A 56906-nucleotide genomic window follows, 5' to 3' on the forward strand; every position below is an offset into this window, starting at 1 on the left:
AAGGTTTTGGATACCGTCTTGCCTTCGGGCCACGGCGCGACCAGATCACCGCGCGCCAGATCAGCCTCTACATACAAGCGCGGCACCAGCGCCACGCCGAGCCCAGCCTGAGCGGCCGCAATCAACATGGCGTGCAGATCGTAGCGCGCGCCCACGGCGGGATGGCGCAGCACAATGCCGGCTTCGTCTGCGTATTGTTGCCAGGCATCCGGGTTCTGCCGGCGATGCAGGCGTGGCAAAGCATCCAGTTCGCGCGAGGTCTGCAGCAACTCGGGATGGCAGACCGGCACCAGCACTTCCTGCACCAGCGGATACGTATGCATGCCCGCCCATGCGGGGTGTTCAAAGTGGATGGCGGCGTCAAAGCCGCTGTCTGCCAGCACGAACGGCGCCATGCGTTCGGTCAGGTTGATCTCGATGCCGGGGTGTTGCTGCTGAAAGCGGGCCAGTCGCGGGATCAGCCAGCGCATGGCAAAGGTGGGAATGGTGGCGATGTCCAGACTGGTGCTGTCGCTGCTTTGCCCCATGACGTAACGACTGTCGCGCTCCAGCCGGTCCAGCGACGCGCGCACTTGCACGGCGTAGCGTTCGCCATTGGGCAGCAGCCGCACGCGATTGCCGATGCGTTCGAACAGCGTGATACCAAGAAAGGCTTCCAGCCGCGCGATCTGGCGGCTGATTGCGCCTTCGGTGAGAGCCAGTTCGTCAGCCGCACGGGCAAAGCTGCGATGGCGGGCGGCTGCCTCAAAGGCCATCAGGGCGGTGTTGCTGGGAATTTTGCGGCGCATGGTTTTCCTGAAACGGCAGCCACGACGGGGCATGGGCTTGATGTTTTGTCATGGCAGGATACCGAATTATCGTTTTATCTGGCGTCCCGCCGTGGCTAGCATGAGCCAACCTCAACCCAAGGCCTTACGCAGCCTGCTTGCCTGAGCCGGAGCCCGCCATGATCTACACCGTTGAATGCAGCTATACCGACCCCGCCAGCGAAGCGGAATGGAATGATTTTTACGATCTGAGCAAACTGCCCGCACTGATTTCGGTGCGCGGCTTTCGCACTTCGCAACGCTTGCGTGCGTTAAGTCCAGCCGGCCCGCGTTATCTGGCGTTGCATAGCGTGGCCGACCTTGCCGTGTTGCAGAGCGCCGAATATCAAGCCAAAGGCGGCGGCAATTTCGCGCGTTGGCAGCCGCATATTACGGACTGGCGCCGCAATCTGTACGCGGGCCTGGAGCGTGCGCCAGAGGTTGCGGCCGACGAGCTGCTGGCGCTGAGCGCCGTTGGCCCAGCTAGCCTGCTGGGATGCGGACTAAGGCCATGGTCGCTGGCAGCGGTTGCGCTGGATCAAGCGCCACAGCAACGCTGGCTGGCCACGCTAAAGCGCGCCGCCTGCGCACAGATCGAAGCTATCCCACCAGACGTCTGTTTGTATATGCCGATTACGCAGCAACTCGTCAGCGCCGATGCTTGAAGCCGGCCCCGCCCCCATCTGCTAACCAGGCTAAACCCATGAACCTTGAGCCATTTCCCAGCCAGCATATCGGCGATTACACCCTGACCGCGCTCAGCGACGGCTACCTGCCGGCGCCGTTGACGCTGCTTTCCAATATTGACCCCGATACCGCCACGCAATTACACCTGGCCGCGGGCATGACCGATCCTGCCGCCATCCATATCAATAGCTATCTGCTGCGTGGCCGCGGCCGTACCGTGCTGATTGATGCAGGGGCGGGCGGCTACAAGCAATGGGGCGGCGACCTGCAGGCCAATCTGGCCCGGGCCGGTGTGCTTGCCAGCGAGGTGGATACAGTGTTGCTGACGCATGCGCATCCTGACCATATCGGCGGCCTGCTGGATGCCAGCGGGGCACTGGCGTTTCCGCACGCCGCATTGCGGGTGCATCAGGATGAACTGGCGTTCTGGCTGGATGATGCCCATCTGGCCCGCGCCAATGAGCGCGCGCAGGGCAATTTTTTGCTGGCACGCAAGGTGTTCGCGCAATACCACGCGCAGACGCAGCCATTTGCCGCTGGCGAAGTCCTGCCCGGCATCAGCGCCGTGGCCTTGCCGGGGCACACCGCAGGGCACAGCGGGTTTCGGGTGGACGGCGCAGCGCGCAGCGTGCTGGTGTGGGGCGATATCGTCCATTTTCCGCAGATCCAGATCGCCCGGCCCGAGGTTTCAATTGCGTTTGATCTGGACCCGCTGCAAGCCGCCGGGACGCGGGCACGCTTGCTGGATCGCGTCAGCGCCGATCGTTTGCTGATCGCCGGGATGCATCTGGGCGAGCTGGGCTTTGGTTATATCGAGCGAGTGGGCAAAACTTATCAACTGGCTTATGCCAACTGAGCGCTTCAGGCGCGACGTTTGGGCCGGAAGTACTGGGTGTCGCCATAAAAAGCGTCGTCTTGCTGCGGCCACCAGCCGGGAATGCCCAGATAAGGCAGCGGTGGCAGCTGGCGCGGGCGTTGCAGTTCGCCGTTGGCCAGCGCCGCCGCGATGCGCGCGTCCAGTTCGGCGACTTGCACGGCCGCGGGCAAATCAAACCAGGCGGGCGCAACCGGCAGCGTCCAGCATTTGGCGGTCAGGCCAGCAAAGGGCTGCAGCAGCGCTTCGAGTGTGGCATGGCCAAAGCACAATGCACTGATCTGGCGGCCCCATGCGGCGGCTTGAGTGCGGAACAGGTAGTGCCAGTCATGCTCGAGCAGCGCGTGCAGCAATTGCGCATCGCTATATGCAATCACCAGACCGCATTCATCAAACAAGGTGGCGGCGTCGCGCACCGGGCCGCGTGGGCCTGCGGGATTGGCCTGCAGTTCTTGATAATGCAGTGCGTTGAGTGCCGCCTTGCTCATCGGCCAGCCGCGCCAGATCAGCGCGTTGAATAGATCGTGCCAATGCGCATCACGCGTGGCAACGCGGCCGAGTTCATACACTTCCGCTTCGTAATAGCGAGTCAGACTGTCTTGCGGCACAAACTGGATGGGCAAGCCACGCGCGGTGCGCGCGCCAACATCGGCGCTGAGCTGGGCCAGATCAGGAAATTCATCCCAACCGGCCAACACGTCACGCACCAGGGCAAATGCGGGATGCGCGAATTGCGGATGTGGCCATGTCGGCATCAAGGCAGTTTGCCCATATCCAGACGGCCCTCGGCCTGTACCGCTGCATGGGCATCGGCCGTGGCCAACGCCTTGATTCGGATAAGAAAATGTCCGCCCGGGGTACATGGCGCGCTGTATTGCACACCCGCATCGCCGCCCAGCGATTTGATGCCCGCGGGCAAGGCGCCCGCGCTGGCGATACCGGGGATTTGCGCGCTATTGGCGCCTTTGGGCAGGGTATACAGATAACGGCCTAGGCTGGCACCGCCACGTTCGCTGAATTCCAGCAACAAGGCGCCGCTGTTGGCGGGAATATCGAACACGTTCAGCCCCGGGGTGGAACCGGCGCCGCCCAGTCTGGCGCATTGCTGGCCGGCCGGAATGGTGCTGCCATTCCACAGCGGGCTGGTGAAATGGGCGGTCAGCGTACCGGCGGCGTGGGCACTTAGCGGGATAAGGGCGCTAAGGGCGAAGGCGCGAGCCACACAATAAGACGCGAGTCGTAGGTTCATGAGCCGATGTCGGTAAGGGCAGGCCGCCAGTTTAACGGATTCGTCTGATGCAGCAGCACGCTGGCTCACGTCGGCGTCAGGTAAAAATTCCGTATAATGCCGGCTTTGGTTCCCGCCTTAGCTCGTCACCATGCCCGAACATATGATCGCGCCACCCGCAATGGGCGTCAGCCCGCGGCAGTGGTACGACAGCATCAGCCACGCACCCGGTTTTGTGGCGGACGCCGCCCAGTCCGCGGCCATCGATAAACTGGAAGCGCTGTATCAAGCGCTGGTCGAATTCAAACGCAAGCGGCATCGCTTGTTTGGCAAAAGCCTGCTGCCGCAGCCGGATGTGCCGCGTGGCGTCTGGTTCTGGGGCGGCGTCGGGCGCGGCAAAAGCTTTTTGATGGACGCGTTTTTTGCCGGATTGCCGTATTCGCGCAAAAAGCGGATTCACTTTCATCAATTTATGCAGAACGTGCAGCGTGAACTGGCCGAGCTCAAAAGCGAGCCGGATCCGCTGGTCAAAGTGGCCGAGAAAATCGCCCGTGGCACGCGCGTGCTGTGTTTTGATGAATTCCACGTGTCTGATATTGCCGACGCCATGATTTTGGGACGGCTGATGCAAAACCTGTTCGAGCGCGGCGTGGTGCTGGTCACCACCTCGAATTACGCGCCGGATGGGCTGTACCCCAACGGCCTGCAGCGTATCAACTTTCTGCCCACCATCGCACTGCTCAAACAGCATCTGGATGTTTTCAACCTGGATGGCGGCCATGATCATCGGCTGCGTGCGCTGTCTTCGGCGCATACCTGGATGGTGCCGGCTGATGCCGCAGCCGATAGCGCGCTGGATGCTTTGTTCAGCAAAGTGGCCACCGGCCCCGATCAAGCCAAAGTTATTACCATTGCCGGTCGTAATATCGTCTGCCGCCGCCGCGCGCCGGGCGCAATCTGGTTTGATTTCATGAAGATCTGCGGCGACCAGCGCGGCCAGGCCGATTATCTGCAACTGGCGCGGCAATATCACACGGTGTTGGTCTCTGGCATTCCCCAACTGACAGCCCGCCAGGCCTCCGAAGCGCGGCGGCTTACCTGGCTGGTCGATGTGTTTTATGACCATCGCGTCAAACTGGTGGTGTCGGCTGAGGCACAGCCGGAACAGATTTATACCGAGGGCCAACAGGCCAGCGAATTTTTCCGCACCGTTAGCCGCTTGACCGAAATGCAGAGCAACGAATATCTGGCGCTGCCCCACCAGGGTGTGCTGGAAAGCTTGTCCGGCATTATCGAAACCTGAACTCAATCGCGCCCAAACAAAAAGCCCGTCGCAACGCTGCGTGACGGGCTTTTGTTATTGCAAGCGGCAGGGCAATCAGGCGGCTTTGCCCGCGCTTTCTTGCAGCAGGCTCAGCAGGCGCGCCTGGGCCTGGCTGGTGATATCAAACCATTGCCGGGAAAAGCCGCTGAGATGCTCGACGCTGTCTTCTACCAGTTTCTGCCGCAGCACATTGGCATCATTCAGATTCTTGACGCTGGCAGCGGCCTTCAGATTAGCCGTTGAGGCGTCGAGCGCGTTGCGGCTGCTGTCGAGCTGCAATTGCAGCAGTCTGGCGGTGGTGTCCTGGCCCACATGGGCCAACGCCAGCAGCGTTTCGGCATGATGGCCAAAAAAGCGCGCGTAGGGATTATTAACACCGGAACTGGCGGCTTGGCCATTCGGGGCTTGCGACATGATGGGCTCCTGAAACTGCGGTTGGGTGCAGAGGGCAGGGCGCGGAGTGGGCTATGCGGACAAGGCGCGGTGCGATCAAGAAATTGCGGTTTTTCCCGGTCTACAATGGGAAATATGTTGCTCTGCACAATCGGTAGTAATTTTCGGCTGGCTACGACAAGTTTGTCAAACCGTTTTTGCTGCGATGCAACATAAGGCCGATGACAGGCATGCAGATAGGGTGGATCACGCAGTTGGCGTGCGCGCCGCTTCGCTGCATACTGTAACTAATACCACGCAACTACAAACCGCAGCTGTACCAGGAGCACGCATGACTGCCGAAAAAAGGGTGATCAAGAAGTACCCGAACCGTCGTTTGTATGACACGGCCACAAGCTGTTACATCACACTGGCGGACGTGAAACAACTGGTTCTGGAACAGGTTGATGTGCAGGTGCTGGACGCCAAAAGCGGCGAAGACATCACCCGCAGTGTGTTGCTGCAGATCATTCTGGAAGAAGAAGCCGGTGGTATGCCGATGTTCTCGTACGAAGTGCTGACGCAGATCATCCGCTTCTACGGTCATGCCATGCAGGGCCTGATGGGTAACTACCTGGAAAAAAACCTGCAGCTGTTTACCGAGATGCAAGGCCGTCTGCAAGACCAGGCCAAGTCGGCGCTCAATGGCGAACAGCCGCTGATGAACCCCAATATCTGGGGCGATTTCATGAAGTTCCAGGGTCCGGCACTACAAAACATGATGAGCAACTACCTGGAAAGCAGCACTACCCTGTTTGTTGATATGCAACAGCAACTACAAGAACGGGCACGTCATCTGTTTACCGGTTTTGGCATGCCAGGCTACGGCAAAAAAGAAGCCGCTGCGCCCGCGGCCGGCGAGCCGGAGCCGTCGTCACCCCCGGCCGAAGAAGCCGAAGAAACCAGCCCCTCCGCCGCCAGCGCCAAAGGCAAACGCGCTACGCATTAAGCGCAGCGCGTGCTGCCAGCGCGCAGGTTTACTCAGCTTTAGCGGTTTTAGCGTCTTTGTCCGCAGCCCGTTCCGTCGCATGGATTTGTGCGACCGCCGGGCTGTTTTGCCATCCGCCCCCCAGCGCCATAAACAGATTGATCTGGTCTTGCGCCAACTGGCTGTCCGAAGCCGCCAGCGCCGAATCGGCATTGGCCAGCGTGCGTGTGGCGTCCAGGCTGGTCAAATAGGGCGACCGACCCGCTTTGTATAGCTGCGCATTTTGTTGCGCCACAATATGAGCCTTGTCGCGCGCGCTGCGCAGATCGGCGTTGCGTTGCAGATCGTGGGTATAAGTGGTGAGCGCCGATTCGGTTTCTCTGAGCGCATTCAGCACCACACTATCGAAATGCGCCAACGCACCATCGGCCCCGGCTTCTGCCGCGCGGATGCGGGCATGGGCGCCGGCACCGGGAATATCCCAGCTCAGCAGCGGACCAAACCCCCAGCGTGCCGTGGGCGAAGAGGGCATGTCTTCAATCACCCCGGTTAGACCCGCGCTGGCTCCGATGGTGATGCTTGGGTACAACTCGGCCGTTGCAACGCCGATTTTCGCGGTCGCGCCCGCTAGTTCGCGCTCGGCCTGGCGTATGTCAGGACGGCGTTTAAGCAAGGCGGTGCCGTCGCCCACGGGCAAGGGCTGCGCCAGTGACGGTTCGATCTGACAATTGAGCGGCGCCAGTTCCTGCGGCGCTTTGCCCAGCATCACGGCCAGCCGAAACCGCGCAACATCTTGCTCGGCCTGATATCGGGGCATATTGGCGCGCAGCAAATCGGTTTGCGCCTGGGCACGAATGACATCGGTATCGCGGCCGCGGCCCGCTTTGAGCAGACGTTGCGCAATGGCCACGGTCTGGTTTTGCAGATCGAGTTCGTGTTGCGCCACGGCATATTCATGCGCGGCGGAACAGCCTTGCACATAGGCCCGCACGGTTTGCACCGCCACGTTAACGCGTGCCAGGTCCAGCGCGGCCAGGCTGGCTTGCGTGTTGGCGTCAGCGGCTTCTTCGCCGCGTTTGAGCTTGCCGAACAGATCAATCTGATACGCCAGACTGATGCCGAAATCGCCTTCGTTAATGACCGGCAGTTTCTCGCTCAGCAAAAACTGTTCGCCCGACTCCTCGGCCCGCTTGGCCGCCAGGCCGACTTTGGCATCGATGTCGCGTTCGGCGTCAACCTGGTTCTGCAAGGCAATGGCCTTGCGCAAATTGGCATCGGCCACCCGCAGATCGGCGTTATGCACCAGGGCTTCTTGCACCAGTTGATTGAGCGTCGGGTCGTTATACAACTGCCACCATTGCTCCGGCACCGGCGCAATGGCCACTGCCGGATCATGCGCGCCGGCAAAAGCAGCCTGGGCGGCCGGATTGTTCAGCGCGGCGCTGGCGGGCACATGGTAGTCGGGGCCCACGGTGCTGCAAGCAATCAGCCCCTGCAGCAACGCCAACGCCAACACACTGCGTACGGCTTTCATGAGCGGACTCCTGCAGTGGCGGGCTGGCTGGCGGTGCGGGTACGCACGGCCACGGTGGCGGTGCGGCCGGCCACCAGACGCACATCGCTCGGCACTTCATCCAGCGCTACCCGCACCGGAATCCGCTGCGCCAGCCGCACCCAGTTAAAGGTGGGATTAACGTTGGGCAACAGATTGCTGCTGGCATTGCGATCGCGGTCTTCGATGCCGGCGGCAATGCTTTGCACGTGGCCATGCAGCGGCTTGCGTTCGCCCATGATGGTGACGTCGACCGGGTCGCCGATCTGCACATTGCGCAGTTTGGTTTCCTCAAAATAGCCTTCGACATGGAACGAGGTCGCATCGACGATAGACAGCACCGGCCGGCCCGCCGCCACGTAGTCGCCCATGCGCGGCGTGCGGTCGTTCAGATAACCGCTGACCGGGCTGATAACGGTGGCGCGTTCCAGGTTGAGTCGGGCGGTATCGACCGCCGTCTGCGCCTGGGCCAGCGCGGCTTCACCTTGTTCTACTTTGGACAGACTTTCTTCGGTGACTTCTTTCGAGACCAGATCGGTGAGCGCGCGGTTACGAGCCGCTTCGCGTCTGGCCTGGGCCAGCGTGGCACGCTGCGCATTGACTACCGCCTGCGCCTGGCGCAATGCCAGTTCAAAGCGCGCCTTGTCGATGACAAACAGCACCTGGCCGCGTTGCACCAACTGGTTGTCCACCACTTTGACGTCGGTGATCGGGCCGGTGACATCGGGCGCAATCTGCACCACGTCGGCACGCACATGGCCATCTCGCGTCCACGGTGCGTCAGTGTAGTAATCCCACAAATGGCGCCCGACGATGATCGCCACAATCACGGCGATCAGGGTGATGGCCACCGGGCCAAGCAAGCGAATGATTTTTTTCATGACTGCAACCCATGCAACAAAGAAAACGTGCCGCCCAACGCGATCACGTACAAAGCCAGATTAAAGAGCGAGCGATGCCAAACCAGCTTGTAGAAACCGGTTTTTTCCAGCACCCATTTGACGACCACCATCACCAGCCAGGCGATGATCATCATCCCCAGCAAACCGGGCATAAACACCCCGTAAATATCGAGTTCAGCGTTCACCGCTCAGCCCTCCTGCGGGGCAACGACGGCGGCGACAGGGCCGGCCGTGCCCGGAAATAAAGATGTTCTGATTTCAACCAGCGCGTTCTGCGCTTCCAGCGCTGCGGCGCTATCAATATGGCGCGCGCTTTCGATGGCGACATCGATCTGCCCGCGCAACTGATCCGACGCCACCGCGGTTTGTTCCAGCTTGAGCGCGCGCTCGTAATGTGCGGCCACGCCACACAACACATCATGGATGGCGTCTTGCGCCGGGCCTTGCAGGCGGTGCTCGTCGCGCTGCAAATCCAGCGTGCTGAAGCCGACGCGCAATTCACGAAAGCCATCGCTAAAGCTGTCGTCGCCGCTGGCGGCCAGCCGCGGCATTAACTGACCGAGGCGGTCGAGCATGCGCGCGGTCAGATGGCGATAGTCGTCTTCGTGATCACCCGCCGCGTTGCGCGCCAGATCGCGCCAGCTCGACTTGATCAGCCGGCGCTTGGCCAGTTCGACGCCAAACGGCCGCGTCACCAGCGTCCAGATCAGGGCAAACAAGATGCCCGCCAGGCCAGCCAGGTTGCCGTTAAAGAACGAAGTGAAATTGGCGTCGTACACGCCTTGCACGCCGAGGAAGGTGGCGGTGTTTACGCCCAGCAACATGCCGATCAGGTTGTAACGCGGTTGCGTGACCAGCAGGCCGATCAGCAAGAAGGGCGGGGCCAGCAGCACCGCCAGCGTTTCGAATTCATGCGACAGCGGCAGCACGGCAAACAGCCACATGGCCGAGATCACGATACTGACCACGGTCCAGCGGAAGAACATCTGCAGCAAGGGTGCCGGCTCGTCCAGCGCGGCAAAGAAACAGCAGGCCACCGCGCCCAGCGTGACGGCCGAAGCGCCGTCGGCCCAACCCAGTTCGCGCCACAGCACGCAGGCAATAAAGGTAAACAAAGAGGCCGAGCCGGACGAGAACCACAGCATGCCGTAATCGTAATGCCGCGCCTTGCTGGTCAAATCCCAGCGCGCATAAATCGGCTGCCACTGGCTGTCACGCTCACCCAGGCGGATTTGCGCCTGCAATTGCATACAGTCTTGCCACAGGGCAATCAACGACAACATGCGGGCGCGAGAATTGGTGGCCAGCAAGGCAATCCAGTGCGGCACTTCGGGGCCGGGCTGAAAGGCCTGCACCTGCTGCCGCAACAGTTGCGCCTGCACGGCCATATCGGCGGCATACGGTTGTTTGATCCAGCTGGCAATCTGCTGCAGCAAGCTCTGCAAAGTAGCGGGGATGGCGTGATGCTGGCGGCGGATTTCGCCGAGCGAACCCATCAGCGAGGACAATACCGGCAGCAACATCCCCATGCGTGCGCGCAGCTCACGCGTCAGGCCCACTTGTTCGCGGTTTTCGGCGTCATAGGCCATCTGCGTAATAAACAGATCGAGCGCCAGAATGTCGCTGGCCAGCTTGTGCCGATGATGCGCCGGCTTGTTGGCATCGGTGGGCACCAGCACTTCAGAAGCCCAATCAGCCGCATCGCTCATCCACGCCTGCAAGCGGCCGTTCAGGGCCTGCGATACCCGCGTGGGCAGCACGATTGCCGCCACCAGGCTGGCGCAAATGATGCCGAGGATGATCTCTTCGCTACGCGCCACCGCGATATCAAACACGCCTTGCGGATTGTTGACGGCGGGCAGGGCAATCAGTGGCAGGGAGTACGCCGCCAGCATGAATACATAAGAACGCGGCGTGCGGTCGAGCATGGACAGATACAGCAAGGTGCCGGTCCATAACGCGACCACCGCTGACAGGATCAAAGGCGCGTCGATCAGCGTCGGCACAAACCAGACGGCGGCGCTGGCGCCCAGCAAGGTACCCAGGGTGCGGTACAAGGCTTTGGAACGCGTGGCCCCGCTCAGCGGGTGCGACACCACGTACACGGCGGACATCGCCCAGTACGGTCGCGGCAGGCCCAACGCCAGGGCGATATATAAAGCGAGCATGGCTGCGGCAAAGGTCTTGCCGGAAAACAGCCAGTCTCGCCAACTGAATGCACTCATGGTGGAATTTCGCTTGGCTGCTGTTTAGTGTTGTTATTGCGGAGCGGCTTGCGCTGCGGCCTCTACGGCGCGAAACAAACGCAATGTGCCTTCCAGTTCTTCGGCGCTGAGATCCTTCAGCACGCTGGCTCGCAGCGAAACCAGGTCGGCTTCGATCTGCTGGCTGACGGCTTTGCCTTCCGCCGTATACCACAGCGTTTTGGCGCGACGATCTGCGGCATCTTCTTCGCGCCGGACCAGGCCCGCGCTGCATAACTGGTCGAGCAAGCGCACCAGCGATGGCCCCTCGATACCAATGTAGTCTGCCAACGCCACTTGCCGTACGCCCTCGCCCAGACGACCTATAAACAGCAAGGGCGTGGCACAAGCGGCCGAGACGTTGTACTTGTCGACAGCATGCTGCGACGCCGTCCGCCAGTGTCGGCCTGCCTGCAGCAAAGAGCTGGTGACGGCCAGACGCAAGAGATCGAGATTTTTTTCCATGGGCCCGAAATTACCATCGTAATTATTCGTTAGCAAGCTAATTATATTTTGACGGTGGCAATAATCGGTTGGACGCAATGGAAACGAGGATGAACGGATGCGGAGGGCGGCACAGCCAGCGCGGCAGCAGGGCGCTGCGATAAGGCCGTGACAAGGGCCACCTGAAAGGTGGCCCCGATGCGCTCAGGCACGATGCATGCGCGCGAGTGCCGGTGCGTGGGTGCGCTGTTTAGCCGACCAGGCGCCCGGACCAGTCGCGCACATAATCCGGCGCCTCGATGCCGCTGTGCGGGGCCGCTTGTGCGGGCTGCCCGATCAGCTGCATCGGCAACACGCCCGCCCAGACGGGTAGATCCATGTCTTCGGCATCATCTTCCGGGCCGCCGCTGCGGATCTTGACCGCGGCCTCGTCCAGCCGCAGCGCCAGCACGCTGGTGGCGGCGAGTTCTTTCTCATTGCCGGGACGGGCCTGATTTTCGCGACCCGGCAGCAAATGGCGCATAAAGCCGTCCATCAAACGGCGCTTTTCTGCGGCGTCCGCGACGCCCTCAAAGCGGCCATAGATGACCGCCGAGCGATAGTTCATCGAATGGTTAAACGCCGATTTCGCCAGTACCAGCCCATCCATCAAGGTAATCGCCACCGACACCTCCTTGCCCGCCGTCAGTTGTCGCACCAGGCGGCCGCCATTGGAGCCATGCACATACAAATGATCGCCGTCGCGCCAACAGGCGGTGGGGATGCAATGACAACTTTCGCCATCGTAGAAGGCGATATGGCAAACATAGGTGGCGTCGAGCACGGCGTAGAGGGCGTTTTGTTCATACACCGCGCGTTCGGCAATGCGGCGGATGCGGGTGCGAGGGCTAGGGGCGGTGGCAGCGGGCATTTAGAATATCCTTAAAAGCAGCGGAGAAGGGCGCAGTCTAGGATATGCTTGGCCCTCTACCTAGAGCCAAGACGCGCGCTTTTTTTGGGGCCATATGGATTTCCAGTTATTGCTGGCGCAATACCGCCAGTGCCAGCCCGAGCAATCCCGCCAGCAGCAATTACACCAATGCCTGCGCGCTGCGATTCTTGATGGCCGTTTGTTGCCGCACGGCGCCTTGCCCGCCAGTCGCTTTCTGGCGGCCGATCTGCAGATTGCGCGCAACACGGTGCTTTACGCCTATGAACAACTGGCAGCTGAAGGCCTGGTGTTTACCCAGCGCCAACGCACCCTGGTGGCGCCGGTGGCGCGGCGCGGCACGGCGCGTGTGCCCGAGGTGGCGCTGCCGCAGTTGTCCGCGCGCAGCCGCCGACTGAGCGCCCCTGCGGACGAAGTCAGCGCCGCGCACGCCTTTGCGCCGGGTGTGCCCGATATGCAGGCGTTTCCATTACGCGACTGGCGCCGCTTGCTTGATCGGGCCTGGGCCGAAGCGACGCCTGCGCAACTGGGCTATAGCCATCCGCAAGGCGATCCCGAATTACGCGAAGCGCTGGCCGAGCATTTGCGCGTCACGCGCGGCGTGCAATGTGGCGGTGAGCAGATTTTTATCACTGACGGCACCCAGCAAAGTCTGGATTTGTGCGCATTTGCCCTGGCCGATGCGGGCGAGGTGGCGTGGCTGGAAGATCCCGGCTATGCCGGGGCGCTTACCGCGTTTGAGGCGGCACAGCTCAAGGTGATCGGCCAGGCCGTGGATGCCGATGGTATCCATCCCTCGGCGCAAGACTGGCAGCAAGCGCCACGTTTGATTTACGTGACGCCGTCGCACCAGTATCCAACAGGCCATGTGCTGACGCTGCCGCGGCGGCTGGAGCTGCTGCAACAGGCGCGTGCGCACGGCGCCTGGATCCTCGAAGACGATTACGATAGCGAATTCCGCCACGACGGCCCGCCTTTGCCCGCCATGCAAGGCCTGCTGCCCGATGCCCCGGTGGTGTATCTGGGCACCTTCAGCAAAACACTGATGCCGGCATTACGTATGGGTTATGTCGTGGTGCCGCCGCCTTTGGTTGATGCCTTGCTGGCGGTGGTCAGCCGCAGCGTGCCGCGCGGTCGCCAGGTGGAGCAGCGCGCACTGGCGGCATTTATGCGCAGCGGTCTGTTTGTGCGCCATTTGCGCCGCATGCGCCGGCTGTATACCGCGCGCCGCGATGCGTTGATCAGTGCCTTGCAGCGCCATCTGCCTGATGTAGCTATCCATGGCGCCAGCACCGGCATGCATCTGACCATCACGCTGCCTGAGCCACTGAAAGACACCGCCATCCACGCACTGGCATTGCGCCACGGCCTGCTGGTCAAACCGCTTTCGCGACTGCAGCTCAGCAGCGCTGCGCCACGGCTGAATGGTTTGATCCTCGGCTACGCGCAACTGGAGGCGGGCACCATCGAAAGCGCCGTTGCGCTGCTGGCAAAGCTGATCGCAACCGTGCCCGGCGAGGGGTAAAGGCCGCCTGGCACGCCGCAGCCGCTTGCTCATGCAAACCACCTCGGGCGAGAATGGGGCGCGCTAAAACGCGTTAGCGCCTTCCAATTTCCTGAGCGTGGTTCCTGCATGAATGCGAATTCTTCTTCCGTCGCTGGCCAACTGGTCTTTGGCGAACGCAGCTTTGCTGCTTTTTTGTTCGATATGGACGGCACCATCCTCAGTTCGATTGCGGCTGCCGAGCGGGTCTGGGGGCGCTGGGCAGAAAAGCACGGGCTGGACGTGGCAGCGTTTGTGCCGACCATCCACGGCCAACGCGGTGTGGACACCATCAGCAAGCAAAATCTGCCGGGCATTGATATCAAAGAAGAAGCTGACTGGATTACGCGAGAAGAATTGATTGATCTGGACGGCATCGATGCCATCGCCGGTGTGGCTGCTTTTCTTGCGTCTTTGCCGACGCAACAATGGGCCGTGGTCACTTCCGCCCCGCGCGAGCTGGCGCTCAAACGCATCGCAGCGGCGGGTTTACCGGTGCCGCCGATGATCGTCGCGTCGGAAGATGTAGAACGCGGCAAGCCTGCACCGGATTGCTTTTTGCTGGGGGCGCGCAAGCTGGGCGTTGATCCCACGCAATGCCTGGTGTTCGAAGATGCGCCAGCGGGCATCGCCGCCGCCGAAGCCGCTGGCGCCGCGGTGATGGTGGTAACCGCGACGCATGATCACCAGATCAACACGGCGCACCCGACGCTGGCCGGCTACACGCATCTGAGTGTGCAGCAAACCGCTGACGGCCGTTTGCAAGTCTCCGCGCGTTAAGCGCCGGTTAATTACGCGCGGCGTTGCTGGTTTTGCTCCAGCGCCCGCGCGACAAAGTTGCGATTGACCCGCGCCTTGGGCACGCGCACATCAAACCAGTTGCGCACGTCCTGATCCAGCCCGATGCCATGCATATAGTTGTACAGCGCCTTGTTGAGCGCTGCGCCCATGGCATCGTGGTCTACACCGGTCGGGTCGATAAAGCCAACGTCGTTTTTGGCAAAGGACACCGGCGGTAAGGGCTCCAGCGTAATGCCGTATTCCGCCGGGTTCTGCCCCACCGGCGAATGCACCGTACAGGCAAAGCGGTGGAAAAAGCCGGATTGAATACAGCCCGCTTCAAACAGCTGGCGTACGTATTCCAGCGCGTCCACGGTGTCTTGCTCGGTTTGCGTGGGAAACCCGTACATCAGATAGGCATGCACCAGCACGCCTGCCTCGGCAAAGCCGTAAGTGACACGCGCCACCTGGTCGACCGAGACGCCTTTTTTCATCAGTTGCAGCAGGCGGTCGGAGGCGACTTCCAGCCCGCCGGAAATGGCAATACAGCCGCTGTCCGCCAGCAACTGGCACAAGTCCGGCGTAAATGATTTCTCAAACCGCACATTGCCCCACCACGAAATCGCCACGTTGCGGCGTAGCAGTTCTTGCGCCAACGCTTTCAGCACTTTGGGGGGAGCGGCTTCGTCGACAAAGTGGAAGCCGGTCTGGCCGGTCTCGGCGATGATGGCCTCGATGCGATCAACCAGCGCGCTGGCGGAAGCGGCCTCATAGCGCGAAATGTAATCCAGGCTCACATCGCAGAACGAGCACTTTTTCCAGTAACAGCCATGTGCAATGGTCAGCTTGTTCCAGCGCCCATCCGACCACATCCGATGCATCGGATTAAGCATGTCCAGCAAAGACAGATAGCGGTCTAGCGGCAGGCCATCCCAGGTGGGCGTGCCGACGTCTTCAAACGGCACATCGGGTTCGACCATATTGATATAACGCACGCCGCCACTTTCGCCGTCGCGCACAAAGGTACGCACCAGGCGCTGTTGCGAACGCTTGCCGGACAGATGTTCCAGCAGGGCCAGCAATGGCCGCTCGCCCGCATCCAGCGTCACGTAATCGAAGTAATCAAATACGCGCGGTTCGGCCAGCTCGCGTAATTCGGTGTTGACGAAGCCGCCGCCCAAACCCAGTTTGATGGCCGGGTATTGGGCCCTGATGCTCTGTGCCATACGGAAGGCCGCATACACCGCGCCGGGGAAGGGCACCGAGATCAGCACCAGATCAGGCTGATGTTTTGCAATCGACGCCAAGGTCAGTGCGTGTAGCGTGTGATCGACCAGCGTATAGGGCGCGGCCAGGGCCTGGGCCAGGGGTTCGAACGTCGGTTGGCTTTGCGCCAGCGATTCGGCGTAGCGCACAAACTCAAAGCGCGGATCAACCGCATCGCGGATCACATCGCTGATGTCATTCAGATACAGCGTAGCCAGATGCCGCGCGCGATCCTGCAAGCCCAATGCGCCAAACGCCCACGCCAGCGGATCGCCACCCTCATCATCCACATAGACATCCAGCGATTCAAAACGCGCACCCTCAGGCAAGAAGTTGCGGCTACAGATGCGATGACCCACGGTGGAATCGCGGCCCTGCAAAAACGCGATGGTGGGCGCGATGGTGCGCAGATATTGATCGAACTGGTCGTAGAACGCGTTGACCGGATAAGTGCGATTTTGCTCGGGGATGGTTTCGATCGCGGCGCGGAGCTCGCGCAGGCCTTGCACCGAAAACAGCCGCAAGACCAAGGCCAGCGCCAGATCTTCTTGCGTGGCCTGCACGCCACGCGAACGCAGAAAGCCGGTCAGATACGCCGTCGACGGGTAGGGGGTGTTGAGCTGCGTCATTGGCGGAATCAAAGCCAATACACGCGGGCTGGAAACGGCCGCCGTGGGCATGCTGCTGGATGTTGCGGAAGTACTCACGAGGGACCGGTCCTTTACTGGCGGGTGTTGTAAACAACAAGCGCCGCTTTAGCGCGGCGCGGGGCGTATTTTGCCAGAAGGCGGCTGCGGGCTGGCGACGGGCAGACAAACTACCGGCGCGGCGTGATCACTCTCAACAAAACGGCAGGGACCAGGGTTGATTCGTTTGTGATTATCAACTTTTGAGAAACACAGTCTGCATGATCGTGTAGTTTTTCTACGTAATTTTCCGGCCTACGATGAGCACCAATGTCACACGACAGCCAAATCAATGACCTGGAGAACGATCATGAACAAGTTTGCTACCACCTTTGCTTTCGCCCTTGTTGCCGCTACCGCATCGCTTTCGGCACAAGCCGCTGACCAATCTCAAAGCGTGTTTGAGCGTGCTCAGCGCGTGGAACAGCCGGCATGGCAACGTGCTGCTGCGGCCGATCAGAATTTTGCTGCACAACCTGAAGCTCAACCCGGCCGCCGCGCTTTCGCATTCCGCGCCGTGCAACCGGTAGCCGATACGCAAGCCGTGGCACCGAGCCGTATCCAACGCGCGGTGTATGCACCGCAGAACTACGCTGCCCAGATCAATACGCAACCGGGCCGCGTGCTGAGTAACTAAACGCAAGTTCGGGCCGGTTAAACACTGTATGGCAATAAACATGGTCCGGCGCCTCTTCAGGGGGCGCCGGATTTTTTTATGGGGCAATGCTGCGCCAAGGCTTTAGTGCGCATTTTCAGTGACTTGCAGGCCATGCAGCCGATTAGGCTGCCGTGCATGAAGCGCGCTGGGGCGATTTCAAGCGCTTTAATTATCAATTTTCAGGAAACAGTGTTCTAACCGATCTGTAGTTTTTCTACGTAATTTTTGCGCCTAAGATTGCCTCCAATGTCACACGACAGCCAAATTAAATAACTGGAGAACCACCATGAACAAGTTTGCTACCACTATCGCTTTTGCCCTTGTTGCTGCTACCGCCGCTGTGTCGGCCCAAGCCGCTGAACAAACCGTGTTTGACCGCGCTCAACGCGTAGAACAACCGGGCTGGCAACGTGCCGTTGCGGCCGATCAAAACTTCGCCGCTCAGCCGGAAGCCCAACCGGGTCGCCGCGCTCTGGCTTTCCGCGCTACCCAACCCGTGGCTGACACCCAGGCCGTGAGCAGCAACCGCATCGAACGTGCAGTTAACGCGCCGCAAAACTACGCTGCGCAAATCAACGCACAACCGGGTCGCGGCAACTAAGTCTGGCGCACGCCGCAATGCAGAATCCGGCTCCTTGTTTGAGGGGCCGGATTTTTTTGTGTCCTGGCTAACGCATCAGCGGCTGGGCGGCCGAGCAAAGCCTGTCTATGCTGGTCGCATAAGTCCAAACAACAGGCGGAGCACGCCCATGCAGCGACTCAGTATTCTTTGCGCCGCCCTGATCGGCTCCGCGCTGGCCTGGCCCGTACCCGGCCGGGCGGCCGATCCACTGCCGCTGGCTGTGTTCAACTTTCCGCCCATGTACTTGCTCGACGGCGCGGATGCGGCGGCAGGCAAAGGCAATGGCGATATCCTGATCAAGGCGCTGGCCGCCCAGATTCCCGAACGTCAGGTACAGGCAGTGCCGATGGCGCTGCGTCGCGTGTTTTCAGAATTGAAGGCGGGCCAGCCGGTTTGTTTTACTACTGCCGTCGAGGCGCCGGAACGGTTTAGCTATACCTATGCCACGCCAAGCTTCGTCACGCCCTCGGTGGAGGTGGTCACATTGCGCAGCAAAGCGGCCGCGCTGACCGGGCCAGATGGCAAGGTTGACCTGGCCACACTCGCAGCCAATCCCGCCCACCTGGGTTCATATACGGCTGACCGCGCCTTTGGCCTGCCTATTGATAACATCATCCGCGCACCCGCCAATGTGGCGCTCAAACTCAATGCCAGCGCCGATCCGGTGGCGCAATTGCGCATGCTGAGTGCCGGTCGCGTCGACTACGTTCTGGAATATCCGACCATGCTGGGCTACCTGGTGCAACGGCGCCAGTTGCCCGATACCATGGTGGCCCTGCCGATCCGACAGCAATCGACCTGGGTCACCGTATGGGCGCTGTGCCCGCGCACGCCGTGGGGCAAACGCGCGATTAGCGATATCGACACCGGCCTGCAACGGGTGGCGCGCAGCGGCGCTTATCAAGACATCCTGCAACGCTGGCTGCCCGCCAGCGCAAGCGGCCAGCATCCGGTCGAAATCGATCAATTTATTCAGCGCCGCGCCCGCGGCAGCATGGTTAGGCCCTGACGCCCCTTGGCATGGCGCCCGTGCATGGGTCATCACGGATCTGTAACGGCGCGGGCGGACTTGTCCGAGTGCGCGCGGGCCACATCACCGCCTTGGCGCGCGACCGCGCTGGCGCTGGCTGGTGAAGGCCCAGGCGCACGCCGCAGCACGGCGTATTTTTTCGCGCTATTTTCGCAATTGGCAGTAAAAGCTTTATCAAATCGAAATCAGCAAGAATCGCCGCACTGCTAATACCAAAAATAAAAGGTAAATATGATTATTTACCTCGTTACGCCGGTGTTCATTGGCTAGCCTGCAAGCTGTACCTGTGGCCATCGCCGCAGGATCAGCCGCAGGGCATGGTGATGAGAATCCTGGCGATTTTTTCAATGGCGTTGATTGCTTTTGTTATCGGCGGAATTCTTCTTATCCATTATTTTGCTGAAGCAGACGACCAGCCGGCGAGAGTGGCGACCCCGTCGGTAACAATGAATGGGCATTTCACCGATGCTGAGCTCCGGGCGGCACTTCCCGATTACTATGAGATATCGATTTCGGGTGCGGCGACAAAGACCAAGGCCAATTCGTCGATACTGGATCGAATCCTTGCCGCACTTGCGCTCCCGGATATGGAGCGTGATATTGCGATGCAAATATTCATGTTTGACACATCAATTCCACGTTTGCAAAAGGCATCTGCTTTGCTGCAAGCATCCAGATATGGGCAGATGGATCAGCAAGGATATGTACTCGATTTACTTTCGGCGTTGGCACCCATTGAATTGCGGCTTGAATTAATGGAGGCCTATAAAGCGGCTCAACCGGAGATTAGAGAAAGGCTCATCACTGTTCTTGAGCGGGCTTGGCTGGTCGATGCCTTCCCGGCCGCGCCGGATCTGGATACCGTTGGATCGTCCAGGATAGCGTTGTTTGGCGACAGGCTGCCGGAAATTGATCGCGCCAAACTGGAAATTGAAAATTTTCTTTCCGCAACAGTATTAACCGAACCCGATGCCGCAGTACTGCAGATGGCATTGGCGTCCGTGTTAAGGATGCTGCCGCAGGATTCGGCCTATGCAGTGCTGGATTCGGTCGAAGCCAGAAAATTGTTAAGCCCCGATATGATTGCTCAGTCCGGTTTCCGGATTGCGCTATCCAGTCTTTCCGCAGATCAGGCGCCTCACCTGCAGGCTATCCTGAATCGATCTGATTCGATTGAACTGAAACAGCAGTTGATACTTGATACGACCACGCTATTTGGTCAGGTCGACAAAGATATAGAGCAGAATGTTGCGTCGAATTTAGTTTTCCAGTTTCTTATGGAAAATGAACCGATTCCAGATCGCGTAGATCCATATTCGTCGTCTGATTTTGCAAGTTGGCTTATCGCGGTTGGCAATTTACACGCCGGAACTCAAAAAGATCGCGATGCATTTCGCGCCAATCTATCGCGGGCCCATAGGTATCAAAAAATTCGAGCAATTTTTTCCGGGCACTTTGCGTTGCGACACCTTGGTGAATTGGGCGTTTCAGCAGGGAACGGGCCAGCCATTAGTGACGGGCGTGGTCTTGCCCACATACGTTTTTGAGGCGCAACCTTTTGCTCGCTAAAATTATCCGCCACAAGTGGCTTGATCCACGCGCTGCCGGTCACGCAGACTCATAGTCCCGTCACGCAATTTCCTGATCCTATGCCCTATACCATCCTGCTCGAAACACCGTCGCCCGAAACCTATCGCGCATTGCGCCAGCAATGCGGCTTGAGTGCCAAATCGACCGTAGCCGCCGCGCGCGGTTTGCCCAACAGTTTATTTGCCGTGCAGATTCTGCATCAGGGTGCGCCGGTGGGCATGGGCCGGGTAATCGGCGATGGCGGCTGCTTTTATCAGGTGGTCGATATCTGCGTATTGCCGCAGCATCAGGGCCAGGGTCTGGGCAAGTTGATCATGGCGCAGATCATGCAATATCTGAACGACCATGCGCCCGCCAGCGCCTACGTCAGTTTGATTGCCGATGGCGAGGCGCATCGTTTATATGCGCAGTCAGGTTTTGCGCTGACCGCACCGCATTCGGTCGGCATGTGGTGGAAGCCTGCCGCTCACTGATTTACGTCACTCCTTTTACTTTTCTGGATATCTTATGCCGACCGCGCAATTGCTCACCCATATCGCTTTTGAAGACGCTGGCACGCTAGGGCCGGTGTTGGCGCAAGCAGGGTATACGCTGCAGACGCTGGATGCCTGCAGCACCGATTTCAGTGCGCTGGATCCCATGGCCGCGGATTTATTGATTGTGGCGGGCGGGCCGATCGGGGTTTATGAAGCGGCGACGTTTCCATTTCTGCAGGCGGAAATCGACTTTATCCACGCGCGTTTGCAACAGCAAAAGCCGGTGCTGGGTTTCTGCCTGGGCGCGCAGCTAATGGCGGCCGCGCTGGGGGCCAGGGTTTATCCGGGTGCTAATGGCAAAGAGATAGGCTGGGCGCCCTTATTGCCGGGCGCGGACAGCGCGCAATGCCCGGCGCTTGCCGCTTTGATCCAACCCGATTTGCCGGTGTTTCATTGGCATGGTGATACTTTTGATTTGCCGGCAGGCGCGGCGCATCTGGCGGCAAGCCATGCTTATCCGCAGCAGGCATTCAGTCTGGGGCATTACGCATTAGGCTTGCAGTTTCATCCGGAAGTAATCTCGGCATATCTGGAACGCTGGTACGTGGCTAATGCGGGTGAATTGGCCCACGCAGGGATCGATATCGCAACTTTACGTGCGGCAGGGCGGCAATATGGACCCGCCCTTGAACAAGCCGCGACAGCGTTCTGGCATGGCGTGTTGCAATGGATGCAATTGCCCTGCCGCGTCTGATGCGCCTAGGCACCCGCCACGCATTAGTGCTGTTGCAGCAAGCTGGCAAACTTCTGTAATTCCGCGCCATTCAAATCGGAAACAGCCCAGCAATTCATGCCTTCCTGCTGCCAGGCCACCATTTGATAGCCCTGTTGCAGTAACAAATGCGGCGCAGTATTGCTTGCTGTCGCGGCTGGCCAGACAAACACATTGATCACGTGCAATTGGTGGCGATAAACCAACGCAGCCACTGGTCGTTGCTGCAGATAATCCAGCCGCCCGCCCGCCAGGGGAAAACCTTGCGCTGCCAGGTCATGTACTGGCGGCGAGAAATCCAGTTTGCCGGCAAACCACGGCTTGACCGTGTGCTGATCCGTGCTAACCACATCGGACAAATGATCGGCCTGCAAGGCGCGGATGTGGCTGGCGAACACTTCTTGCGCTACCTGGGTTTGGCTATCCGGGGCATGCGGCAGCAATAGCAAAACCAGCACGCCGCCGGCTACTGCGCCGCCCAGGCTGGCCAGGCCGGGCCACATCCACCAGCGACGGCCGGACTGGCGCGGGCGGGGCGCGGCGGCCTTGGCGCTGTCGAGGTCGATCAAGGGCGGGCTGGCCAGTTGTTCGGATAACTGTCGCGCCAGGCCGGGTGGCAGGGATTGTGGGGCATCGCGTTGCACCCACGTCTGCAACGCGCGCTGGGCTGCCAGTGCCTGGCGGCATTCGGCACAACTGGCCAGATGCTCTTCGAGTACAGCGACCTCGGCGGCAGGGAGCGCCTGGTCGAGCAGAGCAGACAAACGCGCTTGCACCTGAGCGTGATTCATCGCGTTGTTCCTTGCAGAATTTGCGCCAGCCTGGCGCGGGCGCGGGCCAGCCGCGACATCACCGTGCCGGGCGCCAGGCCGGTCATGCTGGCGATTTCCTCGTAGCTACAGCCCGCCAGTTCGCGCAGCACCAGCATTTCTCGATATGCCAGCGGCAACTGGCGCATTGCGCTTTCCAGCGTGCGCCGGGCGTCGGCGCGTTCGGCCAGCAGCTCGGGGTTAAACGTCCAGTCGATGGCTTCGCTGCCTTCTTCATCCAGTAAATCCGTCGGCGGCCGGGCCGCCACGCTGTCGTAAAACGCATGGCGCACGATGGTCAGTAACCAGGCGCGCGCCTCATCCACCGTGCCATCAAAGCCGGCAAAGTAGCGCCATGCGCGCAGCCATGCCTCTTGCACCACCTCTTGCGCCTGCGCGTCATTGCGCGCCAGCCAACGCGCCAGTTGCCACGCACTGTGTAAATGCGGCAGCGCCAGCTGTTCAAAGCGGGCTTTTTGTTGGGCGGCATTAAACGGCGCGGACGGGGGCATAAAGGGCTTCATGCTGTGTAAACCGCGGCGACTGCGTTTTTATTTCAGCAGTCGAGGAATATTTTTTGCGCGGCACGGTTATCACATCAGGGCAACCGGCTCTGCTACTGCAAAGGTGATGATCATGCAAAACGCAATCAATCGGCGCTTGTTTCTACAATTGGCAGGGGCAGGCGGCGTGGTCTGGGTGACCGGCTGTGCCAGCACACCGGATAATGCGGCCAGCGCGGACTTTTATTTTGTGCAGTTATCCGATACGCATTGGGGCTTTAAAGGCGCGGCCATTAATCCCGATTCGGCCGGCACTTTTCCTAAAACCATTACCGCGGTTAACGGGCTTAATCCACCGCCTGATTTTGTGGTGTTTACCGGCGATTTAACCCATATCAGCGATGACCCCGCCGAGCGGCGCCAACGACTAAAACAATTTAAAGCCCTGGCCGCCACCCTGACTGTACCCGTGGTGCATTACATGCCGGGCGAACACGATGCCTCGCTCGACAACGGCGCGGCTTATCAGGAGTTTTTTGGCGCCACGCATTACAGCTTTGATCACAAAGGCGTGCATTTTATTGCGCTGGATAATGTCAGCGATCCGCATGCCAGCATCGGCGCCGCGCAATTGCAATGGCTGCAAGCCGATCTGGCCACGCAAGCCAAAGACGCTCGCATCATCGTATTTACCCATCGCCCGCTGTTTGATCTTTATCCCAGTTGGGATTGGGCTACCGCCGATGGCGCGCAGGCGCTGGCATTGCTGGAACCGTATGCCGACGTCACCGTGTTTTATGGCCACATCCATCAGGAACATCACCAGATGACCGGCCACATCGCGCATCACGCCGCACACGGGCTGATGTTTGCGCTGCCCGCGCCAGGCTCGCAGCCCAAACGTACGCCGGTGGCGTGGGATGCTAGCGCGCCCTACAAAGGCCTGGGATATCGCCGCGTGGCCGAAGCCAAAGGCCGCGCCGCGGCGCTGACTGAATTCCCGCTGCAAGGAGCCTGATCATGCTGTCCCGACGCCAATTGCTGACGCGTGCCGCGGGCCTGGTGCTGATCGGTTACGGCTTTAACGGCGCGTGGGCCGAAGCGCCCGCGCCCAAGGTCTACCGCATCGCCGCCCGCCGCTTTACCTATACGCCCGAGACCCTGGAAATCGCCGCCAACCAGCCCGCCATCATCGAACTGACAGTCACCGATGTTTTGATGGGCTTCGCCTTACCCAGCCTGCACCTGCGCACCGACATCATCCCCGGCCAGACCGCACGCATAAACCTGCCCGCGCTGCCAGCGGGGGAGGTGCCGTTTTTATGCGATGTGTTTTGTGGCAGTGGGCATGAGCAGATGGGGGGAAGTCTGCATGTGGTGTGATTGGGGGAGGGCGGGTGTGGTTACACCCGAGTCTCGCGTCCCGTTGGTATGAGATGTCACCGCATTGGGCCGGTGCGTTACTCGGCGCTGGGTTTTCGGCGCACCGGTCGCGCCGGTCGTGTCAATCAGCCGACGCGCCGGTACCGACTTGCTCTCTCTCAAGCGCTATTTTTCCGCCCTCGGCGCGCGCGGGCGATGATCCCCGCAAGGCCCAGCCCCATCAACGCCCACGTTTCTGGCTCCGGTATTGGCGCTGCCCAAAGCTGAGTGTTGGCGTTAGCGTGTAAAACAAACTTGTCTGTCCCGTCGGTATTGAAAGCGGGCAGGTTGAACGTGAACGTACCCGCAGACTCCAGGAACTCACCGTAAAACGGGGCAGACAGCCTGATATCGACGTAGCCGGGTTGCGAATAGCCATATAGCGGGGTGTCCAGCGTAGTAGTGCTATTGAGCACAGCAAGTGATAACTCGGGTTGGCTAACCACTCTGCCCGGAATGTTAAGCGACGCGTCTGCATAAGCCACAACGTCATAGTGAAAAGTAATCTGCCCGGCAATGCCGTTGGTATGTAGTTCTTGTAAAAATTGAACGTAGCTCACGGAAGCCGGGCCGGGGACGCCGGTCTGCAGTATCGAGAGGGAGCCTTGGTCGGGGTCTGCGGCAAAGCTCATTTCGAATGTCGACCTGTCGTCCGTATCGGTAATCACGGGTGCCAGTGCCAGCGTGGCGTCGTCATGCAAGATGTAGGGTACCGTCGTCGATGTGAGCGTCAGATCGGGCGTAAAGGTCCAGTTGAGCGACACCGAGCTGTAAAGCGAACTGGCCTGAGCGGGAAGAGCGGCAATTGCAAAAGAAAGCACCAATGCGGATCGGACAATAAGGCTCATGATCGAACTCCAGCAAAGAAAAGACGAAGATCTGAGCAAGAATGTCTGACTTGAAGCAGACTTGTGGCTTTCTGATGTTAGTGCATTTGTCTTGCCGTGGGCGAGTAGGGATCGGGCCGTCGGGCAGGGCGATGGCCCGATCCGACAACTGGCCCCCACTCCCGTTGCATCAGTTAGGCGCCATCTGCAAGCCCCTCATCGCGCAATGTCAGACTGTTGTCCAGAATCCGCTGCGGCTCGGCTGCCCCGCACCCGGCCCCGTCAATCAGACGCGCGGCGCAGCCACCCGTAGCCCGCCGAGGGTCGAAGAAACGTAAATACCTGTATACTCGCGCGTTTTGTTTTGCGAATTCGGGTCGTGGCCTCCAGCTACAGCCCTGCTGGAGAGCATTCATGAACGCCCCAAAAGTTGGTTTTGTCTCGCTAGGCTGCCCCAAGGCATTGGTTGATTCCGAACAGATTCTGACCCAGCTGCGCGCCGAGGGTTATCTGATTTCGGCCTCGTATGACGATGCCGACATGGTCGTGGTCAACACCTGTGGTTTTATCGATTCGGCGGTGCAGGAATCGCTGGATGCGATTGGCGAGGCGCTGGCGGAAAACGGCAAGGTCATCGTTACGGGCTGTCTGGGCGCGAAGGGTGATGGCGATCTGATTCGTGGCGTGCATCCCAAAGTGCTGGCCGTGACTGGTCCGCATGCCAAAGACGAAGTGATGACGCAAATCCACACGCATCTGCCCAAGCCGCATGATCCGTTTGTGGATCTGGTGCCCGCAGCCGGTATCAAACTGACCCCCAAGCATTACGCCTACGTCAAGATTTCGGAAGGCTGTAATCATCGCTGCACGTTCTGCATCATCCCGTCGATGCGTGGTGATCTGGTCAGCCGTCCGGTGCACGAAGTGCTGCGCGAGGCGGAAAACCTGGTTAAATCGGGCGTTAAAGAATTGCTGGTGATTTCGCAAGACACCAGCGCCTATGGCGTCGACGTTAAATACAAGACCGGTTTCCACGAAGGCCGTCCGGTTAAAACCCGCATGACCGAACTGGCGGTGGAGCTGGGCAAGCTGGGTGTGTGGACGCGTCTGCATTACGTTTATCCGTATCCGCACGTGGACGAAATCATCCCGCTGATGGCCGAAGGCAAGGTGTTGCCGTATCTGGATATTCCGTTCCAGCACGCCAGCCAACGCATTCTTAAATTGATGAAGCGCCCGGCCAGCTCGGCCAATGTGCTGTCGCGCATCAAGGCCTGGCGCGAGATTTGCCCCGATCTGGTCATTCGCTCGACGTTTATTGTTGGTTTCCCCGGCGAAACCGAAGCCGAATTCCAGGAATTGCTCGATTTCCTCGACGAAGCGCAACTCGACCGCGTGGGCTGTTTCACCTATTCGCCGGTGGAAGGCGCCACCGCCAACGATCTACCGGACCATGTGCCGGCGGACGTGGCGGAAGAGCGCAAGCAGCGCTTTATGGAAAAGCAGGCGGCAATTTCTGCAGCGCGCTTGCAAGCGCGCGTGGGTCGCGAAATGACGGTGCTGGTTGATGAGATTGACGAAGAAGGCGCCGTGGCGCGTTCGTACGCCGATGCGCCCGAGATTGACGGCCTTGTTTATTTCGACCCCAGCGCTGATGTGAAGGTGGGTGATTTCGTGAAAGTCCGCATCACCGATGCCGACGAACACGATCTGTGGGCTGAACAGATCTAAGTTGCGCCCGTCACCGCGCGGTGTGCTGCGGCACACCGCCATTCTTTCCAACCCCCGGAATCGACCGCTATGGATACCAGTTACGATCGCCGCTTTGGCGGCATTGCGCGTTTGTATGGCACGGCGGCATTGGCGCGGTTTGGCCAGGCGCATGTGTGCGTGATCGGGATTGGTGGCGTCGGTTCGTGGGTGGCGGAGGCGTTGGCGCGTTCGGGTATCGGCCAGATTACTTTGATTGATCTGGACGATATCTGCGTGTCCAACACCAACCGCCAGTTACCGGCTTTGGCGGGCCAGTTTGGCCGCATGAAGGTCGAGGCCACCGCCGAGCGCATTCTGGCCATCAACCCTGAATGTGTGGTCCATCAGATTGAAGACTTTGTCACCAGCGACAATCTGGAAGAGATGCTGGGCCGCGGTTATGACTATGTGGTCGATGCGATTGATAGCGTGAAGACCAAGGCGGCCATTATCAACTGGTGCCGTCGTCGCAAGATTCCGCTGATCACCACCGGCGGCGCGGGCGGCCAGACCGATCCGACGCAGATCAAGGTGGATGATTTGTCGCGCACCACGCAAGACCCGCTGGCGGCCAAGGTGCGCAATATCCTGCGCAAGGATTACGGCTTTGCCAAACCGGGCAAGAAGTTTGGCGTGGAATGCGTGTATTCGACCGAGCCGCTGGTGTATCCGCAAACCGATGGCAGCGTGTGCGCCACCAAACCGGCGGTGGGCGATAGCCCGGTGCGGCTGGATTGCGAAGGCGGCTTTGGCGCGGTCACCGTGGTGACCGGCACCTTTGGTTTTGTGGCGGCATCGCGCGTGCTGCGCAAACTGGCGGACAGCGCCGCTCAATAGGGTGGGACGCTGAGCCCCACCCGCTGACTGTCAGTGGCGCCGTGGTTGTGGCGCCAGCGCCAGCACCAGTCCCAGCAAGCACAGAGCGCCGACATAATGCGCGGGCGCTTGCGCATCTTGCTTCATCCACCACGTCAGGGCCACCGGCGTCAGGCCACCAAAAATCGCATAAGCGACGTTATAGCTGAACGACACGCCGCTAAAGCGGATCGCGGCCGGGTAGGCACGCACGATCAGGTACGGCACCACGCCGACTACGCCCACAAAAAAGCCCGCCAGCGCGTAATTAACCATCAGCGTGGCCGGGGCGGCGGGCAGGCTGAAATAGAACATATAGCTGGTAATCAGCAGCCCGAGGCTACCCACCGCCAGGGTAATGCGGCCACCGAATTTATCCGCTGCCATGCCAAATACCACGCAGCCCAAGGTCAGACACAAGGTCGCCAGGCTATTGGCTTGCAGCGACAGTGCGGGCGCAATGCCATGCACTTTTTGCAGCCAGGTCGGAGTAAACAGAATCACCACCACAATCGCCGCCGACAGCACCCAGGTCAGCAACATGGCCTGGATGGTGCCGCCGATATGGTTTTTAACGATCTGGCCCAGCGGCAGATCACGCGCCAGTTCTTTGCGCTGATGTAGCTCTTTAAAGATCGGCGTTTCTTCCAGAAAGCGGCGCAGGTACACCGCCACCAGACCAAACACGCCACCGAGAATAAACGGGATACGCCAGGCGTAATCGGCGATTTCGGCTTTGGAGAAATGCGTGTTGATGACCGTGGCAATCAGCGCGCCCAGCAAAATGCCAAAGGTCAGCCCCGCAGTGAGCGAGCCGACGGCCAGGCCGGTGCGGGTTGGCGGCACGTGTTCAGAAACAAACACCCATGCACCCGGCACTTCGCCACCGATGGCCGCACCTTGTAGCACGCGCAAAATCAGCAGCAGGATCGGTGCCATTACGCCCAGCGTGGCGTAGGTGGGCAGCAGGCCCATAAACAAGGTGGGCAGCGCCATCATGAAAATCGACAGCGTAAACATGCGCTTGCGGCCGAGCTTGTCGCCAAAGTGGGCAATGATGATGCCGCCCAGGGGCCGGGCCAGGTAACCGGCGGCAAAGATGCCGAAGGTCTGCAGCAGCTTTAGCCAGTCCGGCATGGCCGCCGGAAAAAACAGGCCGCCAATCACGGCCGCAAAAAAGACAAACACGACAAAGTCGTAGAATTCGAGCGCACCGCCAAGGGCGGACAGCGTCAGGGTCTGGATATCGCGGCGGTTAAGCGGGCGATGCGCGGCCGACCAGGGCAGCGCGGTAGAGGCAGTAGTGGTCGTAGTCATGGGGGCAGCTTGCTTGCAGTCTGGTCCGGTTGCGCTGGGGCAGGGCGGAACGCAGACGTGGATATCAAAAAGGTTGCGCGCAAACGCAACGCGGCGCTGCCAGCCGGGTGAGGACAGCCTGGCCGCCAAAACAGGATTGCGTCTTGATGGCCGTCGCCCCGGTATGCGATGGGTGGTTCGCGGGGAGGGCCATGCAGGCGGATCACGCCAGCAGGGCCGGGCAGGGCGAACACGTGTTGTATCAGCTTCTACGGCCGTCCGGCAAGTGCCGCCTTACGGTTAAGCCCCAAGGGTCAAACCACGCGCATGTGTTGTAAGCTCGAACTATGATTATCAAAAATAAAACCGGCTGTTTAACCAGCGATCGATCCTGCCTGCGTTCGCACCCGCTGGAGCGCTGAATCATGCATCAAACCCGTGTATGGCTGGGGCTGTTGTTAATGCTGTCCATGTTGAGCGTGCAGGCCAGGGATCGCATCACCTGGGCTATTTTTGACTGGCCGCCGTTATATATCCTGCAGGATCACAGCAACGTCGAGGTCACTCAGCTGGGCTCGGGCATGGGCGACAATATGGTCCGCCTGCTGCAGCAAGGGCTGCCGCAATACGAGCACCACGTGGTGAATATGGTGCCGGGCCGTATCTTTGCCGAAATGCGCGGCGGCACGCACTTGTGCTACGCCTCGGCACTGGCCAATGCGGACCGCCTGGCCACCACCACCATGACCGCGGCCGGGGTCTCGCCGCCGGTACAGGTGGTGATGCGCAAAGACACGCTGCAGGCGCATCCACAATGGCGCGATGGCGTGGATTTGCCGCAACTGCTGCACGACCGGCGCTTGCTGGGCAATTATCAGATGTCGCGTTCGTTTGGCGACGACATCGATAAACTGCTGGCTAGCCCGGACAACCTCGGCATGAAACCGATGGCCGTGGTCAATCAGTCCGAAAGCCTGTTTCGCATGCTGCTGCTGAAGCGGCTTGATTACACGCTGGAATACCCGCAAGTACTGGTCTACCAACAGCGCACCGGCCAGGTCGCGCCCGATCTGGTGGCGGTGCCGATCAAAGGTGCACCGGCATTTTTGACCGCCTATGTGGCTTGCGGCAAAAACGAATGGGGACGCAAGGCCATCGCTGATATCGACAAGGCATTGCAGAAGATTGCGGCGCAGCCGAGCTATCTGCAGGCCATAGAAGTCTGGGTGCCGCCCGAAGAAATGGCGCGGCGACGTAAAGACTATGAACATTTTGTCCGGCAACGCGCGACCCGTTCCATGATCGTGCCGGAGCAATAACCGTATGGAAGGCAGGCAATGAAGCAGGGCGAGTTTAATCAGGATGACCATAAGGTCCGCATCGACAAATGGCTGTGGGCGGCGCGCTTTTTCAAGACGCGCTCGCTGGCCAGCGATGCGGTGGTGGCAGGCCATGTGGAATTGAACGGGGCACGGCCCAAGCCGGCACGCGATGTCAAAGCGGGCGATATGCTCAAGATACGCACCGACCACGGTCTGTTTGAGGTGGAAGTGCTGGGCGTTTCGGACAAGCGCGGCCCGGCCGAAATCGCACGCGCCTTGTATGCCGAAACCGCCGACAGCGTGATCAAGCGCGAAGAAGCGGCTTTGCAGAAATCAATGGAACCGACCTTTGACCATCCGCAGATCAAAGGCCGTCCCACCAAAAAATGGCGGCGGCAGTTGCATCTGCAAGAACGTTGAACCTGTCCCCGCCACGGCTGACTTAATCAGCTGACAACCCCAACCGGAGAGTGGCATGAGCGGCACGCGGCAAGAAACGGATTCCATGGGCGCGATTGCGGTCGCATCGGATCGTTACTGGGGCGCGCAAACGCAGCGCTCGGTGGGCAATTTCCCCATCGGTGTATCGCGTTTTCAGTGGCAGCGGCCGGTAATCCGTGCCTTGGGTGTGCTGAAAAAAGCGGCGGCGCAGGCCAATGCCGAACTCGGCGAGTTGCCAGCCGAAGTGGCGCAGTTGATTGTGCGTGCGGCCGATGAAGTGATCGACGGCCAGCTTGATGCGCATTTTCCACTGGTGGTGTTTCAGACCGGCTCGGGCACGCAGTCCAACATGAATGCCAACGAGGTGATCTCCAATCGAGCCATCGAACTGGCTGGCGGCACCCTGGGCAGCAAAACGCCGGTGCACCCTAACGATCACGTCAATCGCGGGCAGTCTTCCAACGATACCTTTCCCACCGCCATGCATATTGCCGTGGTGGCGGAAATCCAGCGGCGCTTGTTACCGGCGATTGCAACCTTGCACGGCACGCTGGCGAGCAAAGCGGCGGCTTATGCGCATATCGTCAAAACCGGGCGCACTCATTTGCAGGATGCAACGCCGGTTACGCTGGGCCAGGAAATCGGCGCGTGGGTGGCGCAACTGGCATTCAATCGTCACGGTGTCGAGGTGGCTTTGCCCGGTTTATATGATCTAGCCATTGGCGGCACGGCGGTGGGCACCGGGCTCAATGCGCATCCACAGTTTGGTGATACCGCCGCACGCCGTATTGCTGAGCTGACCGGCCATCCTTTCCGCGCCGCCCCGGACAAGTTTTTTGCGCTGTCTGCGCACGATGCGCTGGTACAAACCTCGGCCGCGTTGCGCACGCTGGCGGGCGGCTTGATGAAGCTGGCCAATGACGTGCGCTGGCTGGCCAGCGGTCCGCGCTGTGGTATCGGCGAATTGCGGATTCCGGAAAACGAACCCGGTTCGTCCATCATGCCGGGCAAGGTTAACCCCACCCAGTGCGAAGCGCTGACCATGGTGTGCGTGCAGGTCTTTGGTAACGATGCAGCGGTGGCGTTTGCCGGGAGTCAGGGTAATTTCCAGCTCAACGTATACAAGCCGGTGATGGTGCATAACGTGCTGGAAAGCATCGAGTTGCTGAGCGACGCCATGCTGGCTTTCAACGACCACTGCGCGGTGGGCATAGAGCCGGATCTGGACGTGATCGCCGCCAATCTGGACAAGAATCTGATGTTGGTGACTGCGCTCAACCGCCATATCGGCTATGACAAAGCGGCGCAGATAGCCAAGAAAGCGCATCACGAAGGCCTGACGCTCAAGCAATCGGCGCTGGCGCTGGGGCACCTCACCGAAGCCCAGTTTGACGAATGGGTCGTCCCCATCGACATGACCCACCCGTAACCCCAAACGCATAGGGTGGGTCGAGACCCACCACTCAAAGCCAGTGAATAAAACGCAAAGTGTGCGTTTTTCTCCAGAGGCTTTGAATGGTGGGTCCAGACCCACCCTATGCCGCGCGGGCTGTGCTACCCGTAAAAGAAAGTGCATCAAACGCATAGGGTGGGTCTAGACCCACCACTCAAAGCCAGCGAATAAAACGCGAAGATGTGCATTCTTCTCCGGAGCCTTTGAATGGTGGGTCCAGACCCACCCTATACGGCGCGGGCTGCGCTACCCGTAAAAGAAAGTGCATCAAACGCATAGGGTGGGTCTAGACCCACCACTCAAAGCCAGCGAATAAAACGCAAAGATGTGCGTTCTTCTCCAGAGCCTTTGAATGGTGGGTCCAGACCCACCCCATACCACGCGGGCTGTGCTACCCGTAAAAGAAAGTGCATCAAACGCATAGGGTGGGTCGAGACCCACCACTCAAAGCCAGTGAATAAAACGCAAAGTGTGCGTTCTTCTCCAGTGGCTTTGAATGGTGGGTCTTGACCCACCCTATGCGGCGCGGGCTGAGGCCGTCCCACGTTATTCGTGCAGCGGTACGCCTTAATGCACCCCGATCTGGCTGCGCAGATAGCCGATGGTGGAATAGATATCCGCCACCGCCACCGCATCGCCCGGGTCTTTCAAGTTCGGCGGCGACAGCTGGTCTTCCGGCGCCGGTTGCGGTTGGCCGCCACGCACTTGCAGCGTGTCGCGCTTTTGTTCCAGTTCATCAATCCAGATGGCAATCTGCGGGCCATGGCGGCGCCGCATTTCTTGCTGGAACTCGTCCGGGGACGGGTCGTGCAACTGGCGATTGATTTCGATTTCCCACGCGTCGAGTTGATTGCGGATGCGGTCAAAATCGATGTTCGGTGTCGTCATATCCAGCTCCTTGGTGGTTGGCAGTCCATTCAGCCGATATTGACATCGGAACTACCCGGGGGCGCTCCGGCCAATGCGGCTGCGATTTCGTTGCGTGTTTCCAGACTAGCCGTCTGTGCATAAGCTGCCAGTTCTTCGCGTTGGGCGGCGCTCAATTGCCCGCGCTCCGCCTGGTAGCGCAATGATTCAAACCGGCGCAAAGCCGTGTCATGCGCCGACAGCATCTGGACTTCGTCTTTGAGCGTGCCCGGCATGAACACATCACGCAGCCGGCGCACGATTTCGTCCAGGCGCAGACCGTCGGCCAGTAACTCGACCGCCAGATCAGTCTGGGCCCAACGGCGCGGTAGCGCCTGTTCCTGTAAGGCCACGTCCAGCGGCGTCAATTGACCAAACTGGCTGCGATCAGCTCGTACATCCTTGTCCATGAGGGCGCTCCCGGCGCTGACAATGGCTACCAGCTTAACCCCGCTGGCGGCCGGTCTGAGGCGGTTGCCACCCGATATGCACGTAGGAATTTAGCCCCAGCCGCCGTAAGGCCTTGCAATAGTCGCGAGCTAAAACTTTTGCTTCTTACAAACACGTAGGGATGAGCCTGCACAAGGCGGCGCTAATTTGATACCGCGTCCTGGCGGCTGGCTGATAGCGCGGGCCCGAGCTGCCCGGCACGCTAAGCGTTCAATGGCAGGAGAACGACTATGGCACGCGCACTGTGGTCAGGCGCGATCAGCTTCGGGCTGATCTTTATACCGGTTTCGCTTAATTCGGCTGAATCGCCGGATGAGCTCGATCTTACTTTGCTGGATAAACGCGACTTCTCCAAAGTGGGCTACAAGCGCGTCAATAAAACGACCGGCAAAGAAGTGACCTGGGCCGACATCATCAAGGGCTACGAATATCAGCCCGGTGAATATGTGGCGCTGGGCGATGAGGACTTTAAACACGCCAACGTTAAAGCCACGCAGACCATCGACCTGCTGGCTTTTGTGGATCAGGACGAAATTGATCCGGTTTATTTTGAAAAGCCGTATTACCTGTCGCCAGGTAAACGCGGTGAAAAAGTCTACGGTTTGCTGCGCGAGGCGCTGAAGAAATCCGGCAAGGTGGGCGTGGCGCAAATCGTGATCCGGGTAAAGCAACATCTGGCCGTGGTGGCTGCCGTGGGCGATGCCCTGGTGCTCAACACCTTGCGTTACCCCGAAGAGATCAAGGAAGTGGACGAGCTGGGCTTGCCGCAAGCCGCCATCAAGCCTGGCCTGAGCGCCAAAGAAGTGGATATGGCGGTGCAACTGGTGGAGGGGATGTCGGATGACTGGCACCCGGACCAGTATCACGATCAGTACCGGGCTGACTTGCTCAAGCTGATTGACCGCAAAATCAAGGCGCGCCAGACGCATACCGTCAACGCGCCGATGGATGATGAAGAACAACCGGTGCCGGGTTCAGCCAATGTGCTCGATCTGATGGCCTTGCTGAAAAAGAGTCTGCCCACGGCCAAGGGCAAGGCCGGCAAGTTGCAACGCGCTGAGGCCGATGTGGCCGATAACGATGATGCGGACGAGTTGGCCGTCGCCACGGCCGCGCCGCGCAAAACAGCCCGTGCCAGCAAAGCGGCCCCCGCCAGTGCCAGCAAACCCCGCGCGGCGGCATCAAGCAAAACCGCCGCAGCCAGTAAAGCCAGTGCCAGGCCTGCCGCCAAACCAGCGGCGAAACCGGCCGCCAAACCGGCCGCCAAACCGCAGGCAAAACCGGTGGCGCAGCCCGCACCGCGCGGCGCCAGCAAAACGCCTGCGGCCGCCAGCAAAAGCAAATCCACCGCCCAACCAGCCACCCAGCGCAAAACCGCCACAGCCAGCACCCGGCGCAAGGCGGCTTAAGCGCGCAGGAGACTGCCATGAGCCTCACTCGCTATCGCGCCAAACGCGATTTCAATATCACCTCGGAGCCCGGCGGCAAAGCCGGGCGTTCGGGCGCAGTACTGCATTATGTAATTCAGAAACACGACGCCACCCGCCTGCATTACGACTTCCGGTTGGAACTGGATGGCGTGTTCAAAAGCTGGGCCGTGCCCAAAGGCCCCAGCCTTGATCCGAGCGTAAAACGTCTGGCCGTGCATGTAGAAGACCATCCGCTGGCCTACGGCGATTTTGAAGGCGTGATTCCGCCGCATCAGTACGGTGCCGGCAAGGTGATGGTGTGGGATCGCGGCGTATGGCAGCCGCTGGAAGACCCGCAACGCGGTTATCAGAAAGGCCATCTGCGCTTCAAGCTCGAAGGCGAAAAGCTGCAGGGCGAATGGGCGTTGGTGCGCATGCATCATCGGCCGGACGAGCGTGATGACGCCGACAACTGGCTGCTGGTCAAAGGCCATGACGCCACGGCTGCCGCGGGCAAAAACGCAGACGTCACTGATCAGCTGACGCAATCGGTGATCAGTGGCCGCTTGATTGATGAAATTGACGGACCGCCGCCCAAGCGCTCGCAATTGACCAAAACCAATCAGTCCAAAGCACGCGTGGTAACGCCGGAAGACGCCGCGCCCGCCGCTGGCGCAGACACCGCTGTCGCTAAAAAATCCAGACGCAAATCCACGCTGCCCGAGATCCTCGAACCGCAACTGGCCACGCTGGTCAACAGCGTGCCGGGCGATACCGAGGCATGGCTGGCCGAGATCAAGTTTGATGGCTACCGCATGCTGACGCATATCGAAGACGGACAGGTGCGTATGTTCAGCCGCAACGGCAAAGACTGGACCAGCCGCATGGGCCGCCTGCCGGAGCAACTGGCACAGTTGCCGCTGCAGAATGGCTGGCTGGATGGCGAGGTGGTGGCCATCCAGGCCGATGGCAGCATGAGTTTTCAGGCGCTGCAGAATGCCTTTGCCGACCCCCCGTCCAAACCCACGGCGCGACTGCTGTATTACCTGTTTGATATTCCGTTTTTGAACAATGCCGATCTGCGCTTGCAACCGCTGGTCCAGCGCAAAAAGAAACTGGCCCGCTTGCTGAAGGACCTACCGGAAAACGCCGAGGTGCGCTTTAGCGACCATCTGCAGGCCGATCTGCACGACGCCTTCACCCACGCCTGCCTCCACGGCCTGGAAGGGCTGATGTTCAAGCGCGTCGACTCGGTGTACCAGGAAAAGCGCAATCGGGACTGGCTCAAGCTGAAATGCCAGCAGCGCCAGGAGTTTGTTATTGGCGGCTACACCAATCCGGCGGGCAGTCGGCTGGGCTTTGGTGCTTTGTTGCTGGGTACCTACGGTGACGATGGCTTGTTGCATTACGCCGGGCGGGTGGGGACGGGGTTTGATGACGCCACCTTGCAAAGCCTGGGCAAAACGCTGGCCGCTGCCGAGCAAAAGAGCTCGCCCTTTGTCGAAGACGTGCCGCCACGCGAACGCGCCCATGTGCACTGGGTAAAACCGGAGCAAGTTGCGGAAATCCGCTTTGCCGAATGGACCGATGAAAAGCGCCTGCGCCAGGCCGCGTTTTTAGGCCTGCGCCAGGACAAACCGGCCCAGCAAGTGGTGCCGGAACGTGCAGTGGCAGCGGCGAGCGCAGAGGAGGCTGCCAGCAAAGCCAGCCCCAAACCCAAACGTAGCACCGAGGACGCAGAGGTGGGCGGCGTACGCATCAGCCATCCCACCCGCATTGTTTTTCCCGGCACCGGCGATACCAAAGTCGATGTCGCCCGCTATTACGCGCAAGTGGCCGACTGGGTGGTGCCGCAACTCAAAGGCCGCCCTTTGACGCTGGTGCGTTGCCCGCAGGGCGCGGCGCATGCGTGTTTTTTCCAGAAGCATTTGACCGACACCATGCCCGAAGGCCTGCAGCCGGTGCAGATCAAGGATGAGAGCGGTACGTCGACCTATATGCTGGCCAACGACATCACCGCAGTGATCCAGTTAGTGCAATCGGGCGTGCTGGAACTGCATACCTGGGGCGCCACGCAAAAGGCGCTGGAACAACCGGACCGGATTATCTTTGACCTGGACCCGGCGCCCGATGTGAGCTGGCAGCAGGTGGTGGAGGCGGCGCAATTGCTGCGCGGGCTGCTGCAGGATGTGGGGCTGGGTGTCTTTCTCAAGACCACCGGCGGCAAGGGTTTGCATGTGGAAGTGCCGCTCAAGCCGGGCCCGGAATGGGATACCGTCAAGGATTTCAGCAAAGCGGTAGCGACGCATCTGGCGCAGCAGATTCCCGAGCGCTTTATTGCCACCATGAGCAAGGCCAAACGCAACGGCAAAATCTTTATCGATTATTTGCGCAACGCGCGTGGCGCGACTGCAGTGGCGGCCTATTCCACGCGGGCGCGCGAACAAGCTGGCGTGGCCACCCCCATCAGTTGGGATGAATTGCCCACGCTGACCAGCGCCAGCTTCTGGACCATCCATAACGTGCCGCAGCGCTTGGCCACCTTGCAACACGACCCATGGGCCGATTACGACAAAGCGCGGGTCAAACTGGGCCCCAAGATATTGAAAGCGTTTGGCGTGTAAGGGCGGTGGAGCAGGGGCCGGGGCTGGGCATGAATCGTTGCCGGATCGCATCGCGCAGCGAGCGACCGGGTATATCGCTGGGTGGTGGGTCTTGACCCACCCTATGCCAGGAGGTCGTGTTCGGCTTTAAGGTCGGTGAGCAGGGCTTGCACGCTGTTGATGGCCGCTGGCCACGCGGCGCTGGCGGCGCTGCCGTCGCCGCTGCGCGCTGCCAGTTCCAGCGTACGCAGATGGCCCACCGTGACTGTTGCGGCCAGCGTGCCACATTCGCCTTTCAGCGCGTGGGCTTGCTGCGCCACCGTCGCCAGATCGCCAGCGGCGTGGGCGTCTTGCAAACGGCTGAGGCGTAGCGGCACATCGGCCAGAAATACCCCGATCAGCTCAACCAACAAACTTTGGTCATCGGCCAGTGCGGCCAGTGCGACGGCGCGTTGATAGTCGCTGCTCATGCCTGATTCTCCCGTATCGCCTTGCGGGTTTTACCGCCGTGCAAGGCACGCAGTACCCGTGTGGCGGCAATCTCGGCGGCGGCCAGCGCGGCGGCGCGCTGACCTTGCCAATGCTGGTTCAGCGCTGCAGAAAACGAAGCGCCGTAATGCTGTTGCAATACATCCAGATCATGCAGATGACCGAGCGCATCTTGCGCCGGCTTGGCTTGCTTGCTCAAGCGCTGCCAGCGCCGGGGCAACCAGTCGCCCAGTTCTTCGTGTAGATAACGCACTTTCTTTAGCGTAATGCGCGTGCGATGCCAGCAGGCGGCCGGGCAGCCTGGCACCAGCGCGCGTAGTTCACCGCGTGCCTTGCGCCGGAATTGGCGCGCGGTCTGGCGGATTTTGCGTTGCAGCGCGGCGCCAGACGGCACGTCGTGGCGCAAAGTGTGCGGCAGCGCGCTGATTTGCGTGGTCCAGTCGCGCGGCAGTAAGGCTGTGCGCGCGGCGCGCAGATCCGGCGCGCGGCCCTCGATCAATTGCCGCGCTTCTTGCGCATAGGGCGCGGGCCAGCCGGCGACCAGTTCCAGCATCACATCGCGATCGCGCAGCAGATTGCTGGCCGCGCTGATTTGCGACAGGGCCGCCCGCGTCGTATGCAAGGCGCCATACCGCGCCACCGGCAACAACTGGATGCGCACGCTGCGCAGCTGTATGCGTAACTGATGCAGATCTTCCACGCCGCCGTGTTGCCGCACCTGCTGCTGGGCCACATCAATCTGTTCGATTTGCTGTTGCAGATGTTTGATCCAGCGCTTGCGTGTGCTCATTACGGCTCCGTGGGTTTTAGCGGGCGGCGCTGCCCAGCCATTGCTGCACGTGGTCGCGTGCTTGCGTCAGCGTATCCAGAATTGGAATATCCAGCGCTTTGATTGCGGCATCGGGCGTGCTCATATCCGGAACCATAATGACGCGGCAGCCCGCGCTGTGCGCGGCGCGCACGCCCACAATCGAATCTTCAAATACCACGCATTCGGCGGGCTGCAAGCCAAAGCGCTGTACCGCTTTCAGATAGATGTCGGGTGCGGGTTTGGGATGCTCGATGTCATCACCGCAAACGGCAAATTCAAAAAAGTCCCACAAACCCGCCAGTTGCAGATGATGCTCGGCCAGTTCGCGTTTGGTGGACGTCGCCACCGCGCAGGGCAAGCCTTGTTCGCGCAGCCAGTGCAGCAAATCCAGCACACCGGGACGGTGCGGAATGGCTGATTGGGTGCGCTGCAGGTAATGTTGGTGCGTGGCGGCGATCAGGGCGTCGACCGGGGCGCCGTCTTCGAGCTGGGTTTCCAGATACGCTTTGACTTTGCTCATATGCATGCCGACCATGCCATAGGGCACGTGCTCGGCCAGCGGTAGATGCAGCGCGGCGGCGGCTTTGGTCCAGCATTCGATGGCAATGCGCTCGGTATCGAGCATCAGGCCATCCATATCAAACAGGGCAGCGCGGGGTAGGGGATAGGACATGAGTTCGGCGGCAAATTTGACCAGGCTCCGAGTCTACCCCAAGCGAAAGCAGCATGACAGGCGGCCGTTGGCTGGCCGCTGTAATCAGAAAACAGTAGCAGTGATTTCAGGAATAGATGTCGATGTCGAAAGTGCCTATGGCCCCGCTTAAATGCCCTTGTGGCAGCAATTTGCCCTATACCGGTTGCTGTGCGATTTATCACGGCGGCGTAGCCGCGCCCAGCGCCGAGGCGTTGATGCGCTCGCGTTACACCGCCTATGTGCTCAAGCTGGAAGACTATCTGCTGGCAACATGGCACCCGCAAACGCGGCCCACCGCGCTGGATCTGGCAGCCGACGGCAATGTGAACTGGCAATCGCTGGAAATCCGTCGTGCCAGCGAAGAGGGTGATCTGGCTGCGGTCGAATTTGTTGCGCGCTACAAAGTAAACGGCCGCGCCTGGAAGCTGCATGAGACCAGTTCTTTCAGCCGTGGCGCCGACGGACGCTGGCTGTATGTCGATGGCGATCTGCAGGAAAGCTAAGCCGCGACGGCGCGCGTGATTACGTTGCAGCGGTGATGCGACTACGCAATTATTTCAAACCCATTTGATGGGCTGCAGGCCGGAGGCGGCGACCGGCGCTGGCTTTTGTTGTGCGCAGCGCGTCGTTTCCTGCCGCCATCAAGCAACTGCAAACGCCGCGCCGCGCCGCTTGCTCCGGCTGCACCGTCCCGGTGCCAGCCCGCATTCCCGTTGAGGTCTGTCTCTTTCGTGCGACGCCGGTAGTCACCGCTATTGGCGGCATGGCGTTGGCGGCGCGCTCAATACAGGGCGCGGCGGCCGTACGGGAAAGCCCTCACCCCCTTTTTCTGCTTGTAAATATTGACAAGCGTCAAAGGACTCGCTAATTTTCAAACACTCGTTTGAAATATCGAACACGACGCTACACCACTGGAGCACGTATGGGAGAGTCCGCCAAGGCGGTCGAAACCTCGACCCGCATTCTGGATGCCGCCGAACTGTTGTTCGTTGAGCACGGCTTTGATGCCACCTCGATGCGCCTGATTACCCAAGCCGCCGGCGTTAACATCGCCGCCGTCAATTATTACTTCGGCTCGAAAGATGGCCTGTTCAAAGCCGTATTTGAACGCCGGGCCGAGCCGTTTGCGCGTTTGTTTCTGGGCCATCTGGACCAGCTGGAACGCCAGTATGTCAATCCCAGCGCCAAACAGGTGGTGGAGGCCTTTGTGGCCGCCGCCATCGAACTGGGCCAGGAAGCCAGTCTGGGCGGCCTGATCTTTGTACGCTTGCTGGCGCGTACTTTTGTTGAGCCGCACCCGGTGCTCAAGGAAAGCATGCCGCGCCGATACAGTGAGCTGACTCGCCGCTATATCAGCGCGCTGGTCAAATCGCTGCCGCATTTGTCCGAAGCTGAAGTGCACTGGCGCTTTCACTTTCTGGCCAACGCCATGTTCAACGCGTTTGCCGGCACCAATGTACTGCGGCTGTTTATGGCGCACCCCATCGTAAATGCCCGCGATCCGCAAATGGTGGCGCGCATGCTGGTGCCGTTTGTTGTGGCTGGTCTGGACGCGCAAGCCGCGATGCCAGAGCTGGTCGATCAGAATTCGTAAAGGAGTCTACAAAAATGACAGCGCTCATCAGTGTGGCCATTGTGCTGGTCGCCTTCCTGGCGGTGGCGTATGTACGCGCCCCGTTGTGGTTCAGCTCGTTGCTGGTGTTGTTGGGTACGGCGTTTGCCGTGTTTGCGCGCGGCGCCAGCCCGGTATGGCTGGGCGTGGTGGTGGTGGTGTTGGCCGTGCTTAACCTCAAGCCGCTGCGTCGCGCCCTGATTACCAATCCGCTGTTCGGCGTCTTCAAGAAAATCACGCCGCCGATGTCGCAGACCGAGCAAGAAGCGGTGGATGCCGGCACGGTGTGGTGGGATCGCGATCTGTTCTCGGGCAAGCCTGATTACGAGCGCCTGCATAACTTTCCGGCCCCGCAACTGACGGCCGAAGAACAAGCGTTTATTGATGGCCCCACCGAACAGCTGTGCAAGATGCTGGACGACTGGAAAATCACCCACGAAACCAAAGACCTGGAACAGCACGTGTGGCAGTTCATCAAGGATCAGGGTTTCCTTGGGATGATTATCAAGAAAGAGTATGGCGGTAAGGAGTTCTCCAACTACGCCCATGCTCGCGTTGTGACCAAGATCGCCACCCGCAGCGGCTCGGCCGCGGTGACGGTGATGGTGCCCAACTCGCTCGGACCGGGCGAATTGCTGCAGCACTACGGCACTGAACAACAAAAGAACTACTACCTGCCGCGTCTGGCCAAGGGCGTGGAGATTCCCTGCTTTGCGCTGACCAGCCCGGAAGCCGGCTCGGATGCCGGTGGTATCCCCGATTACGGCGTGGTGACGCGTGGTTCGTATACCGACCCGCGCACCGGCGAGCGGCACGAAAACGTGCTGGGTATCCGCGTCAGCTGGGAAAAGCGTTACATCACGCTGGGCCCGATCGCCACCATCCTCGGTCTGGCGTTCAAGCTGTATGACCCGGACGGTTTGCTCGGCGGTAAAAAAGATATCGGCATTACCTGCGCGCTGATCCCGACCGAACACGAAGGCGTGGAAATCGGCCGTCGCCACTATCCGGCCACGTCGGTGTTCCAGAATGGTCCGAACTGGGGTAACGACGTGTTTATCCCGATGGAATGGGTGATTGGCGGTAAAGACTACGTGGGCCAGGGCTGGCGCATGCTGGTGGAATGTCTGTCGGTGGGCCGTTGCATCTCGCTGCCGGCCATGTCGGTGGCGTCGGGCAAACTGGCCGCCTTCACCACCGGCGCATATGCCCGCATCCGCAACCAGTTTGGTCTGGCCATCGGCAAGTTCGAAGGCGTGGATGAAGCGATTGCGCGCATCGGTGGCTATGCCTATCAGATGGACGCGGCACAACGCCTGGCGCTGACTGGCCTTGATATGGGCGAGAAGCCGTCGGTGCTGTCGGGCATTCTCAAATATCACAACACCGAACGCATGCGTAAGGTGCTGAACGACGCCATGGACGTGCACGCTGGCAAAGCCGTGTGTATTGGCCCCAACAACTATCTGGCACACGGTTATCAAGCGATTCCGGTGGCGATTACGGTGGAAGGCGCCAACATCCTTACGCGTTCGATGATCATCTTTGGTCAGGGCGCCATCCGTTGCCATCCCTATGTGCTGACCGAAATGCGTTCGGCCATGAACAACGACGGCGCGGCGTTTGATAGCGCAGTCATCGGTCATATCGGCTTTACCGTCTCCAATGCCGTGCGTGCACTGGTGATGGGCCTGACCGGCGCGGCCTTTGTCGGCAGCCCCAAATCGGGCAAGACCGCGGTGTATTACAAGCAAGTCACGCGCATGTCTTCGGCCTTTGCCTTTGCTGCGGATATGGGCATGGCCAGCTTGGGCGGCAGCCTCAAGTTCAAGGAAAAGCTGTCGGCGCGCCTGGGTGATGCGCTGTCCAATCTGTATATCGCCACCGCTGTGCTGAAGAAATATCACGACGATGGCATGCCGGAAGAAGATCTGCCGCTGCTGCAATGGTCGGTGCAAACCGCGCTCTACGATTGCCAGATGGCGCTGGATGGCTTCCTGAGCAATCACCCGAGCCCGCTGCTGGGTTGGCTGATGCGTCGTCTGGTGTTCCCGCTGGGCATGTCGCTGCGCGCCCCGGCAGATTATGTGGGCACCAAGGTAGCCAAGCTGCTGATGGAGCCGACGACAACCCGCGATCGCCTGGTTGAATACATGTATCGCTCCACCGACGAAAGCGATCCGATTGGCGTGCTGGACCATGCGCTGAAGGCCGTCATCGCCACCGAAGGGCTGGAACACAAGCTGCGTAAAGCCCAGCGCGATGGCAAGAATGTGGGTCTGACCGCGATGGATCGTCTCGACGACGCGGTAGCCAAGGGCTTGATCAGCAAAGAAGAACACGCCGCCGTTACCCGCGCTCGCCAACTGAAACGCCAGGTGATCATGGTCGACGATTTCGACGGCAATCTGGAAAACCCCGATCTGGGCGTCACCACCCGCGTCATCCTCGGCCACAGCGCCAAGGCCAGCGCCCCGGTGGCACCGCAGCCGACCACGCCCGAGGCCGTACTGGCTGAAGTGCCGGGCGCACCGGTCTGATCGGGCGCACTTGATCGCGCAAGCATACGTATTACCGGAATCAGCAGTCGCAGTAGCAAGTCGGGCCGCTTCTTATCTTCATCTACTCTGCATGAAGCGGTGCCAACAAGCCTGACCGCGCCACAAAGCGCGGCAGGTTTGTAAAAGTGGAAGACCGGGCCAACGCGCTTTTGCAGGCGTTGGCGCTGTCAAGCAAGCGTTGTATTTGTGCCGGGTGGCTTGCCGCCCGGTCGATCGGCATAAAAAATCCAGCTGACGTGTGTACCTGGATGTAAGTCCACTACGCGTTCTACGGAAAAACTGAGGGCCACAAAGGCCCCCGATGAAAGCCCGCTTCCCACGGCGGGCATCCAAAAAAGCTGCGGCAAAAGCCGCGTTTGAAGGAGAGTACGATGAAGAAAATCGCCAGCGCACTGCGCTTGGTCGGTGCGAGCACTCTGGTGCTTGTGTCCGGCCATGCTCTGGCTTCCGGTTATTCGTTTGGCGTGCAAAGCGTCAGCTCGCAATCTGTTGCCAACTCGAACGGTGCAGAGGCCAAAGACGCCTCGGTGCTGTTCTATAACCCGGCCGGCATGACCCATCTGAAGGGGGATAACTTCTCCGGCGCATTGGTGATTCTGGATCCGAGCGTCAGCCCGTCCAATATCAGCGCCACCACGGCCGGCGGCGCCTCCGTCAGCGGTAACGATGGCGGTCGCGCAACTTCGATTGTGGAAGTACCGCAGCTGTACTACACCCACCAGTTCAACGACAAGGTGTACGGCGGGATTGGTTTCTTTATCCCGTTTGGTGATGCGGTCAGCTACGACGAAGGCTGGACCGGCCGTTACAACTCGACCAAGCTCGACATGCGTACCTACGCGTTCAACCCCGCGTTTGCCTACAAGATCAACGATCACTGGTCGGTCGGCTTCGGGATTACCGCGCAGTACATGGATGCCAAGTTCAACAAAAAGGCGGACTTTGGTTCTCTGGCCGCGCAAGAGCTGCAATCCGAACTGTCGACCACCGCCGGCCAGGCCGCGCTGACCAATCTGGTTACGCAACTGGTGGTGAATGGCCAACTGACCTCGGCGCAGGCGGCGCAACTGAAGGCTTCCTTGCCGTCCGCCATTGCGGCCATGCAAGGCAACGCTGCCAACGACAGCGAAATGAAATACCAGGGCACGGACTGGGGCTTTGGCTGGAATATGGGCGTGATGTGGGATGTGGACGAAACCCTGCGCTTCGGCGCGGCGTATCGCAGCCATATCAAGCACAACCTGTCGGGCGATGCCAACTGGTACAACCCCAACAGCATCACCATCCCGGGCCTGAGCAATCTGGGCACGGCCGGCACCATCCTTAACCAGGCGCTGCAGAATCAGTTGTCCGGCGCGTTCTCGGCGTTTACCAACAGCACCGGTACCGTTGCTGTCGACACACCCGATACCGCATCGATCAACTTCTTCAAGCAGCTGACGCCCAAGTGGGCGGTGATGGCGGATTACACCCACACCTGGCACAGCAAGTTTGACGAGCTGCAACTGGATTTCTCTAACAGCCTGCCCAATGCCGTCATCGTGCAAAGCTGGAAGAACACCAATCGCTACTCGATCGGTACCACGTATCAGTACAGCCAGCCGCTGCAACTACGCGCCGGTATTGCCTATGACCAAAGCCCGGTACCCAGTTCGGAATATCGTCTGGCGGCCTTGCCGGATAACAACCGCACCTGGTTCTCGCTGGGCCTGAACTACATGTTTACGCCGCAGCTGTCGCTCGATCTGGCCTACACCTACGTGAAAATCCAGGACGCGCACATGAACAACAACGAAGGCTGCTTGCTGCCGACGTGTACCGGTAGTGGCACCACCACCGTGGCTGATTTCGATAGCAATGCCAACATTCTGGGCATGCAGATCAACTACAAGTTCTAAGCATCAGGCCTGACACGGTGCGCTCCCACGGGGGCGCACCTTTTAAACCACGCAGAACAACACGGGTCACATTAGCCCGGCGCAGTTGTAGTGAGTTTCCGGATTGCTGTCCGCAAGGCATGCCGCCGCAGTCCTGAAACCAACGTCAACAGCCTTACCACTGGGGATATTTAAATGTTCCAGAAAGCCAATATACGTCGCGTTGCCGTGCTCGGCGCCGGGGTGATGGGCGCGCAGATTGCCGCTCACCTGGTCAATGCCGGTATCGACACCGTCCTGTTTGATCTGCCTGCCAAAGAAGGCGACGCCAACGGCATCGTCAAAAAGGCCGTCGACAATCTGAAGAAGCTGAAACCTGCTCCGTTTTCCAGCGCCGCCCGCGCGGACTATATCGCCATGGCCAACTACGGCAGCGATCTGGAAAAACTGGCCGACTGCGATCTGATCATCGAAGCCATCGCCGAACGCCTGGACTGGAAGCTGGACCTGTACGCAAAGATTGCGCCGCACGTGGCCGATCACGCCATCCTGGCCACCAATACTTCGGGCCTGTCGATCGGCAAGCTGGCCGACGGCGTGCCGGAAGCGCTGCGGGGCCGCTTTTGCGGTATCCACTTCTTTAATCCGCCGCGCTACATGTACCTGGTCGAACTGATTCCGACCCGGTACACCGAAGGCGCCGAGCTGGATGCGCTGGAAACTTTCTTGACCACGCGCCTGGGTAAAGGCGTGGTACGCGCCAAAGACACGCCCAACTTTATCGCCAACCGCATTGGCGTGTTCAGCATGCTGGCCACCATCCACCATGCCGAACGCCTCGGTATCCGCTTTGATGTCGTGGATGACCTGACTGGCCCGCGCCTGGGTCGCCCCAAGTCGGCCACGTTCCGCACCGCCGATGTGGTGGGTCTGGACACGTTTGCGCACGTCGTCAAAACCATGACCGACAACCTGCCGGATGATCCATGGCACGCGTTCTACACCGTGCCGGCATGGATGCAGGCGCTGATCGAGAAGGGCGCGCTGGGCCAGAAAACCAAGGGCGGCATTTATCGCAAAGAAGGCCGCGATATCTTCGTGCTGGACCCCAAGACTGGCGAATACGTGCAATCGGGCCAGAAGGGCGATGACGAAGTCAAAGCCATCCTGAAAATTGAAAACCCGGCCGAGAAGTTCAAAGCGCTGCGCGAATCGCAAAACCCGCAAGCGCAGTTCCTGTGGGCCTGCATGCGCGATGTGTGGCAATACATTGCCTACTGGCTGGGCGATATCGCCGGCAATGCGCGCGATGTGGATTTTGCCATTCGCTGGGGCTTTGGCTGGAAGCAAGGTCCGTTCGAGATGTGGCAAGCCGCAGGCTGGAAAGCCATTGCTGAAGCCATCTCGGGCGAAATCGCTGCGGGCCAGACCATGTCGAGCGCGGCACTGCCCGCCTGGGTCAACAGCGTGGACGGCGTGCATACGCCGCAAGGCAGCTATAGCGCCGCCGACAACAGCTACAAAGCACGTTCGACGCTGCCGGTGTACGAGCGCCAGATTTACCCGCCGACCGTGTTTGGCGAAGCCGCGCCGCAATATGGCGAAACCATTTACGAAAACGACGGCGTGCGCATGTGGTTGCGCGCTGGCGACGACGTGCCGGTGGTCAGCTTCAAGAGCAAGGCGCACAGCGTGGGCGCGGCCGTACTGGAAGGCCTGCAGGCTTCGGTGCGTATCGCCGAAGCGCGCTACCCCGGCCTGGTGATCTGGCATCCGGAAGCGCCGTTCTCGGTGGGCGCCGATCTGGCCAGCATGGGCCCGGCCTTTATGACCGGTGATTTCGACGCCATCGAAAAAATGGTGGCCGAATTCCAGAAAACCTCGATGACCATCAAGTACGCGCAAGTACCGGTGGTGGCGGCGGCGCAAGGTTATGCCTTTGGCGGCGGTTGCGAGTTCCTGATGCATTCCGCCCGGGTGGTGGCTGCGCTGGAAAGCTATATCGGCCTGGTGGAAGTGGGCGTGGGCCTGTTGCCCGCGGGCGGCGGTTGCAAGGAATTTGCCCTGCGCGCGGCGCGTGAAGCCAAGGGTGGCGACATCCTGGCCGTGCTGAAGGACTACTACATGGCGATGGCCATGGCCAAAGTCGCGACTTCGGCCGAAGAAGGCAAAGAGATAGGCTATCTGCGTGAATCGGACATCGTGGTGTTTAACACCAACGAAATCCTGCACGTGGCGCAATCGCAAGTACGTGCCCTGGCCGACGCGGGCTACAAGGCACCGATCAAGCCCAAGGGCTTTCCGGTGGCGGGCCGTACCGGCGCGGCGACCATCCGTGGCCAACTGATCAACATGCTGGAAGGCGGTTTTATCAGCAAATACGACTACCACATTGGCGTGCAGATTGCCGAAGTGGTGTGCGGCGGTGATGTGGACGCGGGCACGCTGGTGAATGAGGAATGGATCCTCACGCTGGAACGCCAACGCTTTATGGGCTTGCTGAAGAAAGGCAAAACCCAGGAACGCATCATGTACATGCTGGAAAACAACAAACCGCTACGGAACTGATCGTCGCCCTGGCGCAGATGACTTTTCCGTTGCTGGCCGGTGGCAGCAAAACCCCGGCCAGCCTGATTGTTTGAATGAATACTCAGGAGCTCACCATGAGCAAACAGATCCAAGAAGCTTATATCGTCGCCGCCACGCGCACGCCGGTGGGCAAGGCCCCGCGCGGCATGATGAAGAATGTGCGTCCGGACGACATGCTGGCGCACGTGCTGAAAGGCGCGCTGGCGCAAGTGCCGGGCCTCGACCCCGCGCGCATTGAAGACGTGATCGTGGGCTGCGCCATGCCCGAAGCCGAACAAGGCATGAACGTAGCGCGCATTGGCCTGCTGCTGGCTGGCCTGCCCGATACCGTGGGTGGCGTCACCATCAATCGCTTCTGCTCGTCCGGCATCAACGCCGTGGCCATGGCTGCAGACCGCATCCGTGTGGGCGAAGCCGACGTGATGATTGCCGCCGGTACCGAAAGCATGTCGATGGTGCCGATGATGGGTAACAAGGTAGCGCTGAACCCGGAAATCTTTGCCAAGGACGAAAACCTGGGCATTGCCTTCGGCATGGGTCTGACCGCCGAGAAAGTCGCCGAGCAATGGAAAGTCAGCCGCGAAGATCAGGATGCCTTTGCAGTTGAATCGCATCGGCGCGCGCTGGCCGCGATTGAAGGCGGCAAGTTTGCCGACGAAATCACCCCGCTCGAAGCCACTTACCGCGTGCCTAACCTGGCCACTGGCGAAGTCGAATATGTGAAGAAATCGTTGACGACCGACGAAGGTCCGCGTCGCGACACCAGCATGGAAGGCCTGGCCAAACTGAAGACCGTATTCGCCGCCAAAGGCTCGGTCACGGCGGGTAACAGCTCGCAGATGTCGGATGGCGCAGGCGCGGTCATCCTGGTGTCGGAACGCATCCTCAAGGAATACAACCTGACCCCGTTGGCGAAGTTTGTCAGCTTTGCGGTGAAGGGCGTGCCCGCCGCCATCATGGGGATAGGCCCGAAAGAAGCCATCCCGGCCGCGCTGCGCGTGGCTGGCCTGAATCAGGACGATCTGGCCTGGATCGAGCTGAACGAAGCATTTGCCGCGCAGTCGCTGGCGGTGATTCGCGATCTGAATCTGGACACCAGCAAGGTTAATCCGCAGGGCGGCGCCATTGCCCTTGGTCACCCGCTGGGCGCCACCGGCGCAATCCGTGCCGCTACGCTGGTGCACGGCATGCGCCGTGAAGGCATGGCCGGCAAGTACGGCATGATCACCATGTGTATCGGCACCGGTATGGGTGCCGCCGGGATCATCCAGTCGCTGTAACCTGCGCCGCCTGTTCTGGCCATGCTGGCTGGAGCAGGCGGGCACTGCCGATGACTGATCCGCGATTACAGATATTGCCACCTGTGGGCGCTGGCCATGGCCAGTGCGGGTTGCTTGCGTCTGTATTCATCCCTGCGGCTGCAGTCATGGGTTGCTGCGGCGCTTGCGCTGCGGCCGTCGTACCTTCTTCTAGCTCTGCCTTTGCGCCCGCGGCTTGCCCCGCGGGCTTTTTTTGTTAAGGAATACACCATGCAAAAACGCTCGCTGCTCAAACAATCACTGGCCATCGCCGCCCTCGGTCTAAGCCTGACCACCGCCGCGCACGCGCTTGAAGTCGAAGGCCAGCAAGTGCCGGAACATGCTGAAGTCAACGGCCAGAGCCTGTTGCTGGATGGCGCTGGCTTGCGCAAGAAAGTGATTTTTGATGTCTATGTGGCCGCGCTGTATACCAGTGCCAAAACCGCCGACGGCGCCGCCGTCATCAACGGCACCAGCGCCCGCCGCATGGAACTGAAAATGTTGCGCGGCGTGGGCGCCAGCACCATGCACGAATCGTTTGTGGAAGGGCTGGAAGCCAACACTACCGACGCGCAACTGGCGGCGATCAAACCGCGTGTGTCGCAACTGGAAAAAATCTTTGCCGACGTGAAAAAGGTAGAGAAGGGCGATCTGATCACGCTGGACTTTATTCCCGGCACCGGCACCAAGGTGAGCGTGCGTGGCAAAGCCTACCCGGTCATCCCGGGCGACGACTTCGCCTCGGCCATGCTGTCGATCTGGCTGGGCCAGAAGCCGGTGCAGAATGATCTGAAAGCGGCGCTGCTGGGCAAAGCTTCCTGATCTGGCACCAAGCCGCATAGGGTGGGTCAAGACCCACCATTCAAAGGCACATAATCGAGCGCCATCGCCGGGTTATACGTCTTTGAATGGTGGGTCACGACCCACCCTATTGCGGCGCTGCTGGGCAAAGCTTCCTGATCTGGCACCACGCCGCATAGGGTGGGTCAAGACCCACCATCCAAAGCCGCATAATCAAGCGCCATCGCCGGGTTATACGTCTTTGAAATGGTGGGTCACGACCCACCCTATTGCGGCGCTGCTGGGCAAAGCTTCCTGATCTGGCACCAAGTCGCATAGGGTGGGTCAAGACCCACCATCCAAAGCCGCATATTCGAGCGCCATCGCCGGGCTATACGTCTTTGAATGGTGGGTCACGACCCACCCTATTGCATTGCGGCCACTCGAATTCTGGGCCGGTCTGGCGTCTTTTACGCGCAGGCGACCAGCGGCAAGCTGGCCGGATGGTCGGAATTTTCGTAAAACTGTGTATCGCGCAGCTGCATGTAGTTTGCGCAAAAAAATGCCGCACCGGCCGGGTGCGCCACGGCTGAAAACGTGCGCCGTCGCGGGGCGCGCGGGCAGGGAGGGGGTAGTATTGCTACACCTACCGTTTTGTATGTTGCAGTGCGAGCTACGTGAAGAAACGTAACGAATATCAGGGTTTGCCCGTACATTGTTGTAGTTATATGACGGTTGGTAATGAAAATATAACGTAGTTAACCTACATAAACGCTTGCACCATTTTTGTAGTTGTCGTACATTACGGCCCATGGATCGGCGTTTGAAACGCAAGTGGAAAACACCGGTAGCGCTGAGCGCGCAACCTCTTTTTAAGCTCTCCTAGGCTTAGAAATACGGCGCAAGCCGTAAGCTTTATCGACTCCTCCATCCTCTATGCCCGTGGCTAGTTAACGCGTAAGCGCTACTGACCAACGGGCTATTTTTTTGCCCGTCGCTTTGCAAGCATCCTGCGTGCCGCTTTCGCCATGCTGAATTCGCTATTGCATCACTGCCTTGCACAAATATCCCACCAGCATTGTTCACCACACGCATGCACTTCGGTACAGTAGCGGCTTGACTGATGCCGTCCCGGATTCCTGCCTTTGCCTGCGCTCTTCTGCCGCTGTCTGTTGGTTCTTGCTGTGTCTGCGCCGATGCTGGGGTGGGCCGACGACGTAGCGCGCGTCAACAGCTACGACGTCAAGATCAATGCGCCCAAACAAGTGGACGATTTGCTTGAGTCTTATCTCGACGTGTATCGCTGGCGCAAACAAAAAGATCTGGCGGTGGACGATCTGCAAGCCGCAGTCGACCGCACCCCGCAAGACGCCGCCAATCTGCTGAATACCGAGGGCTATTTTTCGCCTGTGGTCAAAGCCACGCTTAACCATGACGGCGAGCACTACCGCGTTGATGTCACGGTGGATCCCGGCCCGGTGGCCACCGTGCGCAAGATTGATTTCCGCCTGACTGGCACCGTGAACGACGATCCGCCGTATCGCGACAATCTGTTGCAGCGGCTCAAATCCGACCCCGCGCTCACAGAAGGCAGCGTGTTTACCCAGGCGCAATGGGACGCCTACAAGCGCCGCGCGCTTACCGCGCTGCAGAACCGGCGTTACGCCGCAGCCTATATCAGCGAGAGCCAGGCGCTGGTCGATCCCAAAGCCAATGTGGTTGATCTGACCATGGTGCTGGATAGCGGCCCGTTCTATCACTATGGTCAGGCCGAGATCAGCGGCATGCAGCGCTATCCGGAGCAGATCGTGCGTGATCAGATTCATTTGAATCCGGGCGACGAATACCGGCGGTATCAATTGCTGCAATTGCAGAGCGATCTGCAAGACATTCCGCAGGTGGCCACCGCCATCGTTGATACCCAACTGAGCGACGAGCCGCCCTATACCGCGCCGATCGATATTACGATCCAGGAAGCGCCATTGCAGAAGCTGGGCCTGGCCGCCGGTTACAGCACCAACACGCGTTATCGCGGCCAGATTGATTATCGCTATAACAATGTGGCGAATCGCGGCTGGGTGTGGACCACTAAGGCCACCTACGAAGGGCTGGAGCAATCGCTCAATACCGAGCTGGCTTTCCCCAAACAGGACGACGGCTATAACAACAAGCTTTACGTCAACGCCGACCACAGCGATGTGCAAGGCCTGGTCACCACCACCTATAAAGGCGGCTTCAGCAAATCGCGCACTGATCGCGATATTGATCGCACCATCACCATTGAATACCAGGCCGAACGCCGGGACGTGGGCGACGGCCAGATTGATACGCCACATGCGCTGACCGCCAATTACAAATGGGTGCGGCGTGATCTGGACAGCCAGCGCGATCCGCATCGCGGCAATGTGCTGCAGCTGGAAGGCGGTGGCGCCTCGGGCCAGTTGTTGTCGACGCAGACCTTTGTGCGTCTGTACGGCAAAGGTTCGGTGTATTACCCGGTGGGCGAGACCGGCATATTTCTGGGCCGGCTGGAACTGGGGCAGAACTTTGCGCGTAATCCCGACGGGGTGCCCACCGACTGGCTGTTCCGCGCCGGCGGTAGCGGCAGTGTGCGTGGTTATGACTATCAAGCTCTGGGCGTCAAAGCCGATGACGGCACCATCGTGCCCGGCCGCGTGCTGGCCACCAGCAGTGCGGAATACCAACATCCCGTGTACAAGGATTGGCGCGGCGCCGTGTTCGTTGACTATGGCGACGCCGCTGACAGCTGGCAGACCTGGGAAGGCCGCACCGGCGTGGGTGTGGGCGCACGCTGGATCAGTCCGGTGGGCTCGATCGGCGCCGATCTGGCTTATGGCGTGCAAGACCGCAAAATCCGCTTCCACTTTGCCTTGGGCATGGCGTTCTGATGCTGGACGACGACCTCATCCCCGCCCCAGCCACCCCGCAGCCCAGGCGACGGCATCCGCTGCGCAATACGCTGGTACTGTTGCTCGGCCTGGTGCTGCTGTTGGCGCTGGCGCTGGGTGGCGCCGCGTGGTGGATAGACACCGCGTCCGGCCATGCCTGGCTGTTGCGCCAGGCTGCGGCCAGCAAAGTGGTCAGCATCGGCAAGCTCGACGGCTCTTTATATAGTCAGTTGCAAGTGAGCGACGTGGTGGTCGACACGCCCGAAGCGCACGTCAGCATCGACACCGCCTCGCTCCGCTGGAAACCGCTGGAATTGCTGGAGCGGCGCGTTGGCATCGATGCGCTTGATGTCGGCTCGGTGCATGTCACAACCAAACCGCAACCGCCCAACAAACCGACCTCGCCGCCACCGACATCCTTGCGCTTGCCGATTGCCATCCGCGCCAATGATGTGCAACTGGCCCGGCTGGAAATCGTCGGCACCCCGCTGGTCTTTACCGCGCTCAAAGCCTCGCTGCAAAGCGACGGCGAAACCCACAAGCTCAGCATCGACCAGCTATTAACTCCACGCGGCCGCTTTGAGGCCGATCTGCAACTGGATGGCGATGCTCCCTTCAAGACGCTGGGCCAGTTGCAGTTTCGCGGCGTGCTGGATGGCAAGGCGATGCAGGCGGGCGTGCAGCTTGATGGCGCGCTACGCGATCTGAATGTGCAAGCCCGTCTGCAGAGCGAAGTGGCCCAGGCCAGCGCGTCGCTGCGCGCCGATGTCTTTGCCGAATACAGCTACGCCATGCTCAAACAGGCGCGCATCAGCGCCGAGCGCGTTAACCCGCAGCAATTGCTGGCCACGCTGCCCCAGGCTTCGCTGTCGGCCAATATCACGCTGGTGCCGCGCGGCAAGGATCATGCCGATGGCGATGTGCAGATCAGCAACGCCGCTGCCGCCACCTGGGACCAGGAAGCGGTACCGGTCACGCAAATCAGCTCGCATTTTGCGGTGTCGAACAACCGGCTGGATCTGACCAATCTGCAAGCCAGCTTGCTGGGGGGCGGCACGCTCAGTGGCGATGGCCAGTTTGCCCAGGACAAGCTGGATGCGCACTTCAAGCTCAAAGACCTGAACGTGGCTGCGCTGATCAAGAATCAGCCGCCCACCCGACTCAGTGGCGATATTGCGCTCAAGGGCCCGTACAAAGCGCCGGACGTGCTGGCCAAACTGAGCGACCAGCGCTACAAGACCAACGCCGAAGCCGATCTGGGCTGGCTCCATCCCGAAACCGAACGCCGCCTGGCCATCCGCAAGCTGAATGTGCAACGCGGTCGCGCCACGGTGGCCCTGACCGGCGAATTTGCGCTGGATGGCAAACAGGATTTCAAGGCCAAGGGCAAGCTGGGCAATTTTAATCCGGCCGAATACGTCAGCGCGCCAGTGGGCAATATCAGCGGCGATTTCAGCGCCGAGGGCGCCTTGCAGCCGCATTGGCAAGGCAAGCTGCAATACACGCTGGCGCAGAGCAGTTTCAATGGCCAGGCGCTGGCCGGGCAGGGCGTGGCGCAGCTGGATGCCACGCGCCTGGTTACGCCGGGATTGTGGCTGCAACTCGGGGCCAACCGGGTAGATGCCAAGGGCGCGCTGGGTAAGGCGGCTGACCGCATGCAATTGCATATCGCGGCCAATCGGCTGGCGGATATCGGCGGTGGCTTTGCCGGTGAAGTCAACGGCGACGTGGCGCTGCAGGGCGGCTTCAAGCGGCCGGAAATCCAGGGCCAGTTGCAGGCGCGCAATCTGCATACGCCGTATGGCGTGCAAATCGGCAGCGCCAAAGTGGATGCGCGCTTGTTCCCCGATCTGAATAGCCCGATCCACGCCGATATCGAACTGGCCGATGCGCAAGGCTTTAACGCCAATATCAAGGCCCTGCATTTCAATCTGCAGGGTACGCGCGGCGCGCACAAACTGGCGCTGCAGGTAAACGGCCTGTACCAGTCGCAGACGCTAAGTGCCAATCTGGCGGCGGCCGGGGGGCTGGACGAGATGTGGCGCTGGAGTGGCCGGGTGGAAGAACTACAGGCGCAGAGCCTGTTGAATATCAAGCTGCTGGCGCCCACCACGCTGACCGCTGGCGCCGATGTAATCGGCCTCGGCGATACCCGCATCGCCGTCGGCGCCGGCCAGATCCATATCGCGCGGCTGAAGATGAGCGGCGCACAACTCGATACGGCGGGCGAAATCAGTCAGGTGCCGGTGGCCGAATATCTGGCGTTGGCGGGCATCAAAAACATCGGCAGCGACATGATACTGAGCGGGCGCTGGCAGTTGCGCGGCAGCGATACGCTGGATGGTACGGTTGATCTGCAACGCGACAGCGGCGATCTGAAACTGCTGGGTGGCGTGCCGCAACCGTTCTATCTGACCGCACTGGCCCTGCACGCCCAGGCCCGGCAATCACGCGTGGCCCTGAACGGCCAGATTGTGAGCGACCGCTTTGGCACCGTCAAAATCGACGGCGACACCCAGATCGATTGGCATGACAAGGCGATCTCGCCCAGTGCCCCGCTGAATATCAATGCAGCCGGTGATGTCGAGAAGCTGGACAAGCTGGCCCCGCTGATCAGCAGCACGCTGCAACTGGCTGGCAATCTGGCGTTTGATGTACACCGCACCGGCACGCTGGATCGCCCTGTGGTCAGCGGCGCGGTCAACGGCAACAAGCTGGCAATCCGCGACAGTGCCAGCGGCCTGGCGCTGACCGATGGCGCGGTACAGATGGTGATGCTGGATAACCGCGTTACGCTCAAACAGTTTTTGTTCCATGGCGGCAGCGGCACGCTGATGGCCGACGGCACGCTGGACATCGGCAAGGAAGGGCCTAACGCCAAAGCCAATGTGGTGGCAGACAAACTAACGCTGATCAACAAGCCGGATATGCAGATGATCGTGTCGGGCAAGGGTTTGCTCGGCTATGACAAGGACGGCATTTCGATCAAGGGCAATCTGCGCGCCGATCACGGCATGGTGCGCTATCAGGCCAGCGGCGAGCCGCATCTGTCGGACGACGTGGTGATTGCGGGCGCGCAAAAAGAAACGAAGTCGAACGTGGCATTGACTGCGCTGCAGTTTGATGTCGATCTGGGCGATGACTTCACCTTCAAGGGTTACGGCATCGACGCCAAACTGATCGGCGCTTTGCGTCTGCGCGCCAGCCCCAACCAGTCGCTATCGGGCCACGGCACGGTCAGCGTGGAAAGCGGCAAATACGCGGCCTATGGGCAGAACCTGACCATCGAACGCGGCATCTTGAGCTTTGCCGGGCCGCTGGATAATCCCGGCCTGGATATCCTGGCCATGCGCCGTGGCGGTACGGTGGAAGTGGGCGTTGCGGTCAAGGGCACCGCCAATGCGCCGCGCGTGAGTCTGTATTCCGAGACGGCGCTGTCCGATAACGAAAAGCTGTCGTGGCTGTTG

At 60.2% G+C, this 56906-nt stretch carries 50 protein-coding genes (2 of these 50 cut by a window edge); 30 read left to right on the forward strand and 20 right to left on the reverse strand.

Annotation, left to right across the window (positions count from 1 at the left end):
• On the reverse strand, positions 1-788 hold the 5' portion of the coding sequence (locus tag ACYQ1A_RS05345; RefSeq protein WP_499360821.1) for a LysR substrate-binding domain-containing protein. The gene continues 88 nt to the left of window position 1, outside the view; the window shows 788 of its 876 coding nt (coding positions 1-788); the start codon lies at positions 786-788; its stop codon lies beyond the left edge, outside the window.
• A gap of 158 nt (positions 789-946) precedes the next feature.
• On the opposite strand from ACYQ1A_RS05345, the gene ACYQ1A_RS05350 reads away from it, so the two are divergent.
• On the forward strand, positions 947-1471 hold the full coding sequence (locus tag ACYQ1A_RS05350) for a hypothetical protein (RefSeq protein WP_499360824.1): 525 nt from the start codon (positions 947-949) through the stop codon (positions 1469-1471).
• Between the two features lie 38 nt (positions 1472-1509).
• Positions 1510-2349: an MBL fold metallo-hydrolase gene (locus ACYQ1A_RS05355; protein WP_499360825.1), complete on the forward strand. Its 840-nt coding sequence runs from the start codon at positions 1510-1512 to the stop codon at positions 2347-2349.
• Positions 2350-2354: 5 nt separating this feature from the next.
• Here ACYQ1A_RS05355 and ACYQ1A_RS05360 read toward each other — a convergent pair whose 3' ends face one another.
• Positions 2355-3122, reverse strand: a complete 768-nt coding sequence (locus ACYQ1A_RS05360) for a DUF3025 domain-containing protein (RefSeq protein ID WP_499360827.1) — start codon at positions 3120-3122, stop codon at positions 2355-2357.
• Positions 3122-3616: a hypothetical protein gene (locus tag ACYQ1A_RS05365; protein ID WP_499360829.1), complete on the reverse strand. Its 495-nt coding sequence runs from the start codon at positions 3614-3616 to the stop codon at positions 3122-3124. Before ACYQ1A_RS05365 ends, ACYQ1A_RS05360 begins: the two co-directional genes overlap by 1 nt.
• Before the next feature lie 130 nt (positions 3617-3746).
• On the opposite strand from ACYQ1A_RS05365, the gene zapE reads away from it, so the two are divergent.
• Positions 3747-4898 carry a cell division protein ZapE gene (zapE, locus tag ACYQ1A_RS05370; RefSeq protein ID WP_499360830.1) on the forward strand — a complete coding sequence of 384 codons (1152 nt, stop codon included), beginning with the start codon at positions 3747-3749 and terminating at the stop codon, positions 4896-4898.
• A gap of 75 nt (positions 4899-4973) precedes the next feature.
• Here the strand turns inward: zapE and ACYQ1A_RS05375 are convergent, their stop codons facing one another.
• Complete coding sequence (locus ACYQ1A_RS05375; RefSeq protein WP_499360831.1) at positions 4974-5333, reverse strand: phasin family protein; 360 nt, start codon at positions 5331-5333, stop codon at positions 4974-4976.
• 310 nt (positions 5334-5643) lie between these two features.
• On the opposite strand from ACYQ1A_RS05375, the gene phaR reads away from it, so the two are divergent.
• Positions 5644-6300, forward strand: coding sequence for a polyhydroxyalkanoate synthesis repressor PhaR (gene phaR, locus ACYQ1A_RS05380; RefSeq protein ID WP_499360833.1), 657 nt, complete (start codon positions 5644-5646; stop codon positions 6298-6300).
• 28 nt (positions 6301-6328) lie between these two features.
• On the opposite strand, the gene ACYQ1A_RS05385 is transcribed toward phaR, so the two are convergent.
• The 6 genes from ACYQ1A_RS05385 to ACYQ1A_RS05410 all read right to left on the reverse strand — a co-directional run bounded on the left by ACYQ1A_RS05385 (position 6329) and on the right by ACYQ1A_RS05410 (position 12330).
• Positions 6329-7813: an efflux transporter outer membrane subunit gene (locus ACYQ1A_RS05385; RefSeq protein ID WP_499360835.1), complete on the reverse strand. Its 1485-nt coding sequence runs from the start codon at positions 7811-7813 to the stop codon at positions 6329-6331.
• Positions 7810-8712, reverse strand: coding sequence for an efflux RND transporter periplasmic adaptor subunit (locus ACYQ1A_RS05390; RefSeq protein WP_499360837.1), 903 nt, complete (start codon positions 8710-8712; stop codon positions 7810-7812). The genes ACYQ1A_RS05385 and ACYQ1A_RS05390 overlap by 4 nt, the downstream gene beginning before the upstream one ends.
• Positions 8709-8918, reverse strand: coding sequence for a DUF1656 domain-containing protein (locus ACYQ1A_RS05395; RefSeq protein ID WP_499360839.1), 210 nt, complete (start codon positions 8916-8918; stop codon positions 8709-8711). Before ACYQ1A_RS05395 ends, ACYQ1A_RS05390 begins: the two co-directional genes overlap by 4 nt.
• 3 nt (positions 8919-8921) lie before the next feature.
• The gene (locus ACYQ1A_RS05400) at positions 8922-10958 is read right to left on the reverse strand and encodes an FUSC family protein (RefSeq protein ID WP_499360840.1); all 2037 of its coding nucleotides are present in this window, start codon (positions 10956-10958) and stop codon (positions 8922-8924) included.
• Positions 10959-10991: 33 nt separating this feature from the next.
• Positions 10992-11441: a MarR family winged helix-turn-helix transcriptional regulator gene (locus ACYQ1A_RS05405; RefSeq protein ID WP_499360842.1), complete on the reverse strand. Its 450-nt coding sequence runs from the start codon at positions 11439-11441 to the stop codon at positions 10992-10994.
• A gap of 229 nt (positions 11442-11670) precedes the next feature.
• Positions 11671-12330: a pyridoxamine 5'-phosphate oxidase family protein gene (locus tag ACYQ1A_RS05410; protein ID WP_499360844.1), complete on the reverse strand. Its 660-nt coding sequence runs from the start codon at positions 12328-12330 to the stop codon at positions 11671-11673.
• A gap of 94 nt (positions 12331-12424) precedes the next feature.
• On the opposite strand from ACYQ1A_RS05410, the gene pdxR reads away from it, so the two are divergent.
• Positions 12425-13873, forward strand: coding sequence for a MocR-like pyridoxine biosynthesis transcription factor PdxR (gene pdxR / locus ACYQ1A_RS05415; protein ID WP_499360846.1), 1449 nt, complete (start codon positions 12425-12427; stop codon positions 13871-13873).
• Between the two features lie 108 nt (positions 13874-13981).
• Positions 13982-14671 (forward strand): HAD-IA family hydrolase, encoded by a 690-nt coding sequence (locus ACYQ1A_RS05420; RefSeq protein WP_499360847.1) that lies wholly within the window; start codon positions 13982-13984, stop codon positions 14669-14671.
• Positions 14672-14682: 11 nt separating this feature from the next.
• Here the strand turns inward: ACYQ1A_RS05420 and ACYQ1A_RS05425 are convergent, their stop codons facing one another.
• Positions 14683-16566: a B12-binding domain-containing radical SAM protein gene (locus ACYQ1A_RS05425; RefSeq protein ID WP_499361086.1), complete on the reverse strand. Its 1884-nt coding sequence runs from the start codon at positions 16564-16566 to the stop codon at positions 14683-14685.
• Between the two features lie 367 nt (positions 16567-16933).
• On the opposite strand from ACYQ1A_RS05425, the gene ACYQ1A_RS05430 reads away from it, so the two are divergent.
• From ACYQ1A_RS05430 to ACYQ1A_RS05455, 6 genes are all read left to right on the forward strand, one after another.
• On the forward strand, positions 16934-17260 hold the full coding sequence (locus ACYQ1A_RS05430; RefSeq protein ID WP_499360849.1) for a hypothetical protein: 327 nt from the start codon (positions 16934-16936) through the stop codon (positions 17258-17260).
• Positions 17261-17567: 307 nt separating this feature from the next.
• On the forward strand, positions 17568-17882 hold the full coding sequence (locus ACYQ1A_RS05435; RefSeq protein ID WP_499360851.1) for a hypothetical protein: 315 nt from the start codon (positions 17568-17570) through the stop codon (positions 17880-17882).
• Positions 17883-18030: 148 nt separating this feature from the next.
• Positions 18031-18912 carry a hypothetical protein gene (locus tag ACYQ1A_RS05440; RefSeq protein WP_499360852.1) on the forward strand — a complete coding sequence of 294 codons (882 nt, stop codon included), beginning with the start codon at positions 18031-18033 and terminating at the stop codon, positions 18910-18912.
• A 338-nt stretch (positions 18913-19250) separates the two neighbouring features.
• A complete protein-coding gene (locus ACYQ1A_RS05445) occupies positions 19251-20480 on the forward strand; it encodes a hypothetical protein (protein WP_499360854.1) in 1230 nt (409 codons plus the stop codon).
• Positions 20481-20582: 102 nt separating this feature from the next.
• Positions 20583-20996, forward strand: a complete 414-nt coding sequence (locus tag ACYQ1A_RS05450) for a GNAT family N-acetyltransferase (protein ID WP_062225411.1) — start codon at positions 20583-20585, stop codon at positions 20994-20996.
• A gap of 34 nt (positions 20997-21030) precedes the next feature.
• A complete protein-coding gene (locus tag ACYQ1A_RS05455; protein WP_499360856.1) occupies positions 21031-21753 on the forward strand; it encodes a glutamine amidotransferase in 723 nt (240 codons plus the stop codon).
• A gap of 23 nt (positions 21754-21776) precedes the next feature.
• On the opposite strand, the gene ACYQ1A_RS05460 is transcribed toward ACYQ1A_RS05455, so the two are convergent.
• On the reverse strand, positions 21777-22562 hold the full coding sequence (locus ACYQ1A_RS05460; RefSeq protein ID WP_499360858.1) for an anti-sigma factor family protein: 786 nt from the start codon (positions 22560-22562) through the stop codon (positions 21777-21779).
• Positions 22559-23092 (reverse strand): sigma-70 family RNA polymerase sigma factor, encoded by a 534-nt coding sequence (locus ACYQ1A_RS05465; RefSeq protein WP_499360860.1) that lies wholly within the window; start codon positions 23090-23092, stop codon positions 22559-22561. Before ACYQ1A_RS05465 ends, ACYQ1A_RS05460 begins: the two co-directional genes overlap by 4 nt.
• Before the next feature lie 124 nt (positions 23093-23216).
• On the opposite strand from ACYQ1A_RS05465, the gene ACYQ1A_RS05470 reads away from it, so the two are divergent.
• Positions 23217-24101: a metallophosphoesterase family protein gene (locus tag ACYQ1A_RS05470; protein WP_499360861.1), complete on the forward strand. Its 885-nt coding sequence runs from the start codon at positions 23217-23219 to the stop codon at positions 24099-24101.
• 2 nt (positions 24102-24103) lie between these two features.
• Positions 24104-24466, forward strand: a complete 363-nt coding sequence (locus ACYQ1A_RS05475; protein WP_499360863.1) for a cupredoxin domain-containing protein — start codon at positions 24104-24106, stop codon at positions 24464-24466.
• Between the two features lie 158 nt (positions 24467-24624).
• On the opposite strand, the gene ACYQ1A_RS05480 is transcribed toward ACYQ1A_RS05475, so the two are convergent.
• On the reverse strand, positions 24625-25353 hold the full coding sequence (locus ACYQ1A_RS05480; RefSeq protein ID WP_499360865.1) for a PEP-CTERM sorting domain-containing protein: 729 nt from the start codon (positions 25351-25353) through the stop codon (positions 24625-24627).
• Between the two features lie 393 nt (positions 25354-25746).
• Between ACYQ1A_RS05480 and rimO the strand changes: the two genes are divergently transcribed.
• Entirely contained in the window at positions 25747-27063 is a 1317-nt protein-coding gene (rimO, locus tag ACYQ1A_RS05485) for a 30S ribosomal protein S12 methylthiotransferase RimO (protein WP_499360867.1), read from the forward strand.
• 69 nt (positions 27064-27132) lie between these two features.
• Complete coding sequence (gene tcdA / locus ACYQ1A_RS05490; RefSeq protein ID WP_499360868.1) at positions 27133-27921, forward strand: tRNA cyclic N6-threonylcarbamoyladenosine(37) synthase TcdA; 789 nt, start codon at positions 27133-27135, stop codon at positions 27919-27921.
• 30 nt (positions 27922-27951) lie between these two features.
• On the opposite strand, the gene ACYQ1A_RS05495 is transcribed toward tcdA, so the two are convergent.
• Positions 27952-29256 (reverse strand): MFS transporter, encoded by a 1305-nt coding sequence (locus ACYQ1A_RS05495; protein WP_499360870.1) that lies wholly within the window; start codon positions 29254-29256, stop codon positions 27952-27954.
• Positions 29257-29660: 404 nt separating this feature from the next.
• On the opposite strand from ACYQ1A_RS05495, the gene ACYQ1A_RS05500 reads away from it, so the two are divergent.
• From ACYQ1A_RS05500 to fumC, 3 genes are read left to right on the forward strand one after another with little or no spacing between them, the layout of a single operon-like run.
• Complete coding sequence (locus ACYQ1A_RS05500; RefSeq protein WP_499360873.1) at positions 29661-30554, forward strand: TIGR02285 family protein; 894 nt, start codon at positions 29661-29663, stop codon at positions 30552-30554.
• Between the two features lie 18 nt (positions 30555-30572).
• Complete coding sequence (locus tag ACYQ1A_RS05505; RefSeq protein ID WP_499360875.1) at positions 30573-30977, forward strand: RNA-binding S4 domain-containing protein; 405 nt, start codon at positions 30573-30575, stop codon at positions 30975-30977.
• Positions 30978-31032: 55 nt separating this feature from the next.
• Entirely contained in the window at positions 31033-32427 is a 1395-nt protein-coding gene (fumC, locus tag ACYQ1A_RS05510) for a class II fumarate hydratase (protein WP_499360877.1), read from the forward strand.
• A 591-nt stretch (positions 32428-33018) separates the two neighbouring features.
• On the opposite strand, the gene ACYQ1A_RS05515 is transcribed toward fumC, so the two are convergent.
• Positions 33019-33339 (reverse strand): hypothetical protein, encoded by a 321-nt coding sequence (locus ACYQ1A_RS05515; protein WP_053936550.1) that lies wholly within the window; start codon positions 33337-33339, stop codon positions 33019-33021.
• Positions 33340-33368: 29 nt separating this feature from the next.
• Entirely contained in the window at positions 33369-33767 is a 399-nt protein-coding gene (locus ACYQ1A_RS05520; RefSeq protein WP_499360879.1) for a hypothetical protein, read from the reverse strand.
• 270 nt (positions 33768-34037) lie between these two features.
• On the opposite strand from ACYQ1A_RS05520, the gene ku reads away from it, so the two are divergent.
• Positions 34038-35216: a non-homologous end joining protein Ku gene (gene ku, locus ACYQ1A_RS05525; RefSeq protein WP_499360882.1), complete on the forward strand. Its 1179-nt coding sequence runs from the start codon at positions 34038-34040 to the stop codon at positions 35214-35216.
• A gap of 17 nt (positions 35217-35233) precedes the next feature.
• On the forward strand, positions 35234-37840 hold the full coding sequence (gene ligD, locus ACYQ1A_RS05530; RefSeq protein WP_499360884.1) for a DNA ligase D: 2607 nt from the start codon (positions 35234-35236) through the stop codon (positions 37838-37840).
• Between the two features lie 101 nt (positions 37841-37941).
• Here ligD and ACYQ1A_RS05535 read toward each other — a convergent pair whose 3' ends face one another.
• Genes ACYQ1A_RS05535 through ACYQ1A_RS05545 form a run of 3 tightly spaced genes read right to left on the reverse strand, consistent with a single transcriptional unit; the run spans position 37942 to position 39792 of the window.
• Complete coding sequence (locus tag ACYQ1A_RS05535) at positions 37942-38289, reverse strand: Hpt domain-containing protein (RefSeq protein ID WP_499360887.1); 348 nt, start codon at positions 38287-38289, stop codon at positions 37942-37944.
• A complete protein-coding gene (locus ACYQ1A_RS05540; RefSeq protein WP_499360888.1) occupies positions 38286-39098 on the reverse strand; it encodes a CHAD domain-containing protein in 813 nt (270 codons plus the stop codon). Before ACYQ1A_RS05540 ends, ACYQ1A_RS05535 begins: the two co-directional genes overlap by 4 nt.
• Before the next feature lie 16 nt (positions 39099-39114).
• The gene (locus tag ACYQ1A_RS05545; protein ID WP_499360890.1) at positions 39115-39792 is read right to left on the reverse strand and encodes an HAD family hydrolase; all 678 of its coding nucleotides are present in this window, start codon (positions 39790-39792) and stop codon (positions 39115-39117) included.
• A 122-nt stretch (positions 39793-39914) separates the two neighbouring features.
• On the opposite strand from ACYQ1A_RS05545, the gene ACYQ1A_RS05550 reads away from it, so the two are divergent.
• The 9 genes from ACYQ1A_RS05550 to ACYQ1A_RS05590 all read left to right on the forward strand — a co-directional run.
• On the forward strand, positions 39915-40316 hold the full coding sequence (locus ACYQ1A_RS05550; protein WP_499360891.1) for a YchJ family protein: 402 nt from the start codon (positions 39915-39917) through the stop codon (positions 40314-40316).
• A 419-nt stretch (positions 40317-40735) separates the two neighbouring features.
• Positions 40736-41407 (forward strand): TetR/AcrR family transcriptional regulator, encoded by a 672-nt coding sequence (locus ACYQ1A_RS05555; RefSeq protein ID WP_062223767.1) that lies wholly within the window; start codon positions 40736-40738, stop codon positions 41405-41407.
• Positions 41408-41421: 14 nt separating this feature from the next.
• The gene (locus ACYQ1A_RS05560; RefSeq protein WP_499360892.1) at positions 41422-43965 is read left to right on the forward strand and encodes an acyl-CoA dehydrogenase; all 2544 of its coding nucleotides are present in this window, start codon (positions 41422-41424) and stop codon (positions 43963-43965) included.
• A 392-nt stretch (positions 43966-44357) separates the two neighbouring features.
• Entirely contained in the window at positions 44358-45884 is a 1527-nt protein-coding gene (locus tag ACYQ1A_RS05565) for an OmpP1/FadL family transporter (RefSeq protein WP_499360894.1), read from the forward strand.
• A gap of 174 nt (positions 45885-46058) precedes the next feature.
• Positions 46059-48431: a 3-hydroxyacyl-CoA dehydrogenase/enoyl-CoA hydratase family protein gene (locus ACYQ1A_RS05570; RefSeq protein ID WP_499360895.1), complete on the forward strand. Its 2373-nt coding sequence runs from the start codon at positions 46059-46061 to the stop codon at positions 48429-48431.
• Between the two features lie 95 nt (positions 48432-48526).
• A complete protein-coding gene (locus tag ACYQ1A_RS05575) occupies positions 48527-49732 on the forward strand; it encodes an acetyl-CoA C-acyltransferase (RefSeq protein WP_499360897.1) in 1206 nt (401 codons plus the stop codon).
• Between the two features lie 249 nt (positions 49733-49981).
• Positions 49982-50572: a chalcone isomerase family protein gene (locus ACYQ1A_RS05580; protein WP_499360898.1), complete on the forward strand. Its 591-nt coding sequence runs from the start codon at positions 49982-49984 to the stop codon at positions 50570-50572.
• Between the two features lie 1142 nt (positions 50573-51714).
• On the forward strand, positions 51715-53439 hold the full coding sequence (locus tag ACYQ1A_RS05585; protein WP_499360900.1) for an autotransporter assembly complex protein TamA: 1725 nt from the start codon (positions 51715-51717) through the stop codon (positions 53437-53439).
• Positions 53439-56906: the 5' portion of a translocation/assembly module TamB domain-containing protein gene (locus ACYQ1A_RS05590; RefSeq protein WP_499360901.1), read on the forward strand. Its footprint extends 372 nt past the window's final position; the window shows 3468 of its 3840 coding nt (coding positions 1-3468); the start codon lies at positions 53439-53441; its stop codon lies beyond the right edge, outside the window. The genes ACYQ1A_RS05585 and ACYQ1A_RS05590 overlap by 1 nt, the downstream gene beginning before the upstream one ends.

It is taken from the genome of Silvimonas sp. JCM 19000 (assembly GCF_054652575.1).

What these genes read in the sequence shown, in the direction of transcription:
- ACYQ1A_RS05475 (WP_499360863.1), top strand. Translation starts at nt 24,104, where the DNA reads ATGCTGTCCCGACGCCAATTGCTGACGCGTGCCGCGGGCCTGGTGCTG.
- ACYQ1A_RS05515 (WP_053936550.1), bottom strand. Translation starts at nt 33,339, where the DNA reads ATGACGACACCGAACATCGATTTTGACCGCATCCGCAATCAACTCGAC.
- ACYQ1A_RS05445 (WP_499360854.1), top strand. Translation starts at nt 19,251, where the DNA reads ATGGTGATGAGAATCCTGGCGATTTTTTCAATGGCGTTGATTGCTTTT.
- ACYQ1A_RS05460 (WP_499360858.1), bottom strand. Translation starts at nt 22,562, where the DNA reads ATGAATCACGCTCAGGTGCAAGCGCGTTTGTCTGCTCTGCTCGACCAG.
- ligD (WP_499360884.1), top strand. Translation starts at nt 35,234, where the DNA reads ATGAGCCTCACTCGCTATCGCGCCAAACGCGATTTCAATATCACCTCG.
- ACYQ1A_RS05575 (WP_499360897.1), top strand. Translation starts at nt 48,527, where the DNA reads ATGAGCAAACAGATCCAAGAAGCTTATATCGTCGCCGCCACGCGCACG.
- ACYQ1A_RS05465 (WP_499360860.1), bottom strand. Translation starts at nt 23,092, where the DNA reads ATGCCCCCGTCCGCGCCGTTTAATGCCGCCCAACAAAAAGCCCGCTTT.
- ACYQ1A_RS05360 (WP_499360827.1), bottom strand. Translation starts at nt 3,122, where the DNA reads ATGCCGACATGGCCACATCCGCAATTCGCGCATCCCGCATTTGCCCTG.
- ACYQ1A_RS05405 (WP_499360842.1), bottom strand. Translation starts at nt 11,441, where the DNA reads ATGGAAAAAAATCTCGATCTCTTGCGTCTGGCCGTCACCAGCTCTTTG.
- rimO (WP_499360867.1), top strand. Translation starts at nt 25,747, where the DNA reads ATGAACGCCCCAAAAGTTGGTTTTGTCTCGCTAGGCTGCCCCAAGGCA.
- ACYQ1A_RS05555 (WP_062223767.1), top strand. Translation starts at nt 40,736, where the DNA reads ATGGGAGAGTCCGCCAAGGCGGTCGAAACCTCGACCCGCATTCTGGAT.
- ACYQ1A_RS05570 (WP_499360895.1), top strand. Translation starts at nt 46,059, where the DNA reads ATGTTCCAGAAAGCCAATATACGTCGCGTTGCCGTGCTCGGCGCCGGG.
- tcdA (WP_499360868.1), top strand. Translation starts at nt 27,133, where the DNA reads ATGGATACCAGTTACGATCGCCGCTTTGGCGGCATTGCGCGTTTGTAT.
- ACYQ1A_RS05505 (WP_499360875.1), top strand. Translation starts at nt 30,573, where the DNA reads ATGAAGCAGGGCGAGTTTAATCAGGATGACCATAAGGTCCGCATCGAC.
- ACYQ1A_RS05400 (WP_499360840.1), bottom strand. Translation starts at nt 10,958, where the DNA reads ATGAGTGCATTCAGTTGGCGAGACTGGCTGTTTTCCGGCAAGACCTTT.
- ACYQ1A_RS05565 (WP_499360894.1), top strand. Translation starts at nt 44,358, where the DNA reads ATGAAGAAAATCGCCAGCGCACTGCGCTTGGTCGGTGCGAGCACTCTG.
- ACYQ1A_RS05500 (WP_499360873.1), top strand. Translation starts at nt 29,661, where the DNA reads ATGCATCAAACCCGTGTATGGCTGGGGCTGTTGTTAATGCTGTCCATG.
- fumC (WP_499360877.1), top strand. Translation starts at nt 31,033, where the DNA reads ATGAGCGGCACGCGGCAAGAAACGGATTCCATGGGCGCGATTGCGGTC.
- ACYQ1A_RS05365 (WP_499360829.1), bottom strand. Translation starts at nt 3,616, where the DNA reads ATGAACCTACGACTCGCGTCTTATTGTGTGGCTCGCGCCTTCGCCCTT.
- ACYQ1A_RS05540 (WP_499360888.1), bottom strand. Translation starts at nt 39,098, where the DNA reads ATGAGCACACGCAAGCGCTGGATCAAACATCTGCAACAGCAAATCGAA.
- ACYQ1A_RS05390 (WP_499360837.1), bottom strand. Translation starts at nt 8,712, where the DNA reads ATGAAAAAAATCATTCGCTTGCTTGGCCCGGTGGCCATCACCCTGATC.
- ACYQ1A_RS05580 (WP_499360898.1), top strand. Translation starts at nt 49,982, where the DNA reads ATGCAAAAACGCTCGCTGCTCAAACAATCACTGGCCATCGCCGCCCTC.
- zapE (WP_499360830.1), top strand. Translation starts at nt 3,747, where the DNA reads ATGCCCGAACATATGATCGCGCCACCCGCAATGGGCGTCAGCCCGCGG.
- ACYQ1A_RS05435 (WP_499360851.1), top strand. Translation starts at nt 17,568, where the DNA reads ATGAACAAGTTTGCTACCACTATCGCTTTTGCCCTTGTTGCTGCTACC.
- ACYQ1A_RS05550 (WP_499360891.1), top strand. Translation starts at nt 39,915, where the DNA reads ATGTCGAAAGTGCCTATGGCCCCGCTTAAATGCCCTTGTGGCAGCAAT.
- pdxR (WP_499360846.1), top strand. Translation starts at nt 12,425, where the DNA reads ATGGATTTCCAGTTATTGCTGGCGCAATACCGCCAGTGCCAGCCCGAG.
- ACYQ1A_RS05425 (WP_499361086.1), bottom strand. Translation starts at nt 16,566, where the DNA reads ATGACGCAGCTCAACACCCCCTACCCGTCGACGGCGTATCTGACCGGC.
- ACYQ1A_RS05545 (WP_499360890.1), bottom strand. Translation starts at nt 39,792, where the DNA reads ATGTCCTATCCCCTACCCCGCGCTGCCCTGTTTGATATGGATGGCCTG.
- ACYQ1A_RS05350 (WP_499360824.1), top strand. Translation starts at nt 947, where the DNA reads ATGATCTACACCGTTGAATGCAGCTATACCGACCCCGCCAGCGAAGCG.
- ACYQ1A_RS05480 (WP_499360865.1), bottom strand. Translation starts at nt 25,353, where the DNA reads ATGAGCCTTATTGTCCGATCCGCATTGGTGCTTTCTTTTGCAATTGCC.
- ACYQ1A_RS05375 (WP_499360831.1), bottom strand. Translation starts at nt 5,333, where the DNA reads ATGTCGCAAGCCCCGAATGGCCAAGCCGCCAGTTCCGGTGTTAATAAT.
- ACYQ1A_RS05495 (WP_499360870.1), bottom strand. Translation starts at nt 29,256, where the DNA reads ATGACTACGACCACTACTGCCTCTACCGCGCTGCCCTGGTCGGCCGCG.
- ku (WP_499360882.1), top strand. Translation starts at nt 34,038, where the DNA reads ATGGCACGCGCACTGTGGTCAGGCGCGATCAGCTTCGGGCTGATCTTT.
- ACYQ1A_RS05450 (WP_062225411.1), top strand. Translation starts at nt 20,583, where the DNA reads ATGCCCTATACCATCCTGCTCGAAACACCGTCGCCCGAAACCTATCGC.
- ACYQ1A_RS05440 (WP_499360852.1), top strand. Translation starts at nt 18,031, where the DNA reads ATGCAGCGACTCAGTATTCTTTGCGCCGCCCTGATCGGCTCCGCGCTG.
- ACYQ1A_RS05560 (WP_499360892.1), top strand. Translation starts at nt 41,422, where the DNA reads ATGACAGCGCTCATCAGTGTGGCCATTGTGCTGGTCGCCTTCCTGGCG.
- ACYQ1A_RS05455 (WP_499360856.1), top strand. Translation starts at nt 21,031, where the DNA reads ATGCCGACCGCGCAATTGCTCACCCATATCGCTTTTGAAGACGCTGGC.
- ACYQ1A_RS05355 (WP_499360825.1), top strand. Translation starts at nt 1,510, where the DNA reads ATGAACCTTGAGCCATTTCCCAGCCAGCATATCGGCGATTACACCCTG.
- ACYQ1A_RS05385 (WP_499360835.1), bottom strand. Translation starts at nt 7,813, where the DNA reads ATGAAAGCCGTACGCAGTGTGTTGGCGTTGGCGTTGCTGCAGGGGCTG.
- ACYQ1A_RS05410 (WP_499360844.1), bottom strand. Translation starts at nt 12,330, where the DNA reads ATGCCCGCTGCCACCGCCCCTAGCCCTCGCACCCGCATCCGCCGCATT.
- ACYQ1A_RS05520 (WP_499360879.1), bottom strand. Translation starts at nt 33,767, where the DNA reads ATGGACAAGGATGTACGAGCTGATCGCAGCCAGTTTGGTCAATTGACG.
- phaR (WP_499360833.1), top strand. Translation starts at nt 5,644, where the DNA reads ATGACTGCCGAAAAAAGGGTGATCAAGAAGTACCCGAACCGTCGTTTG.
- ACYQ1A_RS05430 (WP_499360849.1), top strand. Translation starts at nt 16,934, where the DNA reads ATGAACAAGTTTGCTACCACCTTTGCTTTCGCCCTTGTTGCCGCTACC.
- ACYQ1A_RS05420 (WP_499360847.1), top strand. Translation starts at nt 13,982, where the DNA reads ATGAATGCGAATTCTTCTTCCGTCGCTGGCCAACTGGTCTTTGGCGAA.
- ACYQ1A_RS05470 (WP_499360861.1), top strand. Translation starts at nt 23,217, where the DNA reads ATGCAAAACGCAATCAATCGGCGCTTGTTTCTACAATTGGCAGGGGCA.
- ACYQ1A_RS05535 (WP_499360887.1), bottom strand. Translation starts at nt 38,289, where the DNA reads ATGAGCAGCGACTATCAACGCGCCGTCGCACTGGCCGCACTGGCCGAT.